Origin of the sequence: Nostoc linckia z4 (genome assembly GCF_002608075.1) — a bacterium.
In the GTDB taxonomy this organism is placed as follows: Bacteria; Cyanobacteriota; Cyanobacteriia; order Cyanobacteriales; family Nostocaceae; genus Nostoc; species Nostoc linckia.
The window spans coordinates 403,700-460,053 of the sequence record NZ_LAHA01000001.1; the positions used below are offsets into that span (position 1 = coordinate 403,700).

Below are 56,354 nucleotides of genomic sequence, written 5' to 3' on the forward strand. Positions count from 1 at the left end.
ATCTGTTGCTATTCGTACCGACTCAGGAGTCGAAATATTGTAGGAATTATCCTTCCCAGTCTTGACGAGTATCGCACAGAAAATTGTCTGCGATCGCATCATCAAATAAATAGGGGCAATACTCTGGAAAAGTTCGTAATGGTAAGTTAGTTTTTCGTAGCGCTAAATCGACTCCTGCTTCAAAGCCATCTAACAAGGCTTCTTCTATTCGAGACTTCAAGCTGGGGTTCTGTCGCAAATGCCTGTGGATGGCACGACGCTGTTCTCGAATTGTTAAAAACCAACTGCGAGAACGTTGTTCTGGTTGATATTCCCACTTCAAAAGATGACCGAGTAATACACTCAAAGAACTTACGAGTTCCCGATACTCCTGTCTTCCCAACGCTTGAATTTCCTCTTGCAGGTGTTCCCAGTCTAGTTCCATAACTAGCCTCTGCTCTAACGCTTTCGCCTGCTGCTGCGTCCAGCCATAAAAGTCTTCGTTATGTAAACAAGGTTTGTTCATATCTATATAAATGAATCTTGACAGCAACAAACCACGAGCTAATTGAATGATTTAAATTCTATTGCGAACAATTATTCAACTGGCTGAAGCTTCATCACCTGAGGCTTCAGCCACAGCAGCAAACCTATCAGCCGCAGCCTGAACAATTTGAGCCACTTGGCTAAGAGGCATGTGCTGTATTTGTCTGAGAATCAAACTTAAATCTGAGGTTTCTTGTATTGGCTTGCCATCCAAGCAACTAAGTAACTCCTGGAGTGTATAACCCGCTCTCGCTGCGATTTTTGCCAAATATTCTGTGTCTGGCACATTTACACCCTTTTCCCACAACTGAACAGCAGTAGCAGAAACTCCCAAAAGCTTGCCAAAAGCCCGCTGGCTCATGGAACCGCGAGCTAGTTTGATGATTTCAATCAGTTTTTCTCTGCTTTCGATGTTCACTGCTTGTGTAGCTAGTCAACTGCATTTATTAGTTTAGTGAGAAAGTTTAAAATTTTGATTTTATGTTGACAAGTATCATTGTTAATGATACTTTAAATAAACATTGTAATTAAGCAACGTTCATTTTAATTATAGACTATAGACGCTGCTACGTTATTTGGCATTGTTGCCAATCAGACAAAAGGTGCATCATGTTTTCCAAGCCACGCCAAATAAAAAAATATCGCCGCAAAGGTCGAAATTTCATAGCCGCTAATAAAATTAAACCAGAGCTGTGGCAAATTTCAAACCGTGAAGCAAAACAAGCTCTCAAAACCAAAGGCTATCAGATTAAGCAAATCAAGAAAATCCACTGTCTGAAGCATCAAGTGTGTATCTCTTACTGGGATACGGCAGGTAACATCTGTAGTAGTTTTTTCAGCTACCGAATTTTTGGGCGTTGGCAACAAGAAGTAGAATATTTAATTTATACTTGCCAAACACTGAAGGAATGGGCAAAGGTAAATTACGTTATGAAATACGAATTTGCTTATTACAACTATCCCAGTGAAATTGAGGATGCACTTTGCGCTGCATTAGAAAACCGCTTGTATGTGTTAAAAGTAACATTACAACAAGCGGTTTATCAGAATTTTTACTAATAAAAATTAATTAGCGCTAGCAGTTGCTAATTCAGCTAGACGTTCCTGTTGGTCTTGGGAGATGCAAGATTGGATAATAGTTTCTAAATCGCCTTCCAAGACAGGATTAAGAGAATAGTTTTGGCCTAATCGGTGGTCGGTAACGCGGTTATCTTTATAATTGTAGGTGCGAATTTTTTCCGATCGCGATCCCGTTCCAACTTGCGATCGCCGCATGGAAGTCACAGCTTCTTGTTGTTCGCGTAACTTCATTTCATACAACTTCGCGCGGAGAATTTGCATCGCCCGTTCTTTGTTTTGCAACTGGCTGCGTTCTTCAGTACAGAAAATCCGAATTCCCGTTGGTTTGTGCATCAAGTCAACTGCTGTTTCCACCTTGTTGACGTTTTGTCCGCCAGCACCACCAGAACGAGCCGTGGTCATTTCAATATCCTTCGGGTCGATGTGGATTTCTACATCATCCACCTCTGGCATAATCGCCACCGTTGCAGTGGAAGTGTGAACCCGTCCGCCTGCTTCTGTAAGCGGCACCCGCTGTACGCGATGCACTCCAGCTTCAAACTTTAGCTGACTGTAAACGTCGTCACCTTTAATTTCCAGAATCACTTCTTTCCAACCGCCCATTTCTCCCAGAGATTCACTCACCAGAGAAACTTTCCAACCTTGAGTTTGGGCGTAGCGAGTGTACATCCGCATCAGATCCCCAGCCCAAATACTGGCCTCATCGCCACCCGTACCAGCGCGAATTTCCAACATGATATTCTTTTCATCATTGGGGTCGCGAGGCAGCAATAAAACTTTCAAACGAGTCTCTAAATATTCTATTTTTTCCTCAAGTTCATCTACTTCCAGTGCTGCCATTTCTTGCAGTTCTGGGTCACTAGCAGATTCTTTAAGTACCTGACGCGCTCCGATCAAGTCTTCTTGGGCTGTTTTCCAAATTTCATAGGTATTAACTACCTCTTCCAAAGAAGAACGAGACTTAGCAATTTGTTGATACTCATCAGGGTTGCTAGCGGTATCGGGGTCGCCAAGACGACGGGTTAATTCATTAAAGGTTTGTTCAACGGATTTTAGTTTGTCCAGTAAGTATGATTCAGCCATGACGAGTGCGATCGCTCCTTAAAAAAATAACAAATTGGCTCGAGCATATAAATGACAATCGACCCCGAAAAATGCAGGGTCGTCGTTAACAGCAGAGCCAACCCGCTACTTTTTCTTTTTGGTGCCGGTGCTTTGTTCGCTGGACATACCGTATTTGCGGAGGAACCGCTCAACTCTACCCTCGGTGTCGATAATCTTCTGAGTACCAGTGTAAAATGGGTGATTTCCAGACCAAACATCTACGTGTAATTCTGGCTTGGTAGAGCCAACGGTCATCACAACTTGACCGTTACAGTAGACTTTAGCATCTGGATACCACTTGGGATGAATATCAGATTTAGCCATTGTTCCTTTTGTGGTGAATCTATAAAAATTATAACTTTTTGGTTGAAATTAGAGCTAGGGATTGGTGACTGGGGACTGGGGAGACTAGGGGACAAGGAAGACAAGGCAGATGAGGGAGAAAGATTGCTAACTTGTCCCCCCTTGTCCCCCTTGTCCCATGCCCCATGCCCAATGCCCAATGCCCCATATCCTAACGCTTAGAGTACTGAGGAGCTTTCCGGGCTTTGTGTAAACCATATTTTTTCCGTTCCTTTGCCCTGGGATCGCGAGTGAGATAACCTTCGGTTTTCAAAGGTGGACGGTTGTCTGGGTCTAGTTGGCACAAAGCACGAGCAACTCCCAAGCGAACAGAATCAGCCTGTCCAGTCAAGCCGCCGCCTTCTGCTTTTACCAAAATGTCGTATTCGTTTTCTAGTCCCAAAGTTTCCAACGGTGCTTTGATGACTCCCAGGTAATTGGCATTGAATTGGAAATACAAGTCTCCATCTTTACCATTTACAGTCAGCTTCCCAGTACCTGGAACGAGGCGTACTCTTGCTACTGCTGACTTCCGACGACCAGTACCCCAGTAAACGGCACGACCGCTATTGGTATCTAATGCTACCATTAACTTTGTTCTCCAGGAATTGTACTAATTTTTAGTTCTTTAGGCTTTTGAGCATCGTGAGGATGCGTAGGCCCGGCGTAAACTTTCAGCTTGGTGAATAACTGCTTACCCAGGCTATTTTTGGGTAGCATTCCTTTGACAGCGTGTTCTATAATCCGCTCTGGCAAGCGCTGTTGTAGCTTCGCAAAGGTTTCTGTTTTCATTCCACCAGGACGACCCGAATGGCGATGGTACACTTTTTGAGTCCGCTTTTTACCTGTGACTGCTACTTTCTCAGCATTGACAACGATTACAAAGTCACCTGTATCTAGGTGGGGTGTAAACTCAGGTTTGTTTTTGCCTCTGAGGACTTGAGCAATTTCGCTGGCAAGGCGTCCGAGGCGTTTATCGGTGGCATCTACTACGTACCACTCACGCTCAAGGGATGCTTGAGCAGGAAGGTATGTTTTAACTATTGTCATTTGTGATTTGTCCTTTGTCCTTTGTCTTTTATCCTTCGTTAGTCAATTGTCTTTTGTAATTCACTAATGACCAATGACCAACTTTGGCAAGGTATCGTACCAAATCTCTTTGGGAAAGGGAAAATCTGGATAGCCGACTCGCAACAAGCACAAACCTTGAGCTGGTGCGGCGTGTTTGACTTCTTGGCGGCGTTGTTCTTTCCAGAGTTCGGTGAAATTGGCAAGTGTGCGTTCTCCAGAACCTACTTGTACCAACATTCCTACCAACAGCCGTACCATGCCATACAAAAATCCATCTGCCTGTATTTCAATATGGATAAATGGCCCACTGCGACGACACTCTACTGCCTGTACCTCTACCCAGGAATGCGATCGCTTTGAACCAGCACGATGAAAAGCGGCTAAGTGATGCTTTCCCAACAGAGGTTTGAGGGCAGTTTGGATTAATGATTCATCCAGTGGTGCATAGTAATAATGCCAACTGAAGGGTTTCACGAACAAGTTAAGTCGATCTTCAGTGTATATCGTGTAGCGATACCGCCGATAGGCTGCGCTAAAGCGGGCGTGCCAACGGCAGTCTACACCAGCTGAAGCCCTGATTAATATATCTGATGGCAGATAGCTGTTGAGAATTGTTGCCCACTTATGAGCTGGAATCAAACTGGTTGCTTCAAAATGGGCGACTTGAGCAGCAGCGTGGACTCCAGCATCGGTTCGTCCGGCACCGTGCAATGTCACATGATGTCCGAGAATAGTGGCGATCGCAATTTCTATCTCTTCTTGGACTGTACGCTGATTTTTTTGCCGTTGCCAGCCATGAAAATGAGTGCCCAGGTATTGAATTACCAAGGCTACTCGCTGAGTTTGTGTAGGCTGGTGGCTTTCTAACATACAAATTTTGTTCTCTGTTACAAAGTTCTGATGCCTGCGGCAAGCCGCCCTTGGGGCGTCTACGCCGGAAGCCAGCGCTCAGACTTTGGGCTTTGTCTTTTGTCATTCGTCATTTGTGTCATTTGCTAATGACCAATGACTAATGACCAATGACTTAAACCAATTCAAGTATTGCCATCTCGGCATTATCGCCCCGACGAGGTACAGTATGGATGATACGGGTGTAACCACCTTGGCGATTACCATACCGAGTGGGGGCTTGTTCAAACAAAGCGTGAACCAGCGCTTTATCAAAGATGTAGCCAAGGGCTTCCCGACGTGCTGCCAAGGAGCCGTTTTTGGCTAGGGTAATCATTTTATCTACTTCACTCCGTACAACTTTAGCGCGGACTAAAGTGGTGGTGATTTTACCATGACGGATTAGTTCGGTGGTAAGCGATCGCAACAAAGCACGGCGCTGGTCTGCTGGTTTACTTAGTTGTTTGACGCGACAACGGTGACGCATAATTAAGCACTTATGAACTACAAACAATTTTCATATCATGTCCACTCGATCGCTTATCAAAAAAATCTCCACGTGTTTAGTGTTTATCTAGATGATAAGTAATCGACCAGACTCGATAAACTTAAGGATGTTTAGAGCCTCTTTCTTGGGGCAAGGTGATGCCCAAGCGACGCTGCAAAGCTTCTACGACTTCTTCTGCTGACTTTTGACCAAAGTTTTTAATTTCTAGGAGGTCTTCTTGGGTATAATCCAGTAAGTCGGCTACAGAATTCACTTGTGCCCGTTTGAGACAGTTATATGCGCGCACAGAAAGTTGCAACTCTTCGATGGGAATCTGAGCAGTTGGGTCTTCTGAAATTTCCGAACCCGTATCTGTTGGTTCTAGGGAAATGTCTTTCAACGGGTTGAATAAATCTACTAAGATTCCAGCAGCGGAGGATAGTGCTTCTTGGGGGGAGATACTGCCATTTGTCCAAACTTCCAACAAAAGTCGGTCTTTGGTAATTGACCCATCTCCACGAGCTTCTTCGACACTATAGTTTACTTTTCGCACCGGCATAAACACCGAGTCGATTTGCAGAAAGTCCAACGATGTCGCTTCTTCACGTCCTCGCTCTACAGTGCGATATCCTTTACCTCTCTCGATCCTAAATTCCATTTCCAGTTTTCCACCCTCGGCAATGGTGGCTACATACTGGGTCGGATCGATAACTTCTACTTCACTAGGTAAATCAAAATGCGCCGCAGTAATGGTTGCTGGGCCGTTAACGAGTAACCTACCAATTTGGGGTTGCGAGGAATAGTTTTTTAGGATAACTTCCTTCATTCTCATAAGGATTTCCAGCACATCTTCCCGCACGCCAGGGACTGTAGCAAACTCATGTGAAACGCCTGCAATCCGGACTGCTGTAACTGCTGTACCCTCTAAATTGGACAGTAAAACTCGCCGCAGCGCGTTACCAACCGTTGTTCCTTGACCGCGCTCTAGAGGTTCCAAAACAAATTTACTGTAATGGTTGCGGCTTTCTTCTGTATTAGACTCTACACATTCAATTTGAAACTGCGCCACGGATTAGCCTCCCTTTTTTAAGGTGCTGCTAGCAGACAAATCTATTGCCTCCCGAATTGAGTGTCAATTTTTGATTTTTAATTTTTGATTTTCGATTGTGCTTTTTCGGTTAATTTTCGCACTCTTCTAGGTGGAACAAATTTCAAAGCTCCTCGATGGGCTGAGCTACGCTATCGTCAACTTAAAATGCACAAAGTCCCCACTTTTGCTAGGGATTAATCTCAAATCGCAAATTTGAAATCCAAAATCGATTAATTATATTTTGGGTTGACCGAAGTTCAACAGTTTTCCCACAGGGAAAATCTGACGTTCTTCTGGTCGCCCAAGCCGTCCCAAGCTTTAGCCTTGATTGAATACAGTTTCGACACTAGACGCCCAAACGGTGATTGCAACTGACTTGACTTGACTTTGGCTTTAACTTACCTCACTGCCTAAGTTTTAACGATTAAACTCGACGGCGCTTGGGTGGACGGCAACCATTGTGAGGAATTGGGGTGATATCCCGAATTAATGTAATTTCCAGTCCTGCTCCTTGAAGTGCGCGAATAGCAGTTTCTCTGCCTGCTCCTGGGCCGCTGACCATTACCTCAATTTGGCGCATACCTTGATCGATGGCTCGACGAGCTGCACTTTCAGCAGCGGTTTGTGCTGCAAAGGGAGTTCCCTTTTTTGCTCCCTTAAAGCCGCTAGAACCAGCACTAGCCCAGGAGATAACATCTCCATTTTGATCGGTAATGGTGACAATGCTATTGTTGAAAGTAGACTGGATGTAAGCCATCCCATTGGGGACGTTCCGTTTCTGCTTTTTGCTCCCGGTTTTTTTGGTTGGTTGTCTGGCCATACTTGTTTTGTTGGTTTAAGGTAAAACTTGCTCTGTTTAGCAAGTGTTGTTAATTTATTTATTTCCCTGGTGCCTTCTTCTTACCTGCCACTGTCTGCCTTCTGCCTCTACGGGTTCTAGCATTGGTACGAGTTCTCTGTCCTCTAACTGGTAAGCCCATACGATGACGACGGCCTCTATAGGTGCCAATGTCAACTAAGCGCTTAATGTTCATCGACTCCCAGCGCCGTAAGTCTCCTTCAACTTCGTAGTTAGTTTCTATTTCTGCTCGTAGTTTGGCTACATCGCCGTCATTCAAATCTTTAACGCGGGTGTCTGGGTTGACACCTGTAGTCATTAGAATTTCTTGCGATCGCGATAACCCTATTCCGTAAATGTAAGTCAGACCAATCTCAACGCGTTTGTCGCGTGGAAGGTCTACTCCGGCGATACGTGCCACAATGAACTCTCCCTCTTGTTCTTGCGATTACTTGTAGTCAAAAAAAACGCTCATCTTGCGTTTCTTTGTTTTTATAAAGATTGTGCGTTTTGCAACACTACTCTGTTGATTCAGAGCCTTATCCTTGACGTTGCTTGTGTTTTGGATTGACGCAAATCACCATAACGCGACCACGACGTTTGATCACGTTACACTTTTCACAAATTTTCTTAACTGAGGCTCTAACTTTCATGCCTTTTTTACTTTGACTCCAAATATTAAATTATAACATTTTTTAGGGAATTATTCAGGTAAGTTGACTGGTAAATAGTCATAAAGATGGTTTTATGGTAAAATTCTCTACATATTACTTCTTTCTCAGTCGGTAGGTGATTCTGCCTTTAGTCAAGTCGTAAGGAGTTAACTCTACCTTGACGCGATCGCCAGGCAAAATCTTAATATAGTTGCGGCGAATCTTACCGGAAATGTGTGCCAGTACATTAAAGCCATTGTCCAAATCAACGCGAAACATTGCGTTGGGCAAAGACTCGGTGACTGTGCCTTCCATTTCAATTAAATCTTGCTTAGACAATTTGTTTTTTCCTCAACTCAACAATTTCCTGTTCGTTTGCAGCGCTTCATCTGCAAGAGAACATACTTTGGGAAATATATCAACAGCTTCTTAATATATTTTAGCTAAAATTGGGTATGGGGTATGGGGCATGGGGCAAACAGGGGATTAGTTATTAATTTTTATCCTTCACTCCCTCATCTTCCCCATTTCCTTCATCCTTAAGCGATTATGTTTTGCAGTTCATCAGTGACTTCTTCTTGGGACTGATTGCCATTGACTGTTAGGAGCTTTTGGCGATCGCGGTAATAATCAATTAAAGGTGCAGTTTCAGCACGGTAAACTTCTAGACGACGACGAATCACTTCCTCATTATCATCTTTTCGTCCTCGTGCCAGTAAACGTCCTACCACTACCTCATCTGGGACTTCTAGGCTGACTACTTTTTCACCAGACTGGTCTAGCTGTTCGAGTAATTCTTCAAGAAATACTGCTTGCTTAACAGTCCGAGGAAAACCATCGAGAATCCAACCATGCTTGGCATCTAACTGACTCAGGCGTTCTTGTACCATTTCTTGTACTAGAATGTCTGGAACTAGTTCCCCTTTATCCATATAACTTTGAGCTTTCAAGCCCAAACGGGTTTGCTTGGACAATGCTTCGCGCAATATGTCACCCGTAGAAACATGGGGAACTTGCCGATGGTCAGCTAATGTCTTAGCTTGTGTTCCTTTACCAGCTCCAGGCGGCCCCAAGAAGATTAGTCGCGTCACTATTGTTTCACCATTCCTTCATAGCGCTGAGAGATAACATAAGTTTGGATTTGTCTTGCCGTATCGATGGCCACACCAACTAAAATCAACAAAGAAGTAGCACCCAATCCCTTAAATGTCGGGACTCCTAAAGCACTTTCCACGCCGGTTGGGATAATAGCAACTAAACCCAAAAAGATAGCACCTAAAAATGTGAGTCGGTTCGACACCCGTTCGATGTACTCGCTAGTTGCCTTGCCAGGACGGATACCAGGAATACTAGAACCCATTTTCTTCAAATTTTGAGCTACATCTACTGGGTTGAGAATTAACGAAGAATAGAAGTAGCTGAAGAAAATAATGGAAATCATGTACACTAGGGCGTAAAGCCAAGAACCAGAACCGCTGGGACTCAGATAAGTGTTAACAATATTGGCCAATTCAGCATTTTTCGTGAAATTGGCGATTAACAATGGCAAACTGAGAATTGCGGCAGCAAAAATAATTGGCATGACACCGCCTTGATTGAGGCGCAAGGGTAGAAAACTACGCTGTTCTGCCAAAACTCGGCGGCCTACTTGGCGACGAGCAGAAATAATTGGAATACGGCGCATTCCTTCTTGCACAACCACAATACCAACAATTGTGGCCAAGAAAACTAAGATAAGTACGATCACGCGGCCTACTGTTTCCCTACCGCCCACTTGTACCAAATCGATGGTATCGCCCAAAGCTTTTGGTAGTGAAGCGACAATATTGACAAAAATCAACAATGATGCACCATTTCCAATACCCCGTTCTGTAATCAGTTCTGATGCCCACATAACGAACATAGAACCAGCAGTGAGGGCGATGGCAGTTTCAGCTACAAATAACGGCCCTGGATTCAAAGCAAATTGCTGCAAGAATAATGCCGAAAAAGCCGTACTTTGAATAATTCCCCATCCCAAAGATACATATCGGGTAATTTGGGATATTTTTCGCCTACCTGCTTCCCCTTCATTTTTCTGTAAATTTTCTAAAGATGGAATTGCAGCGGTGAGCAATTGGATGATAATGGACGCATTGATAAAGGGCAAAATTCCCAAAGCAAAGACTCCCAAAGTTGAAAGTCCTCGCCCAGAAAAGATATCCAGCAAACCAAATATGGCGTTGTTTCCTGAGATGGCTGTGGCAAAACGATCCCTATCAATTCCTGGCACAGGCAAGAAGATGCCTAAGCGAACCAAAATTAAAATACCGACGGTGACAAGCAGCCTACCTCTCAGCCCAGCTGCTTGTGCCATCTGCATAAAAGTTTCTTGAGCCGTTGGGGCTTTGTCTCGACTGATCATAGAGTGCTACCTTTAGTGTGAACCAGGCGCTGGTTGCGAGTTGGCTTGCATCTAAGTGCCCTATTCCGGCTCACTCATAAGACTTCACAACTCCCACCAGCTGCCTCAATTTTGCTGCGAGCTGTACCTGTGAAAGCTGCCGCTTGTACCTTGAGCGGAACGCTCAATTCCCCGTTACCCAAAATTTTCAATGGGCCTTTAGCACCAGTGATAATACCTGCTGCTTCTAATGAGGTCAAAGTTACTTCGGTATTAGGGGGGAGGGAGGCTAGCTTCTCTACATTAATCGTAGTGTAAATCTTGCGATTCACAATTGGAAAGCCCTTGAGTTTTGGTAAGCGGCGGTAAAGTGGCTGTTGACCACCTTCAAAACCTGGTCTCGTACCACTACCAGAGCGAGATTTTTGACCCCGCATACCTAAACCAGCACTCGCACCTTGACCAGCAGAAATACCCCTACCTACACGGCGACGGCGTTTCTTCGAGCCTTTTTGGGGCTTAACATCGTTGAGTCTCATAAGCTAAAAGTGTCCTTTGTCAATTGTCCTCGTCATTTGTCAATTGTCCTTTGTCATTTGCAAATGACCAATGACCAATGACTAATGACTGATGACTAATTAGATGTAGAGATTTTCAATAGGAATACCGCGATCTTCAGCAACTTCAGAGAGAGTACGCAGTGTAGACAAAGCGTTAACTGCGGCTCTAGCATTATTGAGCGGATTGTTGGAGCCAAGTTGCTTGGCTAGGACGTTGCGAACTCCTGCCAATTCCAAGACTGTACGGACAGCGCCACCAGCAATTACACCAGTACCAGGTGCGGCTGGACGCATAATTACTTTTGCACCGCCACCAATACCATCGATGGGATGGGGGATAGAGTTGGATTTGGTGATTGGGATATCAATGAGGTGTTTTTTGCCGTCGGCTACACCTTTTTTCACTGCTCCAATTACATCCGAGGCTTTACCTACTCCAACACCAACTTGCCCGCGTTCGTTACCAACGACGACTATTGCCCGGAAGCTAAGTTTTTTACCGCCTTTAACCACCTTACTCACGCGTCGGATCTGAATTACCCGCTCTTGCCAAGTGGTTTCTTCTTTTTTGGCACGCTTGGTTCTAGTTTTACGCTCTGTTGCCATAATCAATGTTCTCTTAATGTCATTTGTCAGTTGTCATTTGTCCTTTGTCATTTGTCCTTTGTCATTTGTCCTTTGCAAATGAACAATGACTAATGACTAATGACCAATGACTTTAGAAATCTAAACCGGCTTCGCGAGCTGCATCAGCTAGGGCTTTGACACGACCATGATATAGGTTGCCGCCGCGATCGAAGACTACTTTGGCAATGCCTTTTTCTAGCGCTCGTACTGCGATCAACTTACCAACTTGCACGGATGCATCCTGGTTGGCACCTGAAGCTAAACTTGATTTCAACTCTGGTTCTACAGTTGATGCTGCCACTAGGGTGTGATGCTTTGTATCATCAATTACCTGGGCATAAATATGCTCGTTAGAACGAAATACTGCTAAACGCGGCCGTTCTGGGGAGCCAATAACTCTGCCACGAACGCGTCGATGGCGACGCTGTTTTGATTCTCTACGAGTAAGTTTCATTTTTACTTCTTACCACTCTTACCAGTCTTACCAGCTTTACGTCTTACCACTTCCCCGGCATAGCGAATACCTTTGCCTTTGTAGGGTTCTGGTGCGCGAACAGCACGAATTTTAGCTGCTATGTTGCCGACAATTTCCTTGTCGTAGCCGCTGACAATAACGTTAGTGGTGCCTTCGACTGCAAACTGAACTCCTTCTGGTGGTTCGATTTGCACCTGATGGCTATAACCCATGTTTAATAGTAGGTTACGTCCTTGAATTTGTGCTCGGTAACCAACCCCTTGGATTTCCAAACGGCGTTGAAAACCTTGAGAAACTCCTTCCACCATATTGGCAACTAAAGTGCGGCTCAAGCCGTGTAATTGCCTGGAAGTACGAGTATCATCTCGACGAGTTACTTGTAATACTTCTCCCTCTTGGGAAACTATAACGTTGGCAGGTAAATTGCGAGAAAGTTCTCCTTTAGGCCCTTTCACCACAACTTTAGTGCCATCGATCGCCACTTGTACTTTGGCGGGAATGGAAATTGGACGTTTACCAATACGAGACATGATTTTTTGTCCTTTATGCAGTTATGAGTTATGAGTTATGAGTTATGAGTTTTTATGACTAACTTTTTACTCCTCACTTTTAACTCTTCACTTTTGTTTACTACCAAACGTAGCAAAGCACTTCACCACCCAAGTTCTGACGCCGCGCTTCGCGGTCAGTCATAATACCACTGGATGTAGAAATAATGGCTATACCAATGCCGCCTAATACTCTTGGTAATTCTTTTCTATTGGAGTAAACACGCAAACCAGGTTTACTAACCCGCTTCAGGGCAGTGATTAAAGGCTGACGATTCTTACCCTTGTATTTCAGGGAGATCACCAAATTGCGTTTTACATCATCTCCTGATTCTTCATATTCACCAATGAAACCTTCTTCCCGCAGCACCTTGGCAATACTACGGGTCATTTTTGTAGCTGGCACTTGTGTAGTTTGATGCCGCGCCAGGTTGGCATTGCGGATGCGCGTCAGCATATCTGCAATTGTGTCGTTAGCCGCCATCGTTCCCTCTATAGATGAACTTATTGATCGCGAAAGGGCATTCCTAATTCTTTAAGTAAGGCGCGGCCCTCTTCGTCGTTTTTCGCTGTGGTGATGATGGAAATATCCAAACCACGGATTTGATCGATGCTATCGTACTCGACCTCTGGAAAAATTAGCTGTTCTCTAACACCGAGAGTATAGTTCCCACGTCCGTCAAAACTTTTAGGGCTGACACCGCGAAAATCTCGGATTCTTGGTAGCGATAGGCTAATGAGTCGGTCGAGAAAGGCATACATTCTTTCGCCTCTGAGGGTGACCATAATACCCACAGGCATACCTTGACGAATTTTAAAGCCAGCGATCGCTTTTTTCGCCCTGGTCACTACTGGTTTTTGACCAGTAATTGTTGCAATTTCATTGATCGATGCTTCCAACGCCTTGGCATTTTGAGCCGCTTCGCCCAATCCTCGGTTAACAGTAACTTTCACCAACTTCGGTACTTGATGAACGTTGGTAAATTGAAACTGAGAAGTTAGTTTTGGGACGATTGTCTCGTGATATAAGGTTTTAAGTCTTGTTGTCGCCATAGTTTTTGTCTCGATATCCCTGGGCTTGGTCAGGGAATAAAGTTATGAGTTGTAAGTTGTGAGTTATGAGTTGTGAGTTATGAGTCGTGAGTTATGAGTTATGAGTTGTGATTTTTCACTCCTAACTTTTAACTTTTCATTCCTAATTTTTAAGTTTTAATTCCTAACTCCTAACTTTTAATTCCTAACTCATAACTATTTATCAATAATTTCGCCAGTTTTCTTAAGTTTTCTCACTTTTTTACCTTCTGGCGTAAAGGTGTAGCAAACACGACTAGCAACGTTTTGCTTGGTGGAATAAAGCATGACGTTGGAGCTATGAATGGGGAATTCTTGGGTAACAATGCGCCCTGATTCTCCTTCTTGCTGCGGTTTGACGTGCTTAGTTTTAATATTGACACCTTTGACGATAACTTGACTCAGTTGGGGAAGTGCTTTGATAATTTCACCAACTTTTCCTTTGTCTTTACCAGCAATTACTTGTACGGTGTCGCCAGTTTTAACGTGCATTTTGTGGAATACTTTGGGCGTACCCTGTTTGGTTGCCATTACAGCACCTCCGGAGCCAGAGAAACAATTTTGGTAAAGTTTTTATCGCGGAGTTCCCGCGCAACTGGGCCGAAAACCCGCGTGCCTCTGGGATTCCCGTCTTTGTTGATAATTACAGCGGCATTGTCGTCAAAGCGAATACTCATACCGCTATCACGTTTTACAGCTTTGCGAGTACGAACAATTACTGCTTCCACTACATCAGATTTTTTGACAGCCATATTGGGTGTAGCGTCTTTGACAACAGCAATAATCTTATCGCCAATAAAACCATAACGGCGGTTGCCTCCGCCTAAGACGCGGATACACATTAGCTTTCGGGCACCGCTATTATCTGCGACATTTAAGTAAGTCTGGGGTTGAATCACGATTGTGCTCCCTTGTTATGTTGTTATAAAACTAACAACTATGAGGTTTAAGTAGGTTTGACGTTCAGGATTTCTGTGACTTTCCAGCGTTTGGTTTTACTCAAAGGTCTAGTTTCCTGAATGCGGACGCGATCGCCCACTTTACACTGATTTTCTTCGTCGTGAACCTTATAGCGCTGGGTTTGAACTACAATTTTGCCGTACTTGGGGTGAGGAGCGCGGTTTTCTACGGCCACTACCACCGTTTTTTGCATTTTGTCGCTCACTACCAAGCCAACTCGTTCTTTGACTGCCATAATCTCCTACTTTTCTGCTTGCGGGGGTTGATTTTCTGCCCGTTTGCGTTCTCCCTCCACCGTCAGCAATTGAGCTAGGCGGTGTTTAGCATGTCGGAACTGGTGGGGCTTGTCTAGTTGTCTTGTGGCTTTTTGCAAGCGCAACTGAAATAGTTGTTTTTTGACAGCGAGAATTTCCTCAGAAAGTTTTTCGTCGCTTAATTCTCTTGCTTCTGAAATCTTGGGAAGAGGCATGACCTACTCCTGTTCCTGTGGTTGAGAGCGCACAATAAATTTGGTTTTGATTGGCAGTTTATATGCAGCCAAGCGCATGGCTTCACGGGCGACTTCTTCAGAAACGCCGGCGATTTCAAACATAATCCGCCCTGGCTTGACTACAGCTACCCAAAACTCTGGCGAACCCTTACCGGAACCCATCCGAGTTTCCGCAGGACGCATGGTTACAGGTTTATCAGGGAAAATCCGAATCCAGATTTGTCCACCCCGGCGAATATAACGAGTCATTGCCCGCCGAGAAGCTTCTATTTGTCGGGAGGTAATCCAAGCCGGTTCTTGAGCTTGGAGTGCGAAATCACCGAAGTTAAGGGTACTACCACGGCTGGCTAGTCCCTCCATCCGTCCGCGCTGTTGTTTGCGGAATTTAGTTCTTCTAGGACTTAACATGATTGGCTACTGAGTACTGGGCATTGAGCATTGGGCATTGGGCATTGGGCATTATCAATGCCCCATGCCCTATACGCCATTCCCATTTATCCTTCATTTGAACGGTCTTCAAATTGTTGGCGACGGCGTTGTTGTTGACGGCGGCGGGGTTCGCGTTCGCGATCGCCACGATCCGAGCGATCGCCACGATCCGAGCGAGCTGCGGGTGGTGGTGCAGTTTCTTCCTGTCCAGGGATAATTTCTCCCTTAAACACCCATACTTTGATACCCAAAATGCCGTAAATAGTTTTTGCTGTGCAATAAGAGTAATCAATGTCAGCCCGTAAGGTATGTAGAGGTACTCTACCTTCACGAGTCCACTCTGTCCGGGCAATTTCAGCACCGTTCAAGCGACCACTGACTTGAATTTTAATACCTTGGACGCCAGCCCGTTGGGCGCGTTGAATCGCTTGTCGCACTACTCGCCGGAAGGAAACACGGCGTTCTAATTGTTGAGCAATGTATTCAGCAATTAGGTATGCATCAGCATCAACTCGTTGCACTTCAACTACGTTAATGCGAATTTGGCGATTACTACCCAATAGCCCTTGGAGTCCGGTACGCAAGGATTCTATACCTTGTCCACCGCGACCCACTACTACCCCTGGTCTAGCTGTGCGTACTTCTAGGTCGATTTGGTCGGCTTTACGCTCAATTCTCACTTCGGAGATTCCGGCGTTGTTTTGAGCTAGTCTACCGAGCTTTTGTTCTATGTATGTACGGAGTTTGTGGTCTTCTTGTAAAAGTTCTGGATAACGTTCCGGAACTGCAAACCAACGGGATTGGTGTTCTTGTGTAATACCCAGGCGAAAACCGACTGGATGAATTTTCTGTCCCACGAATGCTTCCTCTAAAATTTCTGACTAAATCGTTATTTTTCTGGGGCGGCTCCAACGGCGACAGTAATATGACACGTCGGCTTGCGAATTTGGTAAGCTCGACCTTGCGCCCTTGGTTGAAATCGTTTCAGGACAGGCCCTTGGTCGGCATAAGCCTGAGTAATTATTAGTTCAGACCGATCTAAGCCAGCATTGTGTTCGGCATTGGCAGCAGCGCTTCTGAGAACCTTCAATATGGGTTCAGTGGCGCGATAGGGCATGAATTCCAGGATAATTAACGCTTCTCGATAGGATAGCCCGCGGATTTGATCGAGTACGCGACGCACTTTCAAGGGAGAAATGCGGATAAAACGGGCGATCGCTTTCACTTCAGTAGTATCAGTAGCCATAATTTTCTCCATTTTGGTCATTTGTCTTCTGTCACTTGTCATTTGTCTTTTGTCCTTTTTTGAGAATTAATGACCAATGACTAATGACTAATGACTAATGACTACCTACCCGATTTTTTGTCACTTTTGCCATGACCCCTGTAGGTGCGTGTTGGGGCGAATTCACCCAACTTGTGTCCTACCATTTGTTCGTTGACAAATACTGGAACGTGTTGACGCCCATTATGAACAGCTATGGTATGACCGACCATCACAGGTAGAATTGTCGAAGCTCGTGACCAAGTTTTAATAACTTCTTTTCTGTTAGTGTCGTTGAGCTTTTCAATTTTTTTAAGAAGATGATCCGCAACAAAGGGACCTTTTTTTAGAGAACGACCCATAGTTCAATTTTGGATTTTGGATTTCGGAATTAGAATTTAGGAGTGAGGAGTTAGGAATGATGAGTTAGAAGTTAGATTTTACTCTCAACTTATTTCAGTCATAACTCATAAGTCATAACTCCTAACTCTTTACGATTCACGACCGCCACGACCGCGTTTAGAAGATTTACGACGACGACGTACTATATATTTGCTGCTGAGTTTCTTGGGATTGCGTGTCTTGGCTCCCAAGGTGGGTTTGCCCCAAGGTGTTACAGGGCCAGATCTACCGATGGGTGCCCTACCTTCACCACCACCATGTGGGTGATCCACTGGGTTCATGACGCTACCTCTGACCTTCGGACGGCGACCCTTCCAGCGATTTCGTCCTGCTTTACCTGCACTGAGGTTTCTGGCGTCAGTGTTACCTACTTGCCCAATGGTGGCGTAGCATTCACGTCGAATCAACCGGACTTCTCCTGAGGGCAACTTAAGAGTTACATAGTTACCTTCTTTTGCCACTACTTGGGCGCTAGCACCAGCCGCACGTACAATTTGACCACCTTTACCGGGGGTCAGTTCTACGTTGTGAACGCTAGTACCTAAGGGAATATTTGATAGTGGTAGGGCATTCCCGTCTTCAAAGGGAGCTTCGGGGCCAGCAATAATTGTTGTCCCTACTTTCAGTCCGTTTGGTTGGATAATATAGCGTTTTTCGCCATCTTGGTATTCCAACAATGCAATGCGCGCATTGCGATTGGGATCGTATTCGATGGCTGTCACTTGGGCGGGAATATTGCGCTTATCTCTTTTAAAATCGATGATCCGGTAAAGTTTTTTATGTCCGCCACCCCGGCGACGACTGGTTATCCGCCCTTGATTATTCCGACCTTTGGCGCGGTGTACGAATTTAGTTAGAGATTTCTCTGGCTCAGTTTTGGTGATTTCTGAGAAGTCAGAAATCGTTACTTGCCGAGTACTTGGGGTATAAGGGCGATAGGAACGAGTACCCATAATCTATTTTGGATTTGATGAATTTTGGATTTTGGATTTTGGATTTTGGATTTAATGAATTTTGGATTTTGGATTTTGGATTTAATGAGTGTTTAACTAATTACAACCATTGATGGCACTTTCTCAGTAAACTCCTCAATCTAAAATCTAAAATCTAAAATCTAAAATCTAAAATTCCTAGACATCTGGGAATAGAATCTGTCTAATCTTCTCTACATCCCCTGGTGCAACGGTAACAATAGCTCGCTTATACAGGGGCTTAAAACCAACAAATTTACCAACGCGACGTTTTTTACGTGGTGGTACTGCGGTATTGACTTTGACAACCTTGACTTGAAATAAATCTTCAATCGCAGCCTTGATTTCTGGTTTAGATGCTTTTGGAGTTACTTCAAAGGTGTATTTATTCTGCTCCATTAAGATCGTCGCTTTCTCGGTAACAATTGGGCGACGCACTAAGTCAGCAAGATAGCGGGGGTCAAAGCTAGGCACTGTAGACCTCCTGAATTTTTTCTAGAGCTGATGTTGTAAGCACAATCTTGTCAGCGTGCAATAAATCGTAAACATTTAACTGGTCAGCTGCAATTAACTTCAAATTTGCGATATTGCGGGCTGACAAATAAACGTTTTCTGGAAATTCAGACAATACTAATAGTGTCTTATTTTCTGGCGCTGCTCCCCAACGAGCTAATGCTGCTACCAAATCTTTGGTTTTTGGACGTGATAGCTGTTCGCTAAATTCTTCTACTACAATCAAATCGTCAATGCGACCGACAAATGCTGTCCGTAGTGCTAAACGGCGCTCTTTGCGGTTCATTTTCAAGTTGAAGTCTCTGGGTTTTGGCCCAAAGATCACACCACCACCACGCCATAGGGGCGAACGAATCGAACCAGCACGGGCGCGACCAGTACCCTTTTGACGCCAGGGTTTGCGTCCGCCTCCTCTCACTTCCGAACGAGTCTTGGTACTGGCAGTTCCTTGACGAGCGTTGGTCATTTGCCGTACTAGAGCGCGGTGTACAATATGAGACGCTGTTTGCTCTTTGGCAACTCGCAACTCAAAGCTTGTCTGGCCGACTTGTTCTCCTTGCCAATTTTTAACTACACTTTCAACCATTTTTAGTCCTTAGTCATTAGTCCTTAGTAGAGACGCGATTAATCGCATCTGTACAATAGTCCTTAGTCATTAGTCATTAGTCCAAATTTTGACTGTTGACTATTGGCTAGTGACTACTTACCGACTTGCTTTGCAGGTACAACACTTACGAGAGCGCCTGGTTTTCCAGGAATGGCTCCTTTGATTAGCAATAAGTTACGTTCTGCGTCTACTCGCACCACAGTCAGCTTGCGAATTGTGACGCGGCTACCGCCTAAACGCCCCGCCATCCGCTTACCTGGATACACACGACCAGGTGTAGTACCAGCACCAATGGAACCAGGCGCTCTATGGTTTTTAGAACCATGTGACATCGGCCCCCGACCAAAGTTGTTACGCTTCTGGTTACCCGCAAAGCCACGGCCGATACTTGTACCGATTACATCTACTGTTTGACCTGCACTAAAAATATCTGCTTTAATCTGCTGACCTAAAGCATAATCACTAGAGCTGTCAGTGTGATACTCATTTAAATGACGCAATGCTGGGGCAGATGATTTAGCTAAGTGACCCAACAATGGTTTGTTTAGTGCCTTTGGTTTGACTTCGCCATAACCAATTTGAATGGCGGCGTAACCGTCGGTTTGTTTTGTTTTAACTTGTGTAACAGTGCATGGCCCTGCTTGGATAACGGTAACAGGAATGGCTACTCCTGCTTCGTCAAATATTTGGGTCATGCCCAGCTTGGTGCCGAGAATACCTACAGACACAGTAACTGGTTCTCCTTTCTACTTGCTGACCTTGTAATCCGACTCTAGAGGACACGCTTTGTACGCGTCAGTTTAGGCTATAGCCTGGGAAATTTGGAATGGCCTCAACCACTCCAAATACTTTGGGACACAACAAACCGTGTCCGTACTGCTTGGCGAATCTGTTTAGCTTCAGTGACGAGACCGCCATAACAGCCACAAGTCTCTTCCCATTGGGAAGAAGTAACTTCTGGAATCAATGCAAGGCGCTACAGCTTTCGGCTGTGTGCAGCAATGCCCTTGTCCAAGCAATTGCTGTGGCACTTTTTGCAGGCAGCGTTGCCGCTGGGTTTTTGATTTGTATCTGCCCAAAGGACGGCTTCCCCAAGGTTGGTGACTGCCTTGTTGCAGGTGGACTTAGGCGGCTTTACCACCCAGTATCCGTTCACTGAGCTAGCACTGCTGCTCAGATGTCATGTTTTTAAAGACCTTAAACTGTTGTTTAAAGCTTTGCCTTTTTTGTCGTCGGCTTACGAGTGAGTTTAGTCTGAAGCTGAGGATTGGCTTTGCTTCGTCCTTCACAAGCTCCAATGTTAACCTAAAAGCTTTCTTAGTTTACCAGCCAATGAACAATCTAAGTTAAATTATCATCTTTAAATTCACCGTTCGGGCTTTGATGCTAACACTATTTCAGAATGACATTAGGGAGGCAAACTAATTTGGGCATTTGGTCACAATCTAATAATATAAATTATTTATTTATCATTGTCCAGTAATTTTTTAGAATTGGGTATGGGGGAGCAGGGGAGATGGGGAGATGGATATCTAAGTGGGATAAGACAACAATCAATCTATGGCACTAATTACCACTGGCAACGCTTTAATCCGGGATCTGGAAAAATTTGGCGCTCTTGGAGTGTATGTACCTCTGGAAGGAGGTTATGAAGGTCGTTATCAGCGGCGGCTTCGTGCGGCTGGCTATACTACGCTGCACATTACTGCTAGGGGACTGGGAGACGTAGCTGCATATCTCACAAGAGTTCATGGAATTAGACCTCCTCATTTGGGCAAAAAAAGTACTGGTAGCGGTGCGGCGGTAGGTTATGTATACTATGCACCACCTATTCTAAGTACTCATTTAGAACAGCTACCACCAAAATCCAAAGGGCTGGTGTTGTGGATTATTGAAGGAAATATTCTTTCCGACCAGGAAATTGAATATTTAGCGAATTTGCCCAAGCTAGAACCACGAGTGAAAGTAGTCATCGAGAGGGGTGGCGATCGCACTTTCCGTTGGACTTCTCTAGAAAAGACTTTGTTGGCTAGTTAGTCTTTGGTCATTTATCCTTGACTGTTGACTGTTAACTGTTAACCGTCAACAGTCAACAATAGCATTGAAATATTTTTTCCTTGGAAGTCCCTTGGTATAAGGCTTTAAATACCCTTTGCTACACTTTGCGCTTTGCCCATCAACTAACTTCGGTAGAAATTAAGAATTATAATAATTAGTAATTACATAATCACTATATTGGCTTACTTCATATATCCATATCATTTCCTTCGATAAAGAATTTAAAGATTCAACTGCATCAGAATATTGAAGATATCAAAAGCTATTGTCAATAGAACCAATTAAATCGGCTTTTTGATGAAAAATAAATGCATTTTTTCAGATTTCAGCTAATTCTCAAATACAAGCATTATCTTTCTTTAAAGACAAATGCTTGATGTTTCATTTATATTTTTTGAATTTATAGCATTTTATAAATGAATCGTGAAATTTATGGCTCAGGTAGATAAAAATAAAAAATAAAGAATGGTTAAAAATTTAATTTGATTTTTCACAAATGATTTAGGGCTGCTATTTGTATTATTAAAAGTGAATATAATTAAGTTAGTTGATACAATACTCTAGTGATACAACTAAAAATTCAGGTTGTCTAATATAAAAAATATAGAATTCAAATTTTGAAATTTATGTCTACTTTTGATGAAACTGAAGCAATTTATGTGCGTGAATTAGGAATTGATGATATTGCTCCCGTTTATCATTTGGGAGAAGAGTTATTTACCAGCGATTTATATCCTTATTTATACCGCACTTGGGATGAATGGGAAGTAATTGGACTTTACAATACAGATCCAGAATATTGCCTGGTGGCTGAAAGAGACGGAGAATTAGCAGGCTTTGTTTTGGGAACCATAATTACCAAAGCATCTTGGACTTACGGTTACATTTTATGGTTGGGGGTTAGTCCGAAATTTCAGCGTCGGGGAGTAGCAGACAAGTTAGTTGATAAAGTCGTCGCTCGGATGATTGAAGATGGGGCGCGGTTCATGCTGGTAGATACTGACCCCACCAATGTTTCTGCATTAAAGTTTTTTAATCGCAAAGGTTTTGGTAATATTCGTCAGCATATTTTCTTGTCGATGAATTTAAGCAAGCATGAATATTATGGTAGATTAATTGATTACGAACATCAAAAAGCTGAAAGAGCAGGTTATCGGCGATCGCGTCCAGCAATTCGCGCTCGCAAAGCCGATAGCGTTGCTAATGAAATACTAATTAATCCGCTAGTGAGTGAATCTCAAACTACTGAAGATTAATCGCCAATTTAATAGGAGTTAGGAGTTGGGAGTTGGGAGTTGGGAGTTGGGAGTTAAAAGTATCTTGAATCTTATTAATATTATTTTCAGAAAATAAAATCAGGCTGAACAAATTTGTAAACAATAAGTTAGTATCTGGGTAATCTGAAGTTTTTGTTAGACAAAGGTGGATTCATGTTCCAAGACATTACTGCTCAGATTGATTATTCTTCCTCATTTCCATATTTAGCGACAGTCTTAGGCGTTTCTAGCGTAACGGGAACACTTGGTTGGCGCTGGTGGAAACAAAAGAACACATACAAATCCCTAGAATCACTTCCTTCTCCTCCCAAACACTGGCTGTTAGGAAATCTTCCACAAATATTAACAGCAGTGAAACAGAAGAAATTATTCCGGCAATTTTTTGATTGGAGTCAACAGCTAGGCCCGATGTATGTTATCTGGAATCGCGGCTATCCAGTTGTCATTTTAAGTAAACCGAAAATTATCGAAGATACCATTGTCAATGGCATGAGAGATGGTAGCTTAATTAGATCTGAGTCATTGCGTAAAGCTTGGAACGATATCAATGCTCCCATTATGATCGGAGAAACCGGAACTGAGTGGCAGTGGCGACGCAAGGCTTGGAACCCGGAATTCAGTTCTAGCAATCTCTCCAAATATCTTGAAATTATTAGCCAAGCCTGCGAACAAGTAATTGAGACAGTCAAAGAAGCTGCACCGCCAAAAGAAGTTGAGGTAGATCCTCTGTTTGTAGAACTAACAATGAGGGTGATTTGCTCTCTTGTACTAGGCATTCCTGTGGATAGAAAGAGTACTAGTCATGAAGGTCCCCCCCTGGAAGTTCTCAAGATGTACGAAGCAATGTCTATTTTAGGCTATCGGTTCCTACGACAAGCTGCTGGCGAGAAGACATGGATTAAATATTTGCCAACTAAGAATTCACGAGATTATTGGGCATCAAGGCGATATTTAGAGGAATTTCTGACTCCTCGTGTAGACTTAGCTTTACAGATGAGAGAACAAAACCAGACTGATTTACCACAAGTAAGTTCTTTGTTCCGGGAATCAATGTTAGTCAAAATCGCTGCTAAAGAACCAAAATACAATCGCGAAACATTAATAGCAGAATGTGTTGAACTCTTAATAGCTGGTACTGATACAACAGCCCATACTTTATCCTTTGCAGTAGGAGAGTTGAGCTTAAATCAAAGGGTTTTTCAGCAAGCACGGGACATCGTCGATCGAGTTTGGCAAAGCAAAGGCTGTATTAATACAGAAAGCTTCAAGGAATTGGCTTATATTAGTGCAATTCTCAAGGAAACATTGCGCCTTTATTCAGTCGCCTCAGGCTCAACTTCATTGCAGGCTCAACGCGACACTGTAATTGAAGGTAAAGCGATTCCTCGCGGTACAAGAATATCCTGGTCAATGCTTGCTGCTGGAAGAGATCCAGAAGTCTATGCTAATCCGGAGGTATTTCTGCCAGAACGTTGGTTAGACAAAAGTAAGGAAACTAGTTCACTGCCAATGATAGACTTTGGCTCAGGGTCTCATCGTTGCTTGGGAGAGCATTTATCAATGCTCGAAGGAACTTTGATGCTAGGATTATTACTCCGCTACTTCGACTGGGAGTTAGTCAACGGTCGTTCTTCTCTGGAACAATTACAGCAAAACCTGTTAATTTATCCGTCCGATAAAATGCCAGTGCGCTTTCGGTTGAGAAATTGGCAGTAAAACTTTCAGAATGGCGTACTAATTTTTTCTTTGGATTTTCTGTATTTCTATAGCAATTCGATTTGATTTATTAACTTATATATGTGGGTAGGCAAGAGGCAATAGGGCTATAGAAGATTAAAGGGTACGGAATTTTTTTTAAAATCAAATATGAGTCCTATAAATAGCAATCCTAAGTCATTTCTGAAAAATCTATTGCCTATTGCCTGCTTCCAAAACTAATTTAAAAACTCTAAGACTTAATTTCTTAATTTCCTGACTTTCTTTATATGCCAGAACAACAGTGGAACCTAGCAACAGCAGAACAACCGCCAGAGTGGTTCATTCAAGCGGTGAAACAGCATACACCTGCATCAAATGGAATGTATGCAGCACAATTGTTGTGGCAACGGGGAATTAAAGAAAAATCACAACTATTAGCTTTTATCAACCATAAAGCATACCAAGCAGCAAGTCCCTTTGAATTTGGACAAGAAATGCATTTGGCGATCGCCCGCTTAAAAAAAGCACGCGATGGTCGTGAAAAAGTTGCTATTTGGGGAGATTTTGACGCTGATGGTATTACCTCCACTGCCGTACTTTGGGATGGATTAGGAGAGTTTTTTATTCAAAATATCCAGTTAAGTTATTACATTCCTAATCGTTTAAAAGAATCCCACGGATTAAATAATCAAGGAATTGAAAATTTAGCAAAACAAGGTTGTAAATTAATAGTCACTTGTGACACGGGTAGCACAAATATTAATGAAATTATTTATGCTAAAGAATTAGGTATTGATGTCATAGTTACCGACCATCACACATTACCTGAAGAACGCCCGCCAGTTACAGCAATTATTAATCCGCGATATCTGCCAAAAGAACATCAGCTATTTAATCTTTCTGGAGTGGCGGTAGCTTATAAATTGGTGGAAGCACTGTATCAAAGTTTGCCTGATATTCCCCAACATCCATTACAGGATTTATTAGATTTAGTGGCAGTAGGATTAATTGCTGACTTGGTGCAACTGAGTGGAGATTGTCGCTATTTGGCACAGTTGGGAATTCAACGACTGCAAGCAGATTTTCAACAGCCACCGACAGCGCGACGACGACCGGGGGTAGGGCGATTATTAGAATTGTGCCAGAAAAGTGGCGATCGCCCCACAGATATTTCCTTCGGTTTAGGGCCTAGAATCAACGCCGTCAGCCGCATCCAAGGCGATGCTAGTTTTTGCGTCGAATTATTAACTAGTCGCGATATCAAACGTTGTCACGAATTAGCCGAAGTTACAGAACTGGCAAACACCAGGCGCAAATCCTTGCAGAAAGATGTACAAGCCCAAGTCGCACAAAAACTGACTCAATTAGATTTATCAACCACCAGCGTCATTGTCCTAGAAGATCCCCAATGGCCTGCCGGTGTCTTGGGCTTAGTCGCCGGACAAGTAGCACAAGAAACAGGACGCCCGACAATTTTGTTAAGTACAGAAGGACTGGAGGGAGACAAGGGAGAGGGGGAAGAAAATTCTACCTTGTCTCCCTTGTCTACCTTGTCCCCCTCATCCCCCCCACTTGCAAGGGGTTCCGCCCGTTCGGTGAATTCGGTCGATTTGTATCAATTGGTAAAAGAACAAGCACATCTGTTGCATCGCTTTGGCGGACATCCTTTTGCTGCGGGTTTGAGTTTGCCGGTTGAGAATATTCCTTTATTTACAGCAGCGATTAATCAGCAGTTACGGCAATCTTTGGGCGGTATAACTCTCACGCCAACGGTGCAAGCAGACATAGTGGTAAAAGTTGCAGATTTGGGGAAAGAATTATTTTTAGAACTGAAATTACTAGAACCTTGTGGAATGGGTAACCCTGTTCCCAAACTGCTAATTCAAAACTGCTGGTTTGAAAATAGTTGGCATCGCAATCAGCAAGATTGGCGAGGAAAAAAGGTACAGTACATTAAAACTGAGTTTGATATTCGGGATGATTCAACTAGAAGTCAGTTTCCTGGTATTTGGTGGGGACACTACAAAGATGAATTGCCCATAGGCAGGTGTGATTGTATAGCAGAACTCGACTATAACACCTTCAAAAAACGCTATGAAATTAGATTAATTGCCGTCCGCCCAAGTGAAAACTCAGCATTCAGTACTCAATACTCGCCATTCATTCTCGACTTACGGAATCAGGACAACTCAGCACAGACGCCATTAATGGCGTCTCTACCCACTTCGGCACTGATTCTTGAACATTGTCCGACGAACTGGGATGATTTACGTGCATGGTTGCGGCGATGTTTAAATGCTACCGTTGATAATCAACAACTAGCGATCGCTTGGTCTAAACCCAACCACCAATCACCAAAACAAATTTGGCAGACCTTGGTTGGTGTTGCTAAATATCTTAGTCGTACCAATCAACTAGTTACCCGCGTCCAACTTTTAGATAAACTTGGGATTAGCGATCGCACCTTATTTTTAGGAATCAAAGCTTTAAAATATTACGGTTTTACAGTAACAAGAGAAGACCGCGATTTGCAAATTACCTGGAATCCCAACAATGTTTTTGAAACTAAGGGTGATGCAGCTGTTACACAATTTTTAGCCGCCATCAAGGAAGAACAATTCCAGCAAAACTACTTTGCAGAGGTGCCACTATCTACCATTGTTGCCATGATTAATACTCAGTAATGTGGCGATTCAAATTTGATATAGCGGTTAAATCAATAATTCACATCATTTTACGAATGCGAATACTTTTCAATGAAATAACAGTAAAAGCTCTTAATAATTCATCTGCGTGCTGATTAATGGCATTGGCAATAATTTCTGCTCTCTCATTTGGAGATAAACCGAATAATCGAATTAACACCACACCTGTTGCAATTCGACGCAAACGGAAAACTAACTCACCAAAATCTTTATCTGATGTCAATAAAATTGCACCTTCATTATTAGCCAAGTCCAAGACTTCATCATCAAGAATTCCTGGTTGCATTTCCACAACATACAAAACTTCATGACCATCAAGCCGCAGACGTTCAACGATTTGCCAATCTAAATTTTCGTCCCCTAAAAACTTCAAGAAACTTTCTCAATCGTTGGATAAACCACATCATACCGCAAAGCTTGAGCTGCAAATGCCAAAGCTGCTTTAATTCCTTCATCAGTAAGTCGCGGATGCGCTTCGAGTATTTGCTGAGGTGTTTCACCAGCAGCAAGTTTTTCAAGAATTAACTCAACTGTAATACGAGTTCCTGAAACGACAGGTTTACCCATCATTATTTTCGGATCGGATACGATTTTTTCCATAAATTAGGATTATTCGGATAAATAATTAATGTATAAGGCGATATAGCTTTCTCCGATTTTATGCTTAGAAATTAAGCAGTAAATTCATATTATATATTTTAGCATTTAGCTATAGCAGCTTTTAGAGGCGATCGCTGAAGGCAACGTAACTATTTCTTAAGGTGCGATCGCGTGGGTAATTTGAGAGAAGCGATCGCGCCTCAAACGAGTAGTAGGCACTAAACCATGTTGCTATATCAAGATTAAGTAGAATCATAAAAAATATAAAGTTTTAATAGTCAAATACCGTATAACTACGTAAGCTATTCAGTTAATTTAAGATTATAAAGAAATAGCGAAAATACTCAAATCGAGCTACACATTAACTAAATAAAACTAAAATATCTTCCGTATATAGAGAAGGTAAAAGTTCTGCATCTAGTTAGAAAAATTTAGCAATGGGTTAGAAAATGAGCAATAAATTATATAAAGTATTTGCAGATGTAGAACAAAATGCACAACTTCTCTCTAAATATTGGCATAATTTTTCTACAGAAATTTCAGAGCATTTACCAGATACATATCACCCAGAGCTGCAAGAACTTTCTGATAAATTAGAAATAGCTATTGATAATTTAGTAAATGAACTTCAAAATCCTACTCTTACCCTTGCGACAACAGGAACTACCAGTAGCGGTAAAAGCACTTTAGTAAATTTATTATGTGGAGCAGAAATTGTTCCTGTTGCTGTCAGCGAAATGAGCGCCGGAGCAGTAACCATAGAATATAGCGAAAAAAAGTCTTTAATAATCCATGAAACTCCAGGAGCATTATGGGAGTGTGGAGAATGGACAGGTATTAGTGATGAGCGAATTTATCAACGCTTATATGATGTAATGATAAGTTACATCGATAACAGAGAGAAACAACCTAATTTAGCTTGCCCCCAATCGACCATATCTTACCCCTTTAGACTCATCAAAGAATCTAAACTGGAATTACCCAGAGGTGTAAGGGTAAAAATTATGGATTTGCCTGGTTTAGCGTATGTGGGTGATGAAGGCAATGCGAATGTGATTAAACAGTGTCGTGAGGCATTGTGTTTGGTAACATATAACAGTGCAGAAACCGACAAAGAAAAAGTTAGAAGCTTGCTGCAAGAAGTGGTTGAGCAGGTAAAAGATTTAGGTGGTTCTCCTGCAAGGATGCTGTTTATTCTCAATCGTATTGACGTTTTTCGAGCAGATAGAAACTGGCCAGAAACAGAGAATCGCTTTGTTGAGAGTGCAATACGTAGTATCAAGCTTGAACTAACCGAACATTTGAAAGAATATACAGAAGACATTGAAAATTTACAGGTTATAAAACTGAGTACATGGGCTTCTTTACTGGCACTACAGATAAAACATAATGATGAAATATATAGTGTAGAAGCATCTAAAAAAGCACGAAACCATTTTTTGGGATTAATTGATGAAAGTATATTAGAAGACCTTTCATTTAAAGCAGAAAGATGGTCTAGACATGACCGAAATAGAGTTGCTGATGCATTATGGCAAAAGTCTTATGCAGAAGAATTTCAGCAATCCTTAAGAGAACATATTAGTCAACATTTTCCACGCTTAGTTATTCCCCAAGCAATAGAACGTTTTAATGTTGCTGCTGGAAACGCTATTACAGAGTGGGCTTTACAGACAACAACAGCTATCCTTAACAGTTCAGAAGAACGCTATCAGCAAGAATGTGAAAAAATATCTTGGATTAGATTAAGCCTTAACACCTTCCTTGAAATTAGTGATAGCAAGTTAAGAGAACCATTTCAGACAATTAAGCTAGCTATAGCAGAAGAGTCAGGAGAAAAAGTACTGCGGGAGCTAGAAACAACACTTTCTAAACTTAATGAGGTAGAACCTTACAAGGAATTAGGAAACAAGATAATTGCGCTTCAAGACTGGGAAAGTGAATTAGGTAAAGGGATAAGTCAAGTTCTAGAAGCGGTGGCAAAGTCTTTAGAAAATGGGCGAATAATTCTAGACATTCCGAATTTAAAAAAGGTAAATATTATACATTTAAATTTGTTAGAGAACTGTTTAAAAAGACTAGTAGACTTAGGTTATACAGCTTCAGTTGCGAAAGCTGGTAAAACAATGGAAGCGAGAACTGAAGAGGATAAAAAGAAACTTAGACGACTTAACCAAGAGTTAAACGAACTAGCAATGCATTTGAACATTGTAATGGAAGATGTCTTAAAGCGAATTTCCAGCCAACAAATAAATAGAATGTACGATGCATCTGTCGAACTTTTCAATTAATAGCGATGCCCGCGATAAAATTGCTAAGAGTCTTGGAGTTGATATTGAAATAGTTGATAACTATTACACTGGAGAAGAAGCTGCTTTTAGAGTTCTCAAAAGATATGCCAAATATGGTTATAAATTACTATATCATCCTGAAACAAGGCAACAAATTTTAGGAGTCACAGGAGTTGCAGCACCGATTATTAATGTCGCCACACAAATTGCTATAGATATTTCCAGCGAATTTCAATCTCCGCAAGATGATGTCATATTTGAAGTTGAAAATGATATCAATGCTTTTGAAGAGTACTTGCGTGCCGCAATTTTTGAAGCAGCAGGTTTTGAATCATACTGCATTCAAGAACTAAAGGGCTTGATTGATAGTTTTAGGGAAAAGCAAGGCACATGGACGGGGATTGCCCTTAATGAATGGTTGCAAGAAAACCCACTTTTGTTGGCAGAGATACCACCACAATTACGATCGCAAGAGTCTAATTTAGAAGTTAGCGATCGCTTGCGCCAATTATCTACTGCATTAAAGAAGTAGCATATTGACTTTATAACACTCTTGAATGCATTTTAAATCGTATATTAAACACGATATGCCCCGCCGCAGTAATGATGGTAAGCTTGATAATTAAAACATCACTACCATCTACCAATTCATGGCCTCGGAACGCGAAAGGATCGATAATGATTCACCGTGGAAAGAAATCTTAGAAGCTTACTTTCCCCAAGCAATGGAATTCTTCTTTCCTCAGACTGCTGCATTAATTGATTGGCAACGTCCCCACGAATTCCTAGATAAAGAATTCCAACAAATAGACCGCAATGCAGAAATTGGCAGAAGATACGCAGATAAATTGGTCAAAGTTTGGCAAATATCTGGAGAAGAAATTTGGTTATTAATTCATGTTGAAATTCAAGCAAAATCAGAAGAAACATTTGCACAAAGAATGTTTTCCTACAATCTGCGAATTTTTGATAAATTTGGCAAACCTGCCATTAGTTTAGCGATTTTATGCGATACAGATGTGACATGGCGACCAAATCAATACGGTTTTAATTATCCAGATACCAGCTTGAATTTCCAGTTTGGAACTGTTAAACTTCTCGATTACCAAAGCCGTTGGGGAGAATTAGAAAAGAGTAATAATCCTTTTGCAACGGTTGTAATGGCACATTTGAAAACACAAGAAACTACTAAAAAGCTAGGAGAACGCAAAGCATGGAAATTTAGCTTAATTCGTCGATTGTATGAATTAGGTTTGCCAGAAAAAGATATTCGTAACCTCTATCGCTTCGTGGATTGGGTTATGATTTTACCAAAAGCCTTGGAAACAGAGTTTTGGGAAGAATTTAAGCAATTTGAACAGGAGCGTACTATGAGTTACATTACCACAGGTGAGCGCATTGGCTACGAACGCGGACAGCAGGAACTCGTTTTACGGCTACTACAAAGACGGGTAGGAGAGTTACCCGAAGAGGTGAAAAAGCAAGTACAGTCTCTTTCACTCCAAAATTTAGAAGCACTTGGGGAAGCTTTGTTAGATTTTACAACAATTGATGATTTGCTCAATTGGCTACAAGCACATCTCAATGAAACTGAAAATTAGTTCTCGCATTTTTTAAAGTTAGCGTTTGAGTCGATGAAGTGCGATCGCTTAACTCAGGCATAATATTTTAGATATTAAACTTCGTCAGGATTTATTCGCATTTTTGCTGTTCTTGTTGTAATTGGGATGTTAATAATTACCTACCAGAACACAAATTGCGTTCGCTTTTCATTACTTTTTGGTTAGTCTGCAAATAATCATGCAGCAAGTCGCAACCCCGTGCCAGCAATTTATTGAGTTCGATATCTGCTAAATCCTGGAAAATCACTGTACCACTGGCACTTCCCACAGCTAAAGTCCTACCATCAGGACTGAAACTGATGCTGGTTAACTCGTCTTTATAACCTTTTAAAGCAATCAACAATGTGCCATCACGCTTCCAAATTCTCACTTTGTCATCGCTGGAAGCTGCTAAAGTCTTTCCATCTGGACTAAAGCTAACACTGATAAAACTATCACCATCCCCACTGAGATTACTTAGCAACTCACCGTCTCGATTCCAAATTTTCACTGTGCTATCAATACTAACGGAGGCGAGAATTTGGCTATCAGGTGACCAAGCTACCCCATTTACCCGGCGGCTATGGCCAGTCAATGTTTGTATTAATTCGCCCTCTTGACTCCATAGTTTCACTGTTTTATCATCACTGGCTGAAGCTAGGAATTTACCATCGGGACTAAAACTGACCCAGTTAACTGCATCTTGATGTCCTTGCAAGGTGTTAAGCAGTATACCGTTACGGTTCCAAAGCTTTACTGTTTTATCTTTACTCGCTGAGGCAATTACTTGACCATCAGGCGACCAAGCTACAGCCAAGACTGTATTATTATGACCTTGTAAACTATGCAGCAATTGACCGCCCCGACTCCACAACTTTACTGTTTTATCTTTACTCGCTGAGGCGATTATTTTCCCATCAGGACTAAAACTAACGCCCCAAACTTGACTTTGATGCCCAGTGAAAGTACGGAATAATTTACCTTCTCGATTGAACAATTTTACAGTTTTGTCTCGACTGGCTGCGGCTAAAGTGCGCCCTCCAGGGCTAAAACTGATACTAGTCACCCAATCATTGTTATCAGTTTTGGGTTTTCGCACTAGCACATCGTCCCAACGCCAGAGTTTAATGGTTTTGTCGCGACTTGCAGAAGCCAGGGTGCCACCATCTGGGCTAAAACTAACGCTATTCACCCAATTATTATGTCCCCTGAGGGTACCGAGCAATACACCTTGAGAACTCCAAAGTTTCAGGGTTTCGTCGGTACTTGCGGAAGCGATGGTGTTACCATCGGGGCTGAAACTAACGCTGGTAACTCCTGCACTGTGTCCTGATAAAGTCCTCAGGAGTTTACCTTCTAAGTTCCATAATTTGATGGTCTGGTCTAAACTAGCGGAAGCTATTGTTTGACCATTGGGCGACCAAGCAACACTCAAGACTGCATCGTTATGACCTGGAAGGGTTTTTAGTAATTCACCGTCTCGACTCCAAAGCTTGATAGTATTGTCAGCACTCCCGGAAGCAATGGTTTGTCCATCAGGCGACCAAGCGACGCTTAAAACTGCACTGCTGTGTCCGTTTAAGGTTTTGAGAAATTTACCATCCTGAGTCCAAAGTTTTATCGTTTTGTCTGTACTGGCGGAAGCGATAAGTTGACCATCAGGACTAAAATTTACACTATTCACCACAGCTTGATGTCCCAAGAGAGTGGTTAGTAGTTTACCGTCCTGGTTCCAGAGTTTTACTGTTTTATCTTGGCTGGCGGAAGCAATAATTTGAGCGTCGGGACTGAAACTGATGCTATTGACTACATCTTCATGTCCTGACAAAGTTTTGACCAAGCTACCATCAAGACGCCAGAGTTTAATTGTAGTGTCTGCACTGGCTGAGGCAATTAAATTCCGTTGGCGGCTAAATATAACACTATTTACCCCAGATATATGCCCGTCGAAACGATTATATTCTCTTACCCCCGAAACCGCTTGATAAAGAGCCGTTAGTACTTGCTCTCTGGTATTGGAATCTACCCAAATTGTTTGTTGTAATTTTTTCCCGGCTTTTAAAGCTTCTTTTAAAGCATCAATACCTTTTTGGGAAGCAAATAAAGCTTCGCTAGATACACTCAAAGTTTTAATTTCGCTATCTATTGCTGTAACGATAGAAACACTCAAACCAAATATCGCCAACACAGAAGCAGTCAAGGCAATTTTCAGAGAACGATTTAATTTCGCTTCGCTGAGTCTTCGTTTTTCTTGGCTTTCTGCGAGTTTAGCGGTTAATTCTTTTTCTTTGAGTTCAGCGCGCAATCGTTCGATTTCTAGCTGACTTAATTCTTCGCGCTTTTGTAACTCCCGCAATTCTGTTAATAAACCCAATCCCTGTTGGGGATGAGTATCTATTAATTTGGTTGGCTGTCTTTTTTGGCTCAATTCGCTTTTGAGTCGCTCAATTTCCGCTTGACTTTGTTCTACTTTTTGGCGTAGTTGGTTTAGTTGGACTTGTAAGCTTGATTCTTGTTGTTGCAAGTAGCGAATTAAATCTACTAAATAATCATGAATTAGTTGATAGCGTTCTGGTACGTCAGGAAAGAGAACCACTAAGCCAGAACGAACTAAAATATCTAAAATTAACTCTAATTTGCTAGCATCTTCTAACTCTGTGAGTTGTGCGGCTAATTCAGCGCGAGTTTTAAAAGGTCGATTATTGCTTTCATCGGTTAATAAGTATAAAATCAATAAAGCTGCTCGTTCATTTTCCGGGCCGCAGTCTTTAATTAATTCTTTAATATATCGTTCGATTAATTTGTTTGGTCTATGAGGCTGATATTGTTCCAAGGTGGTAATTCGTTCATCTTGAATTTGCGCCCCCACGACTTGCAATTCAATGGGGCGGACTTCTCCAAATTCTGTGGATAAATCTGCAATCAGGACATCAATTAAAGCTGGCTCTAGGTTTAACTGAGAACGCTCCGTTAATTTTTGGATAATTACTTTGGCATATTCTGGGGAGAAATTATTTAACTGATAGCGGATATGTTTATCTAGAATATTGTGATTAATTGCTTCCAAAGCAGCAAGATGCTTAAAGTCTAATAAACGATGTAAATAATCTTCTCTTAAAGAAAGAATCACCTTGACAAAAGGTATCTGGAGACAATCGCTAATAAATTTATCAAATGCTTGCTTTTGATGGCGATCGCTATATCCAAAGAAAAATTCTTCAAACTGGTCAAAAATTAAAACTGTGATTAAATGATTCTCGGCATTTTTTTCTAATTGTTGTAAAATATTGACGATGCTAGGCGCAATAAATTCCGGCAAAACTTTAGGTTCAATGACCGCTTCTACTTTAATCTGAGACATAGCCTCAGTTAAAGATTTGCCTAATTCCTTAACCCAATCTGTATAAACTTGCAGCACCACAGGTACAGCAATTTGATCGCCAATAGCTCGATTTTGCAATGCTGGAACTAAACCCGCCGTGACCGTAGAACTTTTACCTACTCCGGACTGACCGTGAATTACTGTTAACTTTTGGTCAGCACGGCCAATTCTACCAATTAAATTATTAATATCTCGTTCTCGACCAGAAGCTGCAATTTCTAAAGCAACACTGCTACTCCCCGCAGGTGACATTAATGCCGGGTTTGTTGCTTGTCTTTGGGGTTGCAAACGTCCCGCACCAATAAAAGCTCGAAAACCATACTGTTGTTCCACAGAACGGCGTTTTTGACGAATATAATAAGCTTCTAGATATCGGCCTTCTGCAAAATAAAGCGATCGCAATGTCCGCAACAAGCGAATATAACGATGGGCATCATATTGATGAGCGCTGTATTCTAACGCTTCTGGTAGTTCTTTTGTAGCTTTTTCTAAATATGCACGGGCGACTTCTTCCTCGCCTAAATTGCGCTGGGCTTTAGCCAATATTAAATAATAAATTTGCGCCAATAGTAAAGGAAATAAACAGTCATAAGGGTCATTTTGTTTTTGCGCCTCAGCTAATTTTAGCAGCGATACATGCGCTAAAATACTCGCCTGTACCCAACGTGATTGCTGTACAGCCACTTGTGCCAGAAAGCCATAATCACAAGCAAGTTGAATTTGATTGCCATAAATTTGATGCAACTCCAAAGACCTTTGAGCCACAATTTGTAATTGTTCCCAGTCTTGGAGATTTTGCAAAACTTCAGCCAGTTGACCAATAAATTCAGCAACTATATTTAGACACCCAACTATTTCTAAAATATTCAAACATTGCTGAAAATAAGATTTTGCCGCTAACCAATGACGGCGGCTTTCCACTTGATTTTGCTCAGCTAAACGACAACTACATAACCCCAGATAAAACAGCAAAACTCCCTGTCTGATAACTAGGGGAGAGGGGGGAGATGGGGGGGATGGGGAAGAAAATACTCTTTCTTCTCGTGAAGAAAACACAGGGGAAGAGGACACGGGGACACGGGGACGCGGGGACACGGGGACATTCTCATTCACCGCGTCCCCGCGTCTTTCCGTCACCGCGTCCTCTTCATCTCCTCTCACCGCGTCCCCGCGTCTTTCCGTCACCGCGTCCTCTTCATCCCTCCTCTCTCCCAATCTTTGCCAAATTTGTAAACTTTTCTGAAAATGATTTAACGCCGGATTGATGCGATCGCTAACATAATTATCTAAGCCAAAAACAAATTCTAAACTGGCGTACAATTCCGATTCTAAGGTGACGCCACGATTTTGTAATTCTTGGATGGCAAAATGTAATTCATAATTATGTTTCCAAATTTGCCCCAGAGTAGAATAATTTTCTGCAAATTTAGATGTTTGCAGTTGTACGCTATTCTTCGGTAAAACTCTGGCAAATAAAGAATCAGTTTCTTGTTGCAGAAATTCCCGCAACGAATTAGTTGTCATTTCAAATCTAATCGGTGTCGCCGCCCAACTGGCAAAATCTGGCGCTAAACGTACTACTTTTTGTAAAACTTCATCATTCATCCAAACAATTATCGGAAATGGATGACGCTTGCGAAATTCATCACGAATATGATTAATAGACCTTAAGAAATCATCCAATCCCTCTATTAACTCTAAACCCAAAATCATCAAGGCTGAGGGCGGTTGCTTGTCGGTAACTAATTGTAAATGAATAGTTGTGTAAAGACTTCTGGCGTTGTGTGGTAAAACTACTTTTTGAATGTGGTATAATCCTGAAGATAATTCTTCGAGTCGTTGCAACATCTCTTCTTGCAAAACCCGATAATTGCAGCATACTAAAACTAGGGAAAATTGACCGTGAGAAAGTGCGATCGCTCTCCCTAAACTCCTCAATGCCCGCTCGTTATTTGCTCTGATATCTACTTGTGGGTGTCGTTCAACCATGATTTAAATTTTTGCGTTTCTGCTAAAACCGGGTTGACTGCAAACCAAGCCCCTTCGCGATCGCGGTATTCAAATACAAATAAACTCCGCAATAAAGTGTGATATTCAATATCGCCTCTAACCCTCTGTTGTTGCACCACCTGAAAGATGAGTTCCCATTCATGGGGGTCAATGGCATTGGCTCGGTAATCTCGCTGTCTTTGAATTACCAATTCGACACATTCTTGCTCGAATGGTGGATCTTGTTCCCGCAAACAATCAAACAACAACCCCAACAAGTCGCGTACATGACCGCCACTAATCAAACACAACCGATCTAAGGTTTCTAAATTATCAAACACTTCTGTAATTAAGCCTAACCGATCGCTGGGTAAAATGTCTGGGAAAGCCCTTGCTAGCACCATTTGTCGCATCAATGCTAGTCCTTGGGGAAAAATTTCTCCAGAGCGCAAACGCACAGGTATCATCGGTAAAACTTTTGGCGCGACTCCTCCGCCTAAACGATGTTGAAGTTCGGCGCTATCGTTGGAGAAAGTCAAAGCTAGGGGAATAGTATAGACTACATGACAATTTAGTTTGCGTAACTGTTCGCCCCGTTGAATAAACAAGTATTCTGGTAGCGATCGCCCCGATGGTAAAGGTCGAATTGCTACTCTATCCAAATTATCAACAATTACTACTAGTCCTCTTTTACCCTGAGTTTTAAGTTCTTTATTGGCACGTTCTAATAGTTCTTGATTAATTGACTGTAAAATATTAGCCGTTCGCGGTTCCAAATAATCCCTTAACCGCCGCCGCAATTGCGGACTTTCTTTGGTTTTAGCAGTAATTTTGCCAATCCCCACAGATAACTCGGCTTCAACTCCCAGTTCAATTGGTGTTTGCAAAAAATCGACAATTTCGCCAAACAATTTGCTAAAGTATCTAGGCTTGAGTTTAATTTTCATCGCCTCCAGACTTTCACTCACCTGACCGGCGATGGCCAATAAAACATCAGTCACATCCACATCCGCCATTTCTAAGACGTGGGTAGACTCAAAATAAACCACATGAAACTGCTGTACTTCTAACTCGGCTTTTAGGCGCAACAATTCCGTTGATTTTCCACAGCCGAGATGTCCCGTAAATAGCTGACAAGTTGGTGAATCTGGGGATATGCGAGTGATGGTACGCTGCAAAGCTTCAATGATTTTGCCACCCCGCACTGCTGCAAAATCGATATAATATCGGCGATCGCTTGCATCTCCTATCATTAGAGGTCTACTTGGATTGCAAGCCTGATAAAATCTTTCTAAATCTAGGAGCATAACTAATAGAGTTAATTCAAAAATGGGGATGACAAAATTTCCGATCCGGAATTGCTCTGTTAATTTCAGTAAATCTCACTTAAATTACTAACTAAGTTAGCAATATTCCAGTTGATTTTTCATATATACGTTTTGTATAGCACATCGCAATGCTAAAGTTGAATTTTAATTAAGTACAAATACTATAAGTATAAATTGGGCAAACCAAAAATATAAAATAAGGTACTCTTATGAATATTAAAAATATCCGACACAAAAAAAGGTACTGTTAAGTACAATTTTGTAGTGTTATTGAATATATATATCAATTCCAAATAATTTGTGAAATATTATGTGTTAGTGTTGTTGACTGTTAACCGTTGACAATTAACACCGAATATTATTCACCACTGAAATAGGATCGCTATAGTAATATGATATTTTTGTATAAGCATTTGTATATACAAATGTAATTTTTTAAGATATGCTTGAAGAAGTAAATGGCTTTGATTGGGATGAAGGGAACTCTGCCAAATGCTGGAATCGTGTTTCTAAAGAAGAAATTGAGTATCTGTTTCAACAGCCGGATATTCTCATTGCTCCAGATATACAACACTCTGAAAATGAGGACAGATATCTTGCTATAGGGATTTCAAGCCGAGAAAAGTATATTTTTGTAGCTTTTACATTCCGCAATAAACAAGATCAAATACTCATTAGACCAATCAGTGCCAGATATATGCGAGATAAAGAGGTACAGAGATATGGACAAAGATTTCCCAAGACTTAAAACTGATGAAGAGATAGAGTTTCTATTAGAAGAAGATTTGTCAGATTATCTTCATCCTGAAAATTTTAAGCCAGTAACCTTTGAATTCAAGCCTAAAGATAAATCTGTCAATGTAAGAATGTCTGAGCAAATGTTAGAGGCAGTAAAAACTGTTTCCAAGAAAGAAGGGATACCTTATCAACGTTACATTAGACGAGCAATAGAACGGTCTTTAGGTGCTGAATACTAGAGATTAACAAGGTGGATTTATAGGAATCCTATTTGATTTTTGAACAAAATTTCGTACACTTTACTCTTTTATAACCCTTTTGCCTATTGCCTATTGCGTCTTGCCTATACATATCAGTTCATTAATAAAATCGGACAACTATATAAACCTATCGTGTTTTGTAATGGCATAAAAATGAGGAGCGAACATTGTAAAGCTATCGCTCCTCTCTCAAAGACAACAAATAATGTAACAAATTCATTAGACCCAATCAGATCGAACTACAAACCCATTGAATATAAGATTAGGCGATCGTAGAGGCGATCGGGCAAAATATGTTTCAAAACAGCTTGGATTTTGGCATCTTGTCCAATGAGATATCGCGTCTTTGGTTGTTTTGCAGTTAGCGCGTGGACAACAGCTTGAGCAACAATATCCGCAGAAATTCCTCTAGATGCAATCATCTGCATTTTGTGGCGTACAATATTCATCGCTCGACCGTAAAGATTGAGTGCCGATTCTGGTAAACTGTTTTGTCCGATGTCAGCTTGAGTTAGGGATTTATTCCAAATAGGCGTAGCGATGGAACCAGGTTCAATAATTGAAACTGAAATTCCCCACGGTTTTAATTCCATACGCATGACATCTGTGAGTGCTTCCAAAGCAAACTTGGAAGCATTATAAGCACCCAAAAATGGAGTAGGACTTCTCCCAGCAATGGAACCCATATTCACAATTCGACCGCTACCTTGGCGTAATAAACCAAGAAATGCTTGTGTCACTGCTAATTGTCCAGTGACATTTACATTCATCTGATGTTGAAATTCTGCGATGGGTAATAATTCTAAGGGGCCGGGGACAGCAATTCCGGCATTATTTACTAAACCTAAAATTCCAGCATCACCCACTGTATTTGTTACCTTCTGTGCTACAGAAGCAATGGAATCAGCATCAGTAACATCTAAAAAAACTGGAATTAGTCTTGGTGAAGCTTTTTCTTGTAGCGCTTGAGCATCAATATCTTGACGCACACCAGCAAAAACAGTGAATCCTAATTTGTCTAAAAGCAAAGCACAGGCCTGACCAATTCCTGTTGAGGCTCCTGTAATCAGGACTGTACCTTGATAACTTTCTGCAACCATTAGTTTTTTAATTATGAAACTGCTGTAACTTTTATTTTTTCGAGTTCCCTGAATCTATAACTCAAATGCATAACACTTTAGTAAGTAAGTCAACATTGAAATACGTAAAATAGAGTCTTGGCGATTGCTACGCTTCACTGCATTCACCTCGTCAATGACATTTTACGTTTAATTAAGTTGAGCGACTTCTCAATCTTTGCATATACCAGAGCGAAGACAATCTTCAGTTTGATCGTCTCTAGCTGATATTTGCCAAGGCAACATATCAAAAGGGGTATTCATGCTGTAAACCATCACAGCAGCTATGGTAGGAAGCTGGTTTTTGACAATTGACACATTACTATAAACATTGCTTAGCTCAGCATTGGATAAATAAATAGGCAATGCCATAAGACCAATGCAAATTGTCCGGTTCATACAACCTCAGCTAAAAATTTCTGATGATTACGCTAAACTTAGATGCCACCTTGATGAACCGGAGTTGAAAAACTGAGCATTGTATATTGATGTTGTGTTGAGTTACTCAGTCCTACTAGCCGCAGAGACGTGATTTACAAATTATCGGTTCCACCCTATTTTAGGTTAGGCATTGCCCAATACGGTTTGGATAAGCAGTATGAACTTCCCTTGTAGTCTGGGAAAACAGTAAGGGGTAAAGGATGTATTTGAAACCTTTCCCCTTTCCCCTTTCCCCTTTAACCGAACCGTATTGAGGTATTGCCTACAAGATGGCTTCCTACTAACTTATGCACATGGAACCCCAAAAAACAGGACAAAAAACTCGCAGCCCTGAAAAACAGATCTTGGTGGCTGCGATCGCCGGATAAAATAGTTAACAATGCTGAGTAGGGAGTTGACTGTTGAGTGTTGACTGGTGACTGATGACTGATGACTGGTGAGTTATTATTCTACCCTGCTCCCCTCATCTTCCTCATGCCCCATGCCCAATGCCCAATGCCCAATGCCCAATAAAATTATCAATGTTGCCCACTAACTGAACTCATGACGCCCTCACAAGACGTAGATACTGTAACCGCTACTGATATCAACTCAGAAACAGATGGCAACTCCCAAACAGATCCTTTAGATGAGTTGCCGGGTGAAGTCGAAATGTCACTTTTCGACCACCTAGAAGAGTTGCGACAGCGAATTTTTTATTCGTTAATTGCTGTAGCTATAGCAATTGTCGGTTGTTTCTTTGCTGTTAAGCCCATTGTCCAACTACTTGAAGTTCCAGCACAAGGAGTCAAATTTCTGCAACTTGCACCTGGAGAATATTTCTTTGTCTCCCTGAAAGTCGCAGCTTACACTGGCTTGGTGCTTTCTAGTCCTTTCATTCTTTACCAAATTATCCAGTTTGTGCTTCCGGGACTGACTCGCCGGGAACGCCGCTTATTGGGGCCTGTGGTTTTAGGGTCGAGTGTTTTATTTGCAGCAGGTTTAGTATTTGCTTATTTACTTTTAATTCCCGCAGCTTTGAAATTTTTCATCAGCTACGGGGCAGATGTCGTTGAACAACTTTGGTCTATTGACAAATATTTTGAATTTGTGCTGCTACTTTTATTCAGCACTGGTTTAGCTTTTCAGATTCCCATCATTCAACTATTACTCGGTAACTTGAATATTGTCTCGTCTCAAAAGATGGTTTCTGGTTGGCGTTACGTGATTATGGGAGCAGTGGTTTTAGGAGCAGTTCTCACACCTTCCACCGACCCCCTCACCCAAAGTCTTTTAGCTGGTGCAGTTCTGGGACTTTATTTTGGTGGTATTGGCTTAGTGAAGCTCACAGGAAAATAGCGATATTTAAATTTAAATTCATAGAATTTTAGATTTTAAATTTTGGATTTTGGATGAAAATTCAAGATTTCAAAACGTCTAAAATTTAGTTAATCTATATCTACTCGCCGTACAAAAATCTAAAATTAAATGGCACAAATTAACTTTGAAGATTTTGAAAAAATCGAAATTCATGTAGGCAAAATCATCAAAGTTGAAGAGTTTCCTCAAGCTAAAAAACCAGCTTATAAATTGTGGATAGATTTTGGCGACTTGGGCATGAAAAAATCTAGTGCCCAAATTACAAAACTTTACAAAGCAAGTGAATTAATTGACAAATTAATATTAGCTATAACTAACTTTCCACCGCGTCAAATTGCAAATTTCATCTCAGAAGTTTTAGTGTTAGGAGTGGTTCTAGATGATGGTGAGGTTGTGTTAATTCAGCCAGATAGAGATGTAACTCTGGGCAAAAGAATTCTTTAGCATAGTTGAAATTCTGCTCGATCTGGAAAATTATCTGGAAGTTGGTCGGCTTTATATTTTTTAATTAAGTAATAACTCATAATATCCATTCAGAAGCTCGTTCGCCTAAATCAAGGGGAATACTAACAGCTTTACCGAGTCGGGGGCGATCGCGTGTTTGGGTGATAAATGTTTGCACTTGTGCTACTCCGCCAAGAGCATGAAGATAACTAGCAATACTATCAAGATGCTCTTGGTATTCAGTCTCAGTTAAGGGAAAAGAAGCTTGCTCCAAATATTTCCACATCACTTGCAAAAATATCTTCCCCTGTGCCCGCCGAAATTGCACGTCGTAAGAGTATCCCCACTTCTCAATCAACAGTTGACGTAATTCCTGTCCTGTCATAGCTTTTCTCAATCAGATTTTACATTTAGTTATGATGTTAAGTTCCGTAACTCCAGTATGATAAGGATATAAAGAAATGTAATGCTAACAGAAAAGATGCTAAACATAATCTTGGAACAGAGAAGTATGGCATCGTCGTAAGCGTTAGCATTTCGACTTCAGACAAGAGTTACTCAAGTACAAGTACTCCTGTCAAAATGCTTAACAAAATACACAAAGAGCGCGTAGATTATGGCTCAATTTTCGGAATCAGCAGACGTGCCAGATATGGGGCGTCGTCAGTTCATGAATCTGCTCACTTTTGGGACTGTCACTGGAGTAGCTCTGGGTGCATTGTATCCCTTTGTCAATTACTTTATTCCACCAGCTAGCGGTGGTGCTGGTGGCGGAACCACAGCAAAAGATGAGTTGGGCAATGATGTTAGTCTCGCCAAGTTTCTCGAAAACCGTAACCCAGGCGATCGCACTTTAGTTCAAGGACTCAAGGGTGATCCCACCTATATTGTGGTAGAAAACAAAGAAGCCATCAAAGATTACGGCATTAATGCTATCTGCACCCACTTGGGTTGTGTTGTTCCTTGGAACGTTGCTGAGAACAAATTTAAGTGTCCTTGCCACGGTTCTCAATATGATTCAACTGGTAAAGTTGTTCGCGGCCCAGCACCACTATCTTTAGCTTTAGCCCACGCCAGCACAACAGACGACAAAATTGTTTTAAGTCCTTGGACTGAAACAGACTTCCGTACTGGCGATGCACCTTGGTGGGCTTAATTAACTGTTGAGTAAGGGATGAGGGAGATGGGGAGATGAGGAGATAGGGAGATGGGGGAATAACTAATGCTCCATGCCCAATGCCCAATGCCCAATGCCCAATGCCCAATGCCCAATGCCCAATGACTAATGACTAACTTCAATCATTGTCCTTATAGAGATGAGAAATGCTTCTGTAACAGCGAGGTTAACTCGCAGTGCTAGAGCAATTGTTAAAACATTGCTCATAGCGATCGCCACTGTGACATTTTACTTCAGTTGCGATCTCGCCCTTCCCCAATCTGCTGCTGCCTATCCATTTTGGGCACAGCAAACCTATCCTGAAACCCCCCGCGAACCAACCGGGCGGATTGTTTGTGCGAACTGTCACCTAGCAGCCAAGCCGACAGAAGTGGAAGTTCCCCAATCGGTGCTACCTGACACTGTGTTCAAAGCTGTAGTGAAGATTCCCTACGACACCAGCGTTCAGCAAGTTGGTGCTGATGGTTCTAAAACTGGCTTAAACGTCGGTGCTGTGCTGATGTTACCCGAAGGCTTTAAGATTGCTCCCGAAGACCGCATTTCCGAAGAGCTTAAAGAAGAAATCGGCGATACTTACTTCCAACCCTACAGCGAAGACAAAGAAAATATTGTCATCGTCGGCCCGTTACCTGGCGAACAGTACCAAGAAATCGTCTTCCCAGTTCTTTCTCCCAACCCCGCAACCGACAAAAACATCCACTTCGGTAAATATTCAGTTCACGTAGGTGGTAATCGCGGACGCGGACAAGTTTATCCCACTGGCGAAAAGAGCAACAATAACGTTTACAATGCTTCCGCTACTGGCACAATTACCAAAATTGCCAAAGAAGAAGATGAAGACGGTAACGTTAAATATCTGCTGAACATCCAACCTGAGTCTGGTGATGTTGTTGTTGATACAGTTCCCGCAGGCCCCGAATTGATTGTTTCCGAAGGACAAGCAGTTAAGGCTGGTGATGCTTTGACCAATAACCCCAACGTCGGTGGATTCGGTCAAAGAGATGCAGAAATCGTACTGCAAGACGCCGGCAGAGTCAAAGGATTAATTGCATTCATCGCTCTTGTAATGCTGGCTCAAGTGATGCTAGTGCTGAAGAAGAAGCAGGTTGAAAAAGTCCAAGCTGCTGAGATGAATTTCTAAATTCTTTGCTAAATCATTCATTGTAAGACAGGCATCTTGCCTGTCTTTTTTAACTTTATTTACACAGTACAGAAACTATCTAAAGCCAGATATCGTTTCTATAGTAATTGTTCAGTTTACAGATGTATGTTTCCTTGAAGTTACTCGACTAATTTACCCAAAAGCAAGAGATCAGATTATCGGACTAATGGATCTTTCAATTTTTGGCACTAATAGTGGAAAAATGTTTCCAACTACAAGAAATTCTGCATAATATTCCTCATCAAATACTCAATTAATCTCCAGATAATATGGAATTTGTGGTGATTTCACAGCCTCTTAATCATGGCAACTAGATTTTAAGAGATATTATTGAATCTAGCCCTAGTTGAGTTTAGGTATCCGACCATGACAGCCTCAGTTGAGTATATCCCTGTTACACCAATTGAATATCCAGATGAGGACGGTAAGCCAATGGCTGAAGGTGATTTACAGCGCAAGTGTCTCGTATACGCTACCACTGTGCTAGATATTTATTTTCAAAATCACCCAAATGTATACGTCGCTGGTAATTTATTTATCTATTACGAAAAAGGTAATCCAGAATCAGTTGTCGCACCAGATGTATTTGTGGTGTTTGGAGTAGAAAAATATGACCGACGTTCTTACAAAACCTGGGAAGAAAATAATAAAACTCCAGATTTCGTTCTAGAGATTACCTCAAAAACCACCCGTAGCAAAGACCAAGGTGCAAAGAAAGGAATCTACGCCTTTCTAGGGGTGCGTGAATATTTTCAGTATGATCCTACAGGCGATTATCTTAATCCCCAACTCCAAGGTTTACATTTGGTCGAAGGTAATTATTTCCTAGTGACAACAAATACCCTACCAGATGGTACAGTGTCCTTACCCAGTCAAGTTTTGGGGCTAGAGTTGCGCTTGGAGAGAGGAAAACTGCGTTTTTACAATCCAGCTACGGGTCAAACACTCCTAACTCATGAAGAGGAAGCAGTTGCACGACAAGCCGCACAAGAGGCTCAACAGCAAACGGAGCAAAAGGCGCAAAGATTAGCTGCTAAACTCCGAGAATTAAATATTGACCCAGATAGCCTCTAAAATAATAGTTTCATAATAGTTTGCTGTTACTCCCGTCTTATTGTTTGAGTCAATACTCACCACTCATAACTGTTCAGTGTGGAATACCGTACTTAGTTTATCGGCATACACACCCATAGATAGATTGCAAGTTTTATTTTGATAAAGCTATATTTATTTACATAAATTTACAAAACTTAAAAAGAGGTTTAACAATGACTATAGTAATTGCATTAGCGGTTGTGGGTTGGGTAGCTGCTTCAGTTTTAGGCTCTCTGGCTTATTTCTTGGGAGAACAAAGCAAGCCTATCCACGAGCGTAACTGGCGTTCTGAGTCTTTTGAAAAGTTGGCTAAATCCCTCACTGGCTTAGATGTAGACTACACAAAGCGTATTCCTGCTTATGCCATAGATGCTTATACCAGCCGCAACCTGCCCCAATAGCAACAAAGGCAGCTTAATAGAATGTGCATAAAAAATTAGGGTGGGTAAATAAATAACACCCACCCTACTCTTGCTTAATTAATTACCCTACTACTACAACGGACGATAAACGCGATAGTTGATTTTAGGGAAGATGTTATCCATTACTTCGACTTTTTCGAGCCAACCACTGTCAATTTTGCCAGCTTTTACGTCTTCGTAGAGTTTATTAAACCTCATCAAGTGCGATCGCGTGCGTCTGACTGCATAAGGTACCATAGTTCCTGTCCGCATAATGAAAGCCCAGTCAGAAGATTGTGCTAACAGCAATTCTCGTGCTGCTTGATTTAATGCTCGCCACTGCAATTCATCCTCTGGCTCCACGTGCGATATTTCTATCATTCGCTCCGCAGCTTTGTGCAAATGCGGATAAATCCAGGCGTTTGTTTCGTTCAACCAATACTCGTGGAAACCTTTAAAACCCCAACTTGACTGCGAAGGACGACATACTTGCTGTACTGGATGCGATCGCAGATAATCTGCCAAGTGGGTCATTGCATAGGTTCCTTGGTCATACCATGACTTACGGAATAGAAAATCAATGAACCAAGGGCCTTCATACCACCAATGTCCAAACAACTCGGCGTCGTAAGGCGAAACGATAATCGGCGGGCGTTGCATTATACCATAGAGATGTTCAGATTGCCGCTCTCGGTTATACATAAAATTAGCGGCATGTTCCGCTGCCTTTTCCCTTGCCCAATAAGGGTCATAGAGTGCTTTATCTGACAGCCCTAAACCACGTCCAGTAATTTTGTGATATTTAATGCCCGTATTTTTTCGTTGACCATTGGGCATAATGTAGGGCTTAATGTACTCATATTCTGCTTCCCAGCCCAAATCTTTGTAAAATTCTCGATATTCCGCCGCCCCAGGATAGCCGACTTCAGAAGACCATACTTGTTGAGAAGATTCATGATCTCGCCCAAACGCAGCAACGCCTGTTTCTGTAAAAATTGGAGCGTAAGTACCAAAGCGGGGACGGGGTCTGGCGTAAAGAATACCATGTCCATCGGTCAGGAAGTAACGTATACCAGCGTCTGCCAGCATCCGCTCTACACCTTCGTAGTAAGCGCATTCAGGTAACCAAATACCTCTCGGTGCTTGTCCAAAGGTTTCCTGATAATGTTCGCAAGCTACCTGAATTTGTGCCCACACTGCTTGCGGATACATTTTCATTAAAGGCAAATAGCCGTGGGTAGCGCCGCAAGTGATAATTTCCAGGTTATTACTATCTTGGAACTGCTTAAAAGCCGTCACCAAGTCACCGTTGTAGCGTTCCCATATTTGACGCGCTTCGTTAAACTCAGTGGCGTAATGTTCGGCCAAGTAGCGAATATGTCCATTATGGACGTTACGCTCGGCCTCCATCTCTATAAGTTCTTCTAGTTGTGCTAAGTGGGCGTCATAGCGTTCTTGCAGCAGAGGGTCACGAAGCATCGACACTAGAGGCGGTGTCATACTCATCGTGATTTTAAAGTCGATACCGTCTCGCTTTAAGCCTTCAAATACTTTTAATAATGGGATGTAAGTTTCTGTGATGGCTTCATAGAGCCATTCTTCCTCCAACACATAGTCACTTTCTGGGTGACGAACGAAGGGCAGATGTGCATGAAGAACAAGCGCGACATAGCCAATAGCCATAATGATTTTGGGGTGGTACTTGTAAGTTGAAGGTGGAGGGGTTTGCCAGAAATTAACAATATTTTAAGACTTTATGGGGATTGCGAGTTAGGTTTATATGAGTTTTCAATTAATTTAGGGACTTCCAAAAAATAAATTATCCCAAATTATTTGTATATTTGTAGGGGCGCACAGCTTTCAGAAGGCAGAAGGCAGAAGGCAGAAGGCAGCTATGCTACCCACCCTTAAAAGAGTGGGATTGTAACAAGGACGTTTTATACCTTGCTGCAAGCAGTCTCGGTATAATTATTTGTCTGAACGTGGCTCTAGACCCAGAACTAAAGTTTTAATTGTTACTCCTAACATAAGTGCCTTCTGCCCTGTCTTCGACACGCTGCGCGAACGAACTTCTGCCTTTCTTTGTAAAGCCCCTACGTTCGCGGAGCGTCCCGCAGGGATGGAATGTTTTTTAAACTGGAAGTCCCTTAAAAGCTTTGTACCAATATTTGAACTCCTGGGCATTCCTACTCCGGTTGTGGGTTGACTTGTTGCAGCGGAAAAATCGGGTTTCTCACTTACAGTCCTTTTGTAAACTTTTTGCCTTTGGAGTTTAGTAATTCTTTTTTAACCAGATGCCGTTAGTATCTGCCTCCAGAAAAATTTTACTTTTACTTTGTTTGGTGAGGTTGAATTTCAGGAGCGATGCCTAAGGCGGGCTACGCCTACGCCAGAATTATACAAAAAAGCGTTGAACTCGAACGCTAAAACCCGGCAAAAGTGTTGATGTAATTTCGTCATCAGTCAACAAAGTTGCTATCAGTTTTAACTGGGCAGTTTCTCGACGATAAACTTGTAACTGCTGTAATTGCCAATTTGCAATTCAATATTATTGTGCTTAGAATTACACATATATTAGCTCAATAATTATACCAGTATTAAAGCAGAAATGGCATAAGACGCTACTTTTAGATATAAAAATTAGACCTCTTGCGCGAATAGAGAAAGCATAAAAAGAATACATTTTAAATAAGTATTTTTGGTGGAGACATTTATCGCCAACTGAAGATTTTTCGCATCCTGAAATCACAATATCGTAACTGCAGAAAAAGTTTTGGATTACATTGCAACTTGATTGCTGGACTTCTCAAGTATGAACTTGCTCTGTTTTCTTGATTCGGAAAATACGTATAATTATTATACATAAGTACTATCGGAATTCATTGAAATTACAAAGTAAATTTATCGTTTAAATATATACATGATGTTAACATCATTTTCAGTACATCTGACATAGTGGACTACACCAGGCCAAAATGAGCAAAAACATCTTTACTGTCTTAACATCAAGCATAGTAGCCGTAACTGCGATCGCCGTTTCACCTCTCAAATCACAAGCACTAACCTTTGATTTTAAATTTGATAATACGCCTAATGCCACTGTAACTTCTCCCTTCGTAGGAACAGGAACGTTTAGCTTTGACGGAGACCCTGGAGATGGAACATTTGCACTTACGTCTTTACCAAACTTTAACTTTTCCTTTAATGTTAATGGAAATAGCTTTACCAACACGGCTCTTGCAACGCCACTGGCTAATATTCTTGCAAGAATCGGAACTAATGGTAGCGATCGTTTCATCAACTTCGGTGGTTCAGGTGGTGGCCCCTTCGGAGGGTCTATCGATTTTGTAAATGCTAGTAGTTTAAGTTTCCAACCCGGTTTCGGATCGCTTTATTTTTCAGGAGCTGGCTTTGGAACTTATCAGGGGATAGCACAGGCAGATGTTACCCCTGTTCCTGAACCAGCTAGCATCTTAGGTTTATTAGGTTTATCCTTGGGAGCCTTGGTTGCTAAGAATAAAAAACAAGCTTAAGAGGATGTTTAAAAAGTATTATTGCTAACATCAAAATCTTAGAAACCTAACCCCCCAGCCCCCATTCCCTTGTAGGGAATGGGGGTTTTTAGTAGAGTTTGCCAATTTTTGTCTATATTTGTTTATATTTATGGCAAAAATACTTCATACCTAAAGGTGGGGGCTTGAATTACGAATTACTTTGACGGCTTCTTTTTCTATTCTTCGCTTTCTTGATACAGCTGTTGCAAGTTCTGTAACTGAGTCTTTCGAGAAACACGGCGATATTTTTTAGTTTCCAGTTTCGGTTCGTATTGACTCTGGCCTTTACCTTTAGTTTTTAACTTGAGAGTTGATTCAGGGCCGGCTTGTTGCTGAAGTTGTGTTTGAAGAGCGATCGCTGCATCCAAAAATTCCAAATAATGTTCGTATCGTTCCCAGTCTCCCCGCACTGCACACTCAGGCTCATCTCGGTGCAGACAATCGCTAAATCGACAGCTAGCAACTGCTAAGCGTTTTCTTGCTTCTGGGAAATAATGTACTAATTCTTCTGGGCTACAATCCATGTCCGGCTGATTAAAACCCGGAGTATCTGCTAATAAACCACCACAGGGCAATTCAAATAATTCTACATGGCGGGTAGTATGACGACCACGAGCTAATTTGCCAGAAACCTCCCCCACTCGCAGGTTAGCGTCGGGAATTAGCCAATTAATCAGGCTAGATTTGCCCACACCGGAAGGCCCAGCAATTACAGTAATTTTATTTCTGAGATAGCTGGCTGCTTGGTCTATATTGATGCCATTTTGGACGCTGATAAATAACGGTTGATATCCCCAACTGAGCAGGCGATCGCTAATTTGCTGTTGTTCTTGTTGTGAAATTAAATCGCTTTTATTCAAGCACAAAAGCACATCCAAGCCAGTAGACTCAGCCTTAATCAAAAACCGACTCAATTGATAAGGTTCCAAAGGCGGATCGGCAACAGCAAATACTAATAAAATTTGGTTGACATTGGCAATGGCTGGACGATCTAATTCACTTTCACGGGGTAAAACCTCAGCAATTGCTCCCCGTCCTCCAGTCCAATCTGGCTCCTCCACAACAACGCGATCGCCCACCATCACTTGTTGTCCGATTTTTTTCAGCCGCGTTCTGCGAGTACAGAGGAGGAGGGGGAGATGGACAGACGCGGGGACAGAATTATCTGTATTTGCGGAAGTTGCCATCGAAGCAATCTCAATTTCAGACTTTTCTCCGTATCTCCGTGTCTCCGTGTCTCCGTGTCTCCGTGTCTCCGCGTCTCCGTGTCTCCGCGTCTCCGTGTCTCCGTGTCTCCGCGTCTCCGTGTCTCCGTGTCTCCGCGTCTCCGTCTCTGTCACATCCAGCTGTACGCGATAAAAATTAGCCTGCACAGCTAGCACAGTACCCAATAACTGTCCAGTTGCAGCAGAAGTTTCCGCAATCATTGGTTATTAACTGGACGACGCACTAACAGGGAAAAATAACTACTGCAATCTGTAATTTTTTCTACCTGATAACCTGCCATTGTCAAACTATCGGGAACCTGCTCAATTGGTTCTCCTGGGTCTAGCCATACTTCTAGCAAGCCCCCTAATGGCATTTTCTCTAAACGTAGTTTTGTCCGCACGAAATTAATTGGACACGGGGTGCCGCGTAAATCAAGTTGAGCATCAGGAGTTGAAATAGAAGAGGATTTCATTACTTAAACAGATTTCCCAAGAATCCTTCTAAACCACCTTTGCCAGTACGGTCTCCTTTAATTTTAGCCAGTTTCTCCAGCAATTCCCTTTCCTCTGGTGTCACCTTGTTGGGAATATCAATCAATACTGTCAACAGATGATCGCCTCGACTTACTGGATTTCCTAATCTCGGTACGCCGCGATTTTCCAATTTCATCACCGTATTCGGCTGGGTTCCCGCAGGAATGATTAGTTCCACTGGCCCGTCTACCGTATCCACCTCTAACCGACAACCTAAGATTGCTTGCAAGTAGCTAACTTTAATTTCCGAGAGAATATTGATGCCATCTCGTTGAAATTCTTCGTCTTCATTGACGAACAAGTAAACGTATAAATCTCCAGCAGGGCCGCCACGTTGACCCGCATCTCCTTCATTGGAAATCCGCAAGCGTGTGCCATTATCCACCCCAGCCGGAATGGTGATTTTAAGTTTCTTTGTTACTTGATTCGCGCCTTTGCCATCACATGCATCACATTTATCTTCAATTACCATCCCTGTTCCATTACAAGTGGGACAAGTGGATACTTGAGTGAAACTACCGAAGGGCGTTCTGGTAACGCGACGAACTTGACCCGATCCGCTACAAGTTGAACAAGTACGCGGACGAGTTCCTGGTTTTGCACCAGAACCGTTACAAACTTCGCAATTTTCCAAATGGGAAATGCGGATTTCTTTTTCACCGCCAAATACTGCTTCCCGGAAATCTAACTTTAGGTCTAGCCGCAGGTCATCACCTCGCGCAGGGCCGCTGCGGCGTCTTTGTTGTTGCGTCGGGCCACCCATACCCCCAGCAAACCCACTAAAAATGCTTTCAAAGATATCGGCAAAGCCGCCCATATCGCCCATATCTTGGAAGCCTACACCGGCTCCTGAGACACCCTCCGGCCCAAAGCGATCGTAACGAGCGCGGGTTTCTGGTTCCGAAAGTACTTCATAAGCGCGGTTAATTTCTTTAAAGCGTTCTTCCGCCCCGGCTTCTTTGTTCACGTCTGGGTGATACTTCCGGGCTAAACGGCGGTAAGCTTGTTTGATTTCTTCTTTGTCGGCGTCACGAGAGACACCCAGGATTTCATAATAGTCGCGGGCCATATAGCAAAGGTAAAAGTTAGAAGGAACAAAGCAGGAGGCAGTAGAACGTTACAGTTACTTGCTACCCTACAAAAAAGCGTTTTGCCTAAAAAGCGTCTTTAGGAGGGCGGCTTGCCGGAGAATGGGCAGAAGATAAAATTAATTTTTGTTAATAATTGATTTTACCCTTTACCTTTTACAAAAATCACCGACAAATCTTGAGCAACAGGTACTTTCCTCGTGGGAGACGACAAAAATTACAGAAACAGTTGTAAACAGAGAAAATCCCTGTTCAAACTTCTCACTGCCGAGTTTGCTGTCTCTTTTACAATTGTGCTACGTAGGAGAGGAAAACCCCGCCCATCAACCAGAGGGGCTAGCCGCACCATCAGGTGTGGAAAACCACCCATATGCTTTGGATCGCATCTCAACTAGCACACCGTTTAGCCCACAGTGATTTGCTTCTACAATTTAGCAAACGGCTGGGGTTTTGTGAAACTTCGCTAAATTTAGCATCAATATATTTAAATATATTAAAGTGTTTTAAGAAAAATCTCAAAATTAGGGAGTGGGCATTGGGGAGGCAGGGGAAGCAGGGGAAAAGGTTAAAGGTTAAAGGGAAAAGGAATAAATTTAATTCTTTCGCCTTTTCCCCGGTTGGTGAGCTTGCCTGTCCTGAGCTTTGTCGAAGGGTCGAACCATACCCCTTTCCCTTTCCCCATGCCCCGTTTGCCCCATACCCCATACCCAACCTTTAATCTATCGCTTCATAATCAGCTTGTGCGGTACTTTCTTCATCAAAATCAAAGTTGAATTGCGGTATGAGTGTACCGTTCATGGCTGAGTCTATTTCTGGGGTAAACACACTAGCTGAAGGTTGGTCAATTTCGTCGGTTTGGCTGTTAGCTCGGTTGTAGACATCGGCACCAATGGCAAACAACGTTTGTTGAAAGTCGTCTAGGCGCTGCCGAAATTCCGCCGTGGAAATGCTGGAGTCAATCATTGCAGCTTGGAGTTGTGTGACTTTTTCACTAGCCAAGGTTTTCATCTGTTCGCCGATGAAGTTACCGTTATCCTTCATGGTGGATTCGTAACTGAACAACAGGTTATCTGCTTGGTTTTTCAGTTCAACCAATTCTTTACGTCTTCTGTCTTCTTCGGCAAACAATTCTGCTTCTTGGCGCATCCGTTCGACTTCGTTATTACTTAAACCACCTGTATTGGTAATTCTGATACTCTGTTCTCTACCTGTGCCCTTGTCTTGGGCTGCAACCTTGAGAATTCCATTGACATCAATTTCAAAGGATACTTCAATTTGCGGTACACCACGGGGTGATGGGGGAATTCCTGCTAAGAGAAATTTACCGAGACTTTTATTATCTCGTGCCATTGCCCGTTCGCCTTGGAGGACGTGAATTTCCACAGAAGTTTGTCCATCAACTGCTGTGGAAAATATTTGTGACTTGCTAGTAGGAATTGTGGTGTTACGTTCAATGATTTTGGTGAATACTTCACCCAAGGTTTCAATCCCCAAAGACAATGGGGTGACATCCAATAGTAAGAGATTATCGACTTCACCACCCAAAACCCCTGCTTGGATAGCAGCTCCTAATGCTACAGCTTCATCAGGATTGATGGAGCGATCGGGAGCTTTGCCATTGAAAAATTTGATTAAGGCATTTTGGACTGCTGGAATGCGGGTAGAACCACCCACCAAAATAATCCGATCTATGTTTTGTGGTTTGAGAGCTGCGTCTTTAAGGGCTTGGATCATCGGTTCGATGGTGGCTTCGATTAATTGCCCTGAAAGTTCTTCAAATTTAGAGCGACTCAGTTCCATCTCCAGATGCTTGGGGCCGCTTTCATCGGCGGTGATAAAAGGCAAATTGATGGAGGTATTGACCATACTAGAGAGTTCAATCTTTGCCTTTTCTGCTGCTTCCCGTAGACGTTGGAGTGCCATCTTATCTTGGGAAAGGTCGATTTTTTCCTGCTGCTGGAAGCGTTCGATCATCCAACGCACGATCGCATTATCAAAGTCATCTCCACCCAAATGGTTGTTACCACAAGTCGCCTTAACTTCAAAAACACCATCCCCAAGTTGCAGAATCGACACGTCGAAGGTTCCTCCTCCCAAGTCGAAGACTAAAATTAACTGTTCTTGCTCTTGTTTATCTAATCCGAAAGCTAAAGCCGCAGCCGTTGGTTCATTAATGATTCGTAATACTTCTAATCCGGCAATAGTACCGGCATCTTTTGTTGCCTGTCTTTGGGCATCTGTAAAATATGCTGGTACGGTAATCACTGCCTGAGTGACAGCTTCTCCTAAAAAGTTTTCCGCATCCTGCTTCAGCTTTTGCAGGATCATGGCAGATATTTCTTGTGGCGTAAAATTTTTTGAGCGAATTTGCACATCAACGGTATCGTCTCGACCTTTGACACAGTTGTATGGTACGCGATCGCGTTCTACTTCAGTATCTTCCCAACGCCGACCGATGAATCTTTTAATACTGTAAATTGTGTTTTCGGCATTGGTTACCGCTTGGCGCTTTGCCAGTTGACCCACCAAGCGATCGCCACCCTTGCCAAATCCCACAATACTTGGAGTAGTTCGTCCCCCTTCAGAATTGGAGATTACAAGTGGTTGACCGCCCTCCAAAACTGCGACGCAACTGTTAGTAGTGCCTAAGTCGATCCCAATAACTTTTCCCATATTTACCAGTATTTTTACTGAGTTTTTATGCTGTAATTATGATGTCGCGGATTAATTTTTGTTGCTGCGAACCAAGGTTAGCTCAAAACTTCAGCATTTAGGAATGGGGGTAAGGAAAAAAGACGCGGGGATGAGAGGACGCGGGGACGCAAAGACACGGAGAGTTCATTAAGAGCCACCGCGTCTCCCACTCTCTGCATCTTCTTTCCCCGCGTCCCCGCGTCTCCCACTCTCCGCGTCTTCCTCATTCCCCTCATCTTCCAATACTCAGTAATGATGCTCGCCTCTGCTAGAACCCATCAGCGAGGCGAGCCGTTACAGTTTAACTGAAGGCTTGACTCGACTGATCGTCTGGTGCAGCAGGTGTATCTTCCTTGGGAGCAGCTACTTTGACCATTGCATGGCGCAGCACGCGATCGCCCAAGTAATATCCGCGCACTAACTCTTCTAACACTGTTCCTTCAGGATGTTCATCCGTAGGTTCCCGCATTACTGCTTCGTGCAGGTTGGGATCGAATTCTTGACCTTCGGGACGCATTGGTGAAACACCCAAACGTTTAAGGGTATCTACTAATTGTTTATAAACACCTTGGTAACTTTTATGGATAGTCATTTCCCCATCGGATTGGGGTTTGAGGTGCGATCGCGCCCGCTCAAAATTATCCACCACTGGCAACAACTCCAGAATCGTGTTCCGCCTCATCTGTGCCTCTAGCTCTTCTTTTTCTTTGCTAGTGCGTTTGCGGTAATTCTCAAAATCAGCGGCAATCCGCATATATTGAGTACTACGTTCTT

General features: G+C 42.4%; 66 protein-coding genes and 2 pseudogenes (1 of these 68 cut by a window edge). 19 read left to right on the top strand and 49 right to left on the bottom strand.

Annotated features, from left to right (window positions below; genetic code table 11):
* Positions 1–46: 46 nt before the first annotated feature.
* The gene (locus VF06_RS01820) at positions 47–505 is read right to left on the bottom strand and encodes a DUF29 domain-containing protein (protein WP_099070826.1); all 459 of its coding nucleotides are present in this window, start codon (positions 503–505) and stop codon (positions 47–49) included.
* 75 nt (positions 506–580) lie between these two features.
* Positions 581–943, bottom strand: a complete 363-nt coding sequence (locus VF06_RS01825) for a helix-turn-helix domain-containing protein (RefSeq protein ID WP_099070827.1) — start codon at positions 941–943, stop codon at positions 581–583.
* 191 nt (positions 944–1,134) lie between these two features.
* Here VF06_RS01825 and VF06_RS01830 point away from each other — a divergent pair, with 191 nt between their 5' ends.
* On the top strand, positions 1,135–1,584 hold the full coding sequence (locus VF06_RS01830) for a hypothetical protein (RefSeq protein ID WP_099070828.1): 450 nt from the start codon (positions 1,135–1,137) through the stop codon (positions 1,582–1,584).
* 6 nt (positions 1,585–1,590) lie between these two features.
* Here the strand turns inward: VF06_RS01830 and prfA are convergent, their stop codons facing one another.
* Positions 1,591–2,688 (bottom strand): peptide chain release factor 1, encoded by a 1,098-nt coding sequence (prfA, locus tag VF06_RS01835; protein WP_099070829.1) that lies wholly within the window; start codon positions 2,686–2,688, stop codon positions 1,591–1,593.
* Between the two features lie 105 nt (positions 2,689–2,793).
* Positions 2,794–3,033, bottom strand: coding sequence for a 50S ribosomal protein L31 (gene rpmE, locus VF06_RS01840; RefSeq protein WP_073641968.1), 240 nt, complete (start codon positions 3,031–3,033; stop codon positions 2,794–2,796).
* Positions 3,034–3,075: 42 nt separating this feature from the next.
* Here rpmE and VF06_RS38815 point away from each other — a divergent pair, with 42 nt between their 5' ends.
* A complete protein-coding gene (locus VF06_RS38815; RefSeq protein ID WP_143861699.1) occupies positions 3,076–3,234 on the top strand; it encodes a histidine kinase in 159 nt (52 codons plus the stop codon).
* On the opposite strand, the gene rpsI is transcribed toward VF06_RS38815, so the two are convergent.
* The 29 genes from rpsI to rplC form a co-directional block, all read right to left on the bottom strand.
* Positions 3,224–3,640 (bottom strand): 30S ribosomal protein S9, encoded by a 417-nt coding sequence (gene rpsI, locus VF06_RS01845; protein ID WP_099070830.1) that lies wholly within the window; start codon positions 3,638–3,640, stop codon positions 3,224–3,226. The two genes, VF06_RS38815 and rpsI, sit on opposite strands and share 11 nt — an antisense overlap.
* The gene (gene rplM / locus VF06_RS01850; RefSeq protein WP_180267288.1) at positions 3,640–4,095 is read right to left on the bottom strand and encodes a 50S ribosomal protein L13; all 456 of its coding nucleotides are present in this window, start codon (positions 4,093–4,095) and stop codon (positions 3,640–3,642) included. Before rplM ends, rpsI begins: the two co-directional genes overlap by 1 nt.
* A 69-nt stretch (positions 4,096–4,164) precedes the next feature.
* A complete protein-coding gene (gene truA, locus VF06_RS01855) occupies positions 4,165–4,992 on the bottom strand; it encodes a tRNA pseudouridine(38-40) synthase TruA (RefSeq protein WP_099070832.1) in 828 nt (275 codons plus the stop codon).
* Between the two features lie 154 nt (positions 4,993–5,146).
* Positions 5,147–5,497 (bottom strand): 50S ribosomal protein L17, encoded by a 351-nt coding sequence (gene rplQ, locus VF06_RS01860; RefSeq protein WP_099070833.1) that lies wholly within the window; start codon positions 5,495–5,497, stop codon positions 5,147–5,149.
* Between the two features lie 121 nt (positions 5,498–5,618).
* Entirely contained in the window at positions 5,619–6,566 is a 948-nt protein-coding gene (locus tag VF06_RS01865; RefSeq protein ID WP_096536960.1) for a DNA-directed RNA polymerase subunit alpha, read from the bottom strand.
* 445 nt (positions 6,567–7,011) lie between these two features.
* A complete protein-coding gene (rpsK, locus tag VF06_RS01870; RefSeq protein WP_096558115.1) occupies positions 7,012–7,407 on the bottom strand; it encodes a 30S ribosomal protein S11 in 396 nt (131 codons plus the stop codon).
* A gap of 58 nt (positions 7,408–7,465) precedes the next feature.
* Entirely contained in the window at positions 7,466–7,846 is a 381-nt protein-coding gene (rpsM, locus tag VF06_RS01875; RefSeq protein WP_099070834.1) for a 30S ribosomal protein S13, read from the bottom strand.
* A 118-nt stretch (positions 7,847–7,964) separates the two neighbouring features.
* Complete coding sequence (gene rpmJ, locus VF06_RS01880; protein ID WP_015129703.1) at positions 7,965–8,078, bottom strand: 50S ribosomal protein L36; 114 nt, start codon at positions 8,076–8,078, stop codon at positions 7,965–7,967.
* Positions 8,079–8,192: 114 nt separating this feature from the next.
* Entirely contained in the window at positions 8,193–8,417 is a 225-nt protein-coding gene (infA, locus tag VF06_RS01885) for a translation initiation factor IF-1 (RefSeq protein WP_006276978.1), read from the bottom strand.
* A gap of 200 nt (positions 8,418–8,617) precedes the next feature.
* Positions 8,618–9,169, bottom strand: coding sequence for an adenylate kinase (locus VF06_RS01890; protein ID WP_099070835.1), 552 nt, complete (start codon positions 9,167–9,169; stop codon positions 8,618–8,620).
* Complete coding sequence (gene secY, locus VF06_RS01895; protein ID WP_099070836.1) at positions 9,169–10,482, bottom strand: preprotein translocase subunit SecY; 1,314 nt, start codon at positions 10,480–10,482, stop codon at positions 9,169–9,171. Before secY ends, VF06_RS01890 begins: the two co-directional genes overlap by 1 nt.
* A 74-nt stretch (positions 10,483–10,556) precedes the next feature.
* Positions 10,557–11,000, bottom strand: a complete 444-nt coding sequence (gene rplO / locus VF06_RS01900; RefSeq protein WP_099070837.1) for a 50S ribosomal protein L15 — start codon at positions 10,998–11,000, stop codon at positions 10,557–10,559.
* A 99-nt stretch (positions 11,001–11,099) separates the two neighbouring features.
* Positions 11,100–11,627: a 30S ribosomal protein S5 gene (gene rpsE, locus VF06_RS01905; RefSeq protein ID WP_099070838.1), complete on the bottom strand. Its 528-nt coding sequence runs from the start codon at positions 11,625–11,627 to the stop codon at positions 11,100–11,102.
* Between the two features lie 112 nt (positions 11,628–11,739).
* Positions 11,740–12,102, bottom strand: coding sequence for a 50S ribosomal protein L18 (rplR, locus tag VF06_RS01910; protein WP_099070839.1), 363 nt, complete (start codon positions 12,100–12,102; stop codon positions 11,740–11,742).
* A 2-nt stretch (positions 12,103–12,104) separates the two neighbouring features.
* On the bottom strand, positions 12,105–12,653 hold the full coding sequence (gene rplF, locus VF06_RS01915; RefSeq protein WP_099070840.1) for a 50S ribosomal protein L6: 549 nt from the start codon (positions 12,651–12,653) through the stop codon (positions 12,105–12,107).
* A gap of 100 nt (positions 12,654–12,753) precedes the next feature.
* The gene (rpsH, locus tag VF06_RS01920; RefSeq protein ID WP_099070841.1) at positions 12,754–13,155 is read right to left on the bottom strand and encodes a 30S ribosomal protein S8; all 402 of its coding nucleotides are present in this window, start codon (positions 13,153–13,155) and stop codon (positions 12,754–12,756) included.
* A gap of 20 nt (positions 13,156–13,175) precedes the next feature.
* Positions 13,176–13,724, bottom strand: coding sequence for a 50S ribosomal protein L5 (gene rplE, locus VF06_RS01925; RefSeq protein WP_099070842.1), 549 nt, complete (start codon positions 13,722–13,724; stop codon positions 13,176–13,178).
* A 195-nt stretch (positions 13,725–13,919) separates the two neighbouring features.
* The gene (rplX, locus tag VF06_RS01930) at positions 13,920–14,273 is read right to left on the bottom strand and encodes a 50S ribosomal protein L24 (RefSeq protein ID WP_099070843.1); all 354 of its coding nucleotides are present in this window, start codon (positions 14,271–14,273) and stop codon (positions 13,920–13,922) included.
* A complete protein-coding gene (rplN, locus tag VF06_RS01935) occupies positions 14,273–14,641 on the bottom strand; it encodes a 50S ribosomal protein L14 (RefSeq protein WP_099070844.1) in 369 nt (122 codons plus the stop codon). Before rplN ends, rplX begins: the two co-directional genes overlap by 1 nt.
* A 47-nt stretch (positions 14,642–14,688) precedes the next feature.
* A complete protein-coding gene (gene rpsQ / locus VF06_RS01940) occupies positions 14,689–14,937 on the bottom strand; it encodes a 30S ribosomal protein S17 (RefSeq protein ID WP_099070845.1) in 249 nt (82 codons plus the stop codon).
* A 6-nt stretch (positions 14,938–14,943) separates the two neighbouring features.
* Positions 14,944–15,171: a 50S ribosomal protein L29 gene (gene rpmC / locus VF06_RS01945; protein WP_099070846.1), complete on the bottom strand. Its 228-nt coding sequence runs from the start codon at positions 15,169–15,171 to the stop codon at positions 14,944–14,946.
* Between the two features lie 3 nt (positions 15,172–15,174).
* Positions 15,175–15,600 carry a 50S ribosomal protein L16 gene (gene rplP / locus VF06_RS01950; RefSeq protein ID WP_099070847.1) on the bottom strand — a complete coding sequence of 142 codons (426 nt, stop codon included), beginning with the start codon at positions 15,598–15,600 and terminating at the stop codon, positions 15,175–15,177.
* An 86-nt stretch (positions 15,601–15,686) separates the two neighbouring features.
* Entirely contained in the window at positions 15,687–16,478 is a 792-nt protein-coding gene (gene rpsC / locus VF06_RS01955) for a 30S ribosomal protein S3 (protein ID WP_099070848.1), read from the bottom strand.
* 32 nt (positions 16,479–16,510) lie between these two features.
* The gene (gene rplV, locus VF06_RS01960; protein WP_099070849.1) at positions 16,511–16,867 is read right to left on the bottom strand and encodes a 50S ribosomal protein L22; all 357 of its coding nucleotides are present in this window, start codon (positions 16,865–16,867) and stop codon (positions 16,511–16,513) included.
* 101 nt (positions 16,868–16,968) lie between these two features.
* Positions 16,969–17,247, bottom strand: a complete 279-nt coding sequence (gene rpsS / locus VF06_RS01965) for a 30S ribosomal protein S19 (protein ID WP_099070850.1) — start codon at positions 17,245–17,247, stop codon at positions 16,969–16,971.
* Positions 17,248–17,376: 129 nt separating this feature from the next.
* Positions 17,377–18,240 carry a 50S ribosomal protein L2 gene (gene rplB, locus VF06_RS01970; RefSeq protein ID WP_099070851.1) on the bottom strand — a complete coding sequence of 288 codons (864 nt, stop codon included), beginning with the start codon at positions 18,238–18,240 and terminating at the stop codon, positions 17,377–17,379.
* Between the two features lie 177 nt (positions 18,241–18,417).
* The gene (locus VF06_RS01975; protein ID WP_099070852.1) at positions 18,418–18,732 is read right to left on the bottom strand and encodes a 50S ribosomal protein L23; all 315 of its coding nucleotides are present in this window, start codon (positions 18,730–18,732) and stop codon (positions 18,418–18,420) included.
* The gene (gene rplD, locus VF06_RS01980) at positions 18,725–19,357 is read right to left on the bottom strand and encodes a 50S ribosomal protein L4 (RefSeq protein ID WP_099070853.1); all 633 of its coding nucleotides are present in this window, start codon (positions 19,355–19,357) and stop codon (positions 18,725–18,727) included. Before rplD ends, VF06_RS01975 begins: the two co-directional genes overlap by 8 nt.
* A gap of 113 nt (positions 19,358–19,470) precedes the next feature.
* Positions 19,471–20,106 carry a 50S ribosomal protein L3 gene (rplC, locus tag VF06_RS01985; protein WP_099070854.1) on the bottom strand — a complete coding sequence of 212 codons (636 nt, stop codon included), beginning with the start codon at positions 20,104–20,106 and terminating at the stop codon, positions 19,471–19,473.
* A gap of 832 nt (positions 20,107–20,938) precedes the next feature.
* On the opposite strand from rplC, the gene VF06_RS01995 reads away from it, so the two are divergent.
* The 4 genes from VF06_RS01995 to VF06_RS02010 all read left to right on the top strand — a co-directional run bounded on the left by VF06_RS01995 (position 20,939) and on the right by VF06_RS02010 (position 27,095).
* Positions 20,939–21,415 (top strand): NAD(P)H-quinone oxidoreductase subunit N, encoded by a 477-nt coding sequence (locus VF06_RS01995; RefSeq protein WP_099068135.1) that lies wholly within the window; start codon positions 20,939–20,941, stop codon positions 21,413–21,415.
* Between the two features lie 647 nt (positions 21,416–22,062).
* Positions 22,063–22,692 (top strand): GNAT family N-acetyltransferase, encoded by a 630-nt coding sequence (locus tag VF06_RS02000; protein WP_099068134.1) that lies wholly within the window; start codon positions 22,063–22,065, stop codon positions 22,690–22,692.
* A 174-nt stretch (positions 22,693–22,866) separates the two neighbouring features.
* Positions 22,867–24,429 carry a cytochrome P450 gene (locus VF06_RS02005; protein WP_099068133.1) on the top strand — a complete coding sequence of 521 codons (1,563 nt, stop codon included), beginning with the start codon at positions 22,867–22,869 and terminating at the stop codon, positions 24,427–24,429.
* A 269-nt stretch (positions 24,430–24,698) separates the two neighbouring features.
* Complete coding sequence (locus VF06_RS02010; protein WP_099068132.1) at positions 24,699–27,095, top strand: single-stranded-DNA-specific exonuclease RecJ; 2,397 nt, start codon at positions 24,699–24,701, stop codon at positions 27,093–27,095.
* Positions 27,096–27,135: 40 nt separating this feature from the next.
* On the opposite strand, the gene VF06_RS02015 is transcribed toward VF06_RS02010, so the two are convergent.
* The 3 genes from VF06_RS02015 to VF06_RS42305 all read right to left on the bottom strand — a co-directional run bounded on the left by VF06_RS02015 (position 27,136) and on the right by VF06_RS42305 (position 27,972).
* Positions 27,136–27,489 carry a DUF5615 family PIN-like protein gene (locus VF06_RS02015; RefSeq protein ID WP_099068131.1) on the bottom strand — a complete coding sequence of 118 codons (354 nt, stop codon included), beginning with the start codon at positions 27,487–27,489 and terminating at the stop codon, positions 27,136–27,138.
* The gene (locus VF06_RS02020) at positions 27,486–27,716 is read right to left on the bottom strand and encodes a DUF433 domain-containing protein (RefSeq protein ID WP_099068130.1); all 231 of its coding nucleotides are present in this window, start codon (positions 27,714–27,716) and stop codon (positions 27,486–27,488) included. Before VF06_RS02020 ends, VF06_RS02015 begins: the two co-directional genes overlap by 4 nt.
* Before the next feature lie 121 nt (positions 27,717–27,837).
* On the bottom strand, positions 27,838–27,972 hold the full coding sequence (locus VF06_RS42305) for a hypothetical protein (protein WP_257207585.1): 135 nt from the start codon (positions 27,970–27,972) through the stop codon (positions 27,838–27,840).
* Between the two features lie 193 nt (positions 27,973–28,165).
* On the opposite strand from VF06_RS42305, the gene VF06_RS02025 reads away from it, so the two are divergent.
* The 3 genes from VF06_RS02025 to VF06_RS02035 all read left to right on the top strand — a co-directional run bounded on the left by VF06_RS02025 (position 28,166) and on the right by VF06_RS02035 (position 31,608).
* Positions 28,166–30,007: a dynamin family protein gene (locus VF06_RS02025; RefSeq protein WP_099068129.1), complete on the top strand. Its 1,842-nt coding sequence runs from the start codon at positions 28,166–28,168 to the stop codon at positions 30,005–30,007.
* The gene (locus VF06_RS02030) at positions 29,982–30,539 is read left to right on the top strand and encodes a hypothetical protein (protein ID WP_244918130.1); all 558 of its coding nucleotides are present in this window, start codon (positions 29,982–29,984) and stop codon (positions 30,537–30,539) included. Before VF06_RS02025 ends, VF06_RS02030 begins: the two co-directional genes overlap by 26 nt.
* A 118-nt stretch (positions 30,540–30,657) precedes the next feature.
* Entirely contained in the window at positions 30,658–31,608 is a 951-nt protein-coding gene (locus VF06_RS02035) for a DUF4351 domain-containing protein (protein ID WP_099068128.1), read from the top strand.
* Positions 31,609–31,744: 136 nt separating this feature from the next.
* Here VF06_RS02035 and VF06_RS02040 read toward each other — a convergent pair whose 3' ends face one another.
* Both VF06_RS02040 and VF06_RS02045 read right to left on the bottom strand, forming a co-directional pair.
* Positions 31,745–36,979, bottom strand: a complete 5,235-nt coding sequence (locus VF06_RS02040) for a WD40 domain-containing protein (RefSeq protein WP_099068127.1) — start codon at positions 36,977–36,979, stop codon at positions 31,745–31,747.
* Positions 36,955–38,286: a P-loop NTPase fold protein gene (locus tag VF06_RS02045; RefSeq protein ID WP_099068126.1), complete on the bottom strand. Its 1,332-nt coding sequence runs from the start codon at positions 38,284–38,286 to the stop codon at positions 36,955–36,957. Before VF06_RS02045 ends, VF06_RS02040 begins: the two co-directional genes overlap by 25 nt.
* Positions 38,287–38,749: 463 nt before the next feature.
* Here VF06_RS02045 and VF06_RS02050 point away from each other — a divergent pair, with 463 nt between their 5' ends.
* A complete protein-coding gene (locus tag VF06_RS02050) occupies positions 38,750–39,055 on the top strand; it encodes a BrnT family toxin (RefSeq protein WP_099068125.1) in 306 nt (101 codons plus the stop codon).
* The gene (locus tag VF06_RS02055; RefSeq protein WP_099068124.1) at positions 39,030–39,284 is read left to right on the top strand and encodes a CopG family antitoxin; all 255 of its coding nucleotides are present in this window, start codon (positions 39,030–39,032) and stop codon (positions 39,282–39,284) included. Before VF06_RS02050 ends, VF06_RS02055 begins: the two co-directional genes overlap by 26 nt.
* Before the next feature lie 260 nt (positions 39,285–39,544).
* Here the strand turns inward: VF06_RS02055 and VF06_RS02060 are convergent, their stop codons facing one another.
* Both VF06_RS02060 and VF06_RS02065 read right to left on the bottom strand, forming a co-directional pair.
* Positions 39,545–40,405, bottom strand: a complete 861-nt coding sequence (locus VF06_RS02060) for an SDR family NAD(P)-dependent oxidoreductase (RefSeq protein WP_099068123.1) — start codon at positions 40,403–40,405, stop codon at positions 39,545–39,547.
* A gap of 189 nt (positions 40,406–40,594) precedes the next feature.
* A complete protein-coding gene (locus VF06_RS02065) occupies positions 40,595–40,822 on the bottom strand; it encodes a hypothetical protein (protein ID WP_099068122.1) in 228 nt (75 codons plus the stop codon).
* A gap of 585 nt (positions 40,823–41,407) precedes the next feature.
* On the opposite strand from VF06_RS02065, the gene tatC reads away from it, so the two are divergent.
* Positions 41,408–42,202, top strand: coding sequence for a twin-arginine translocase subunit TatC (tatC, locus tag VF06_RS02070; protein WP_099068121.1), 795 nt, complete (start codon positions 41,408–41,410; stop codon positions 42,200–42,202).
* Between the two features lie 129 nt (positions 42,203–42,331).
* On the top strand, positions 42,332–42,667 hold the full coding sequence (locus VF06_RS02075) for a tRNA-binding protein (protein ID WP_099068120.1): 336 nt from the start codon (positions 42,332–42,334) through the stop codon (positions 42,665–42,667).
* A gap of 76 nt (positions 42,668–42,743) precedes the next feature.
* Here the strand turns inward: VF06_RS02075 and VF06_RS02080 are convergent, their stop codons facing one another.
* The gene (locus VF06_RS02080) at positions 42,744–43,052 is read right to left on the bottom strand and encodes a DUF3067 family protein (RefSeq protein ID WP_099068119.1); all 309 of its coding nucleotides are present in this window, start codon (positions 43,050–43,052) and stop codon (positions 42,744–42,746) included.
* Between the two features lie 231 nt (positions 43,053–43,283).
* Here VF06_RS02080 and petC point away from each other — a divergent pair, with 231 nt between their 5' ends.
* From petC to VF06_RS02100, 4 genes are all read left to right on the top strand, one after another.
* The gene (gene petC, locus VF06_RS02085; RefSeq protein ID WP_099068118.1) at positions 43,284–43,823 is read left to right on the top strand and encodes a cytochrome b6-f complex iron-sulfur subunit; all 540 of its coding nucleotides are present in this window, start codon (positions 43,284–43,286) and stop codon (positions 43,821–43,823) included.
* A gap of 160 nt (positions 43,824–43,983) precedes the next feature.
* A complete protein-coding gene (gene petA / locus VF06_RS02090; RefSeq protein WP_099068117.1) occupies positions 43,984–44,985 on the top strand; it encodes a cytochrome f in 1,002 nt (333 codons plus the stop codon).
* A 387-nt stretch (positions 44,986–45,372) separates the two neighbouring features.
* A complete protein-coding gene (locus VF06_RS02095; RefSeq protein ID WP_099068116.1) occupies positions 45,373–46,080 on the top strand; it encodes a Uma2 family endonuclease in 708 nt (235 codons plus the stop codon).
* A 194-nt stretch (positions 46,081–46,274) separates the two neighbouring features.
* A complete protein-coding gene (locus VF06_RS02100) occupies positions 46,275–46,502 on the top strand; it encodes a photosystem II protein, Psb35-related (RefSeq protein ID WP_099068115.1) in 228 nt (75 codons plus the stop codon).
* Positions 46,503–46,595: 93 nt separating this feature from the next.
* On the opposite strand, the gene VF06_RS02105 is transcribed toward VF06_RS02100, so the two are convergent.
* Positions 46,596–48,185: a glycoside hydrolase family 57 protein gene (locus VF06_RS02105; protein ID WP_099068114.1), complete on the bottom strand. Its 1,590-nt coding sequence runs from the start codon at positions 48,183–48,185 to the stop codon at positions 46,596–46,598.
* A gap of 1,292 nt (positions 48,186–49,477) precedes the next feature.
* Between VF06_RS02105 and VF06_RS02120 the strand changes: the two genes are divergently transcribed.
* Entirely contained in the window at positions 49,478–50,035 is a 558-nt protein-coding gene (locus VF06_RS02120) for a PEP-CTERM sorting domain-containing protein (protein ID WP_099068112.1), read from the top strand.
* A 197-nt stretch (positions 50,036–50,232) separates the two neighbouring features.
* Here VF06_RS02120 and rsgA read toward each other — a convergent pair.
* The 4 genes and pseudogenes from rsgA to dnaJ form a co-directional block, all read right to left on the bottom strand.
* Positions 50,233–51,195: pseudogene (rsgA, locus tag VF06_RS02125) on the bottom strand (small ribosomal subunit biogenesis GTPase RsgA); the annotation flags it as partial.
* Between the two features lie 162 nt (positions 51,196–51,357).
* Positions 51,358–51,483: pseudogene (locus VF06_RS43465) on the bottom strand (ribosome small subunit-dependent GTPase); the annotation flags it as partial.
* A complete protein-coding gene (locus VF06_RS02130) occupies positions 51,480–51,737 on the bottom strand; it encodes a sulfurtransferase TusA family protein (protein WP_099068110.1) in 258 nt (85 codons plus the stop codon). The pseudogene VF06_RS43465 and the gene VF06_RS02130, both read right to left, overlap by 4 nt.
* Positions 51,737–52,867 (bottom strand): molecular chaperone DnaJ, encoded by a 1,131-nt coding sequence (gene dnaJ / locus VF06_RS02135; protein WP_099068109.1) that lies wholly within the window; start codon positions 52,865–52,867, stop codon positions 51,737–51,739. The genes VF06_RS02130 and dnaJ overlap by 1 nt, the downstream gene beginning before the upstream one ends.
* A 145-nt stretch (positions 52,868–53,012) precedes the next feature.
* On the opposite strand from dnaJ, the gene VF06_RS38820 reads away from it, so the two are divergent.
* Positions 53,013–53,303, top strand: coding sequence for a hypothetical protein (locus tag VF06_RS38820; protein ID WP_143861700.1), 291 nt, complete (start codon positions 53,013–53,015; stop codon positions 53,301–53,303).
* Between the two features lie 297 nt (positions 53,304–53,600).
* Here the strand turns inward: VF06_RS38820 and dnaK are convergent, their stop codons facing one another.
* The 3 genes from dnaK to grpE form a co-directional block, all read right to left on the bottom strand.
* The gene (gene dnaK, locus VF06_RS02145; protein ID WP_099068107.1) at positions 53,601–55,559 is read right to left on the bottom strand and encodes a molecular chaperone DnaK; all 1,959 of its coding nucleotides are present in this window, start codon (positions 55,557–55,559) and stop codon (positions 53,601–53,603) included.
* Between the two features lie 77 nt (positions 55,560–55,636).
* The gene (locus VF06_RS40175; protein WP_180267390.1) at positions 55,637–55,807 is read right to left on the bottom strand and encodes a hypothetical protein; all 171 of its coding nucleotides are present in this window, start codon (positions 55,805–55,807) and stop codon (positions 55,637–55,639) included.
* A gap of 74 nt (positions 55,808–55,881) precedes the next feature.
* Positions 55,882–56,354, bottom strand: the 3' portion of a protein-coding gene (gene grpE / locus VF06_RS02150; RefSeq protein ID WP_099068106.1) for a nucleotide exchange factor GrpE. The gene runs 277 nt beyond the window's last position; the window shows 473 of its 750 coding nt (coding positions 278–750); its start codon lies off the right edge, out of view; its stop codon occupies positions 55,882–55,884.

Bases quoted from the DNA above. Each gene is read 5' to 3' on its own strand.
- rpsI (WP_099070830.1), bottom strand. From the start codon at position 3,640: ATGGTAGCATTAGATACCAATAGCGGTCGTGCCGTTTACTGGGGTACT.
- rpmC (WP_099070846.1), bottom strand. From the start codon at position 15,171: ATGCCTCTTCCCAAGATTTCAGAAGCAAGAGAATTAAGCGACGAAAAA.
- petA (WP_099068117.1), top strand. From the start codon at position 43,984: ATGAGAAATGCTTCTGTAACAGCGAGGTTAACTCGCAGTGCTAGAGCA.
- VF06_RS02050 (WP_099068125.1), top strand. From the start codon at position 38,750: ATGCTTGAAGAAGTAAATGGCTTTGATTGGGATGAAGGGAACTCTGCC.
- rplQ (WP_099070833.1), bottom strand. From the start codon at position 5,497: ATGCGTCACCGTTGTCGCGTCAAACAACTAAGTAAACCAGCAGACCAG.
- VF06_RS42305 (WP_257207585.1), bottom strand. From the start codon at position 27,972: ATGATTCTACTTAATCTTGATATAGCAACATGGTTTAGTGCCTACTAC.
- dnaK (WP_099068107.1), bottom strand. From the start codon at position 55,559: ATGGGAAAAGTTATTGGGATCGACTTAGGCACTACTAACAGTTGCGTC.
- VF06_RS01820 (WP_099070826.1), bottom strand. From the start codon at position 505: ATGAACAAACCTTGTTTACATAACGAAGACTTTTATGGCTGGACGCAG.
- rpsQ (WP_099070845.1), bottom strand. From the start codon at position 14,937: ATGGCAGTCAAAGAACGAGTTGGCTTGGTAGTGAGCGACAAAATGCAA.
- rpmJ (WP_015129703.1), bottom strand. From the start codon at position 8,078: ATGAAAGTTAGAGCCTCAGTTAAGAAAATTTGTGAAAAGTGTAACGTG.
- rpsE (WP_099070838.1), bottom strand. From the start codon at position 11,627: ATGGCAACAGAGCGTAAAACTAGAACCAAGCGTGCCAAAAAAGAAGAA.
- truA (WP_099070832.1), bottom strand. From the start codon at position 4,992: ATGTTAGAAAGCCACCAGCCTACACAAACTCAGCGAGTAGCCTTGGTA.
- VF06_RS02030 (WP_244918130.1), top strand. From the start codon at position 29,982: ATGCATCTGTCGAACTTTTCAATTAATAGCGATGCCCGCGATAAAATT.
- VF06_RS02060 (WP_099068123.1), bottom strand. From the start codon at position 40,405: ATGGTTGCAGAAAGTTATCAAGGTACAGTCCTGATTACAGGAGCCTCA.
- VF06_RS02100 (WP_099068115.1), top strand. From the start codon at position 46,275: ATGACTATAGTAATTGCATTAGCGGTTGTGGGTTGGGTAGCTGCTTCA.
- rplD (WP_099070853.1), bottom strand. From the start codon at position 19,357: ATGGTTGAAAGTGTAGTTAAAAATTGGCAAGGAGAACAAGTCGGCCAG.
- VF06_RS02120 (WP_099068112.1), top strand. From the start codon at position 49,478: ATGAGCAAAAACATCTTTACTGTCTTAACATCAAGCATAGTAGCCGTA.
- VF06_RS02075 (WP_099068120.1), top strand. From the start codon at position 42,332: ATGGCACAAATTAACTTTGAAGATTTTGAAAAAATCGAAATTCATGTA.
- prfA (WP_099070829.1), bottom strand. From the start codon at position 2,688: ATGGCTGAATCATACTTACTGGACAAACTAAAATCCGTTGAACAAACC.
- VF06_RS02040 (WP_099068127.1), bottom strand. From the start codon at position 36,979: ATGGTTGAACGACACCCACAAGTAGATATCAGAGCAAATAACGAGCGG.
- rplX (WP_099070843.1), bottom strand. From the start codon at position 14,273: ATGGCAACCAAACAGGGTACGCCCAAAGTATTCCACAAAATGCACGTT.
- VF06_RS02035 (WP_099068128.1), top strand. From the start codon at position 30,658: ATGGCCTCGGAACGCGAAAGGATCGATAATGATTCACCGTGGAAAGAA.
- secY (WP_099070836.1), bottom strand. From the start codon at position 10,482: ATGATCAGTCGAGACAAAGCCCCAACGGCTCAAGAAACTTTTATGCAG.
- rplE (WP_099070842.1), bottom strand. From the start codon at position 13,724: ATGGCGACAACAAGACTTAAAACCTTATATCACGAGACAATCGTCCCA.
- VF06_RS02005 (WP_099068133.1), top strand. From the start codon at position 22,867: ATGTTCCAAGACATTACTGCTCAGATTGATTATTCTTCCTCATTTCCA.
- petC (WP_099068118.1), top strand. From the start codon at position 43,284: ATGGCTCAATTTTCGGAATCAGCAGACGTGCCAGATATGGGGCGTCGT.
- rplR (WP_099070839.1), bottom strand. From the start codon at position 12,102: ATGAAACTTACTCGTAGAGAATCAAAACAGCGTCGCCATCGACGCGTT.
- rplB (WP_099070851.1), bottom strand. From the start codon at position 18,240: ATGGGTACTCGTTCCTATCGCCCTTATACCCCAAGTACTCGGCAAGTA.
- VF06_RS02025 (WP_099068129.1), top strand. From the start codon at position 28,166: ATGAGCAATAAATTATATAAAGTATTTGCAGATGTAGAACAAAATGCA.
- VF06_RS02000 (WP_099068134.1), top strand. From the start codon at position 22,063: ATGTCTACTTTTGATGAAACTGAAGCAATTTATGTGCGTGAATTAGGA.
- rpsS (WP_099070850.1), bottom strand. From the start codon at position 17,247: ATGGGTCGTTCTCTAAAAAAAGGTCCCTTTGTTGCGGATCATCTTCTT.
- dnaJ (WP_099068109.1), bottom strand. From the start codon at position 52,867: ATGGCCCGCGACTATTATGAAATCCTGGGTGTCTCTCGTGACGCCGAC.
- VF06_RS01830 (WP_099070828.1), top strand. From the start codon at position 1,135: ATGTTTTCCAAGCCACGCCAAATAAAAAAATATCGCCGCAAAGGTCGA.
- VF06_RS02055 (WP_099068124.1), top strand. From the start codon at position 39,030: ATGGACAAAGATTTCCCAAGACTTAAAACTGATGAAGAGATAGAGTTT.
- VF06_RS02020 (WP_099068130.1), bottom strand. From the start codon at position 27,716: ATGGAAAAAATCGTATCCGATCCGAAAATAATGATGGGTAAACCTGTC.
- VF06_RS02095 (WP_099068116.1), top strand. From the start codon at position 45,373: ATGACAGCCTCAGTTGAGTATATCCCTGTTACACCAATTGAATATCCA.
- VF06_RS02105 (WP_099068114.1), bottom strand. From the start codon at position 48,185: ATGGCTATTGGCTATGTCGCGCTTGTTCTTCATGCACATCTGCCCTTC.
- VF06_RS02080 (WP_099068119.1), bottom strand. From the start codon at position 43,052: ATGACAGGACAGGAATTACGTCAACTGTTGATTGAGAAGTGGGGATAC.
- rplV (WP_099070849.1), bottom strand. From the start codon at position 16,867: ATGGCTACTGATACTACTGAAGTGAAAGCGATCGCCCGTTTTATCCGC.
- rpmE (WP_073641968.1), bottom strand. From the start codon at position 3,033: ATGGCTAAATCTGATATTCATCCCAAGTGGTATCCAGATGCTAAAGTC.
- VF06_RS02065 (WP_099068122.1), bottom strand. From the start codon at position 40,822: ATGAACCGGACAATTTGCATTGGTCTTATGGCATTGCCTATTTATTTA.
- rpsH (WP_099070841.1), bottom strand. From the start codon at position 13,155: ATGGCGGCTAACGACACAATTGCAGATATGCTGACGCGCATCCGCAAT.
- VF06_RS02045 (WP_099068126.1), bottom strand. From the start codon at position 38,286: ATGCTCCTAGATTTAGAAAGATTTTATCAGGCTTGCAATCCAAGTAGA.
- VF06_RS02010 (WP_099068132.1), top strand. From the start codon at position 24,699: ATGCCAGAACAACAGTGGAACCTAGCAACAGCAGAACAACCGCCAGAG.
- VF06_RS40175 (WP_180267390.1), bottom strand. From the start codon at position 55,807: ATGAGGAAGACGCGGAGAGTGGGAGACGCGGGGACGCGGGGAAAGAAG.
- VF06_RS02130 (WP_099068110.1), bottom strand. From the start codon at position 51,737: ATGAAATCCTCTTCTATTTCAACTCCTGATGCTCAACTTGATTTACGC.
- rplP (WP_099070847.1), bottom strand. From the start codon at position 15,600: ATGTTAAGTCCTAGAAGAACTAAATTCCGCAAACAACAGCGCGGACGG.
- VF06_RS01995 (WP_099068135.1), top strand. From the start codon at position 20,939: ATGGCACTAATTACCACTGGCAACGCTTTAATCCGGGATCTGGAAAAA.
- rplO (WP_099070837.1), bottom strand. From the start codon at position 11,000: ATGAGACTCAACGATGTTAAGCCCCAAAAAGGCTCGAAGAAACGCCGT.
- rplF (WP_099070840.1), bottom strand. From the start codon at position 12,653: ATGTCTCGTATTGGTAAACGTCCAATTTCCATTCCCGCCAAAGTACAA.
- tatC (WP_099068121.1), top strand. From the start codon at position 41,408: ATGACGCCCTCACAAGACGTAGATACTGTAACCGCTACTGATATCAAC.
- rpsK (WP_096558115.1), bottom strand. From the start codon at position 7,407: ATGGCCAGACAACCAACCAAAAAAACCGGGAGCAAAAAGCAGAAACGG.